Here is a 53,760-nt window from a genome sequence, read left to right on the forward strand (position 1 = left end):
TCCACTTCCTGTCCCTCCTCGAGGTCCGGGCCGCCGAACGTCTTCCATGTGGAAGAAAACGTCCTCGTCCGCGTCGATCCGTCTCGATGAAACCGTAACCGCCAGTGTCGTTGAAGAAGTCAACGCTGCCTTTCGCCATTACCTCTGAACGGAACGGCTATCCACTGATAAGACTTCCGCGGGTCGTGGTATCATGGTGTGTGGCCCTCGGTCCGGATCCGTCTCGCCCCTCCTCCCGCCACACCGGCCCTTCACCCGCTGGCCGCCGCGTCCGGACGCGTGTACGACCACGCCCAGCGAACGAGGACGGCCTGAAGCGGGAGTCGCACCACTGTCGCCAGCCGAACGAGCAGTCCGACCCACTTCGGTGCCTCCTCACCGACCACGTCCTGTGTCGCCATGTAGACGTTCGCCGGGAAGACGGCGACCAGCAACGCCACCAGCCCCCACGCGGAGCGCCGGCGCGTCCGCCGGAACAGCACACCGACCCCGAGGGCGATTTCGGCGATCCCCGAGAGGTAGACGAGCGCCAGCGGTCGAGGGAACTGCGGCGGTACGATACTGGTGTACGTCCTCGGTGACACGAAGTGCGTCACGCCAGCGACCACGTAGAAGAGCGCGAGCAGGAACGGTCGCCCGTGTCGACTCCTGACGGCGGTTTCGCTACCCATAGCCTCGAATCGTAACCGGGCGCGAAGAGCGTTGCTCTCACGGCAGGGCCGTCATCGGCTCTGAACCACGGTCGTCGCGTCTTCCGGGGTTCGAACGCGGTCGGCGTCGTTTCTTCGACGGACCGTTCGCTACGCTCCCGGTTGCGGTCTCAGAATATGCCGCCTCCCGGATTGTGAACTACGCCCGGACGTGCTCGCTTCGCTGCGCCCGTCTGGTCTCGTTCAAACCGGTCGTGAGCATTTTCACTGCTCACAGACTCGGTCGCTTCGCTCTCTCACCTGTTCGCAGGAAAATGCCGCCTCCCGGATTTGAACCGGGGACAGCTCGATCTTCAGTCGAGTGCTCTCCCAGTCTGAGCTAAGGCGGCGTGCATCCGAACCGACGCCGAGGACCTGAAAAAGCGTTTCGAAACGGCCGTCGTCACCCCGTGGAATCGCCGTCTTCGACGATACTCTCCGGTGAGACGGCCAGCACTGGAATCGAGGAGGACATCAACACCCGCTCGGTCGTACTCCCGAGCAGGTGTTCGAGTCCCTCACGTCCACTCGTCCCCATCACGACGAGGTCGACGTCGTGGTCCGTACAGTACTCGACGATCTCCTGGTGGACCTGTACACCGTGGCCGAGGGTGGTCGTCACGGCGACGCCCGCCGTCTCGGCACGGTCCTCGACGCTGTCGAGCACCGCTTCGCCACGCTCGCGCAGTGACTCCAGTATCGTCCGCATGCTGTGCGTCGAGAGGAGCATCGACTCGACGCTCTCGTCGACGACGAACAGGACGTGGAGGTCCGCGTCGACGGTACGAGCGAGTTCGAAGGCGTGGTCGGCCGCCGCGGACGCGATGTCGCTCCCGTCGACCGGCACGAGGATTCGGTCGTACATTCGTCTGCCACGTGTGCGGGCGCGAGGCTTAGTTGTATGTCACCGACTACGTCTTCGCCCGTCGCCGCCACCCACGAGCGACGTGGTTCGCGGGAGAAGTCCGCTCTCCCGGATTCGCATCTGTGAGACGCACAAGCGTCTCATCGCTTCGTGGCGCTCTCTGCAACGGTCCGCGTCGACGACTGCTTCGCCGGGAGGTAGCTGTTCGACAGGCGCGACAGACTGGTTCTCGACGTTCGTTCTTCCAAACGGTCATTAAGCGAGAGTGGCGCTCGCTGCCGAACTCGCTTAATGGTCGGATTGGAAACCATTGGGACGACCTCGCTCGACGTTCGGTTCGGAGGGTATCGCCGTTCGCTCTACCCGGTCGTGTCGGTGGCTCTCACCACTCGCTCCCGGTGGTCGCTCGTTGCTCGAATCGTGTCGAGGTCACTTCTCTGATCTCACCGTGCTCGCTTCGCTCGCGGTTCGGTCACGAAGAAGTCCGCTCTCCCCGATTTGAATACGCCGAGACGTGCTCGCTCACGCTGCGCGCGTCTCGTCTCTTCAAACGGTCGAGACGACGTTTTCACCGCTCACCGGCTCGCTCGCTCCGCTCCCTCGCGCGTGGTTCGCGGGAAAAGTCCGCTCTCCCCGATTTGAATCCAGTCGCTCCCTCCGGAAGACGCGCTCCGCTTGTCTTCCGTGCTCCCTATCCAAATCGTGTCGCTGTAGACGTTCTCACTGCTCGCAGTTCGGTCGCGTCGCTCCCTCACGTTGCTCGCAGGAGAAGTCCGCTCTCCCCGATTTGAACGGGGGGCAAGTCGATCTACAGTCGACTGCTCTGCCAGACTGAGCTAAGAGCGGCCTGTCTGGTGGCAGTAGGTGCCGGAATTTAATGCTTGTCTTTCGTGCCGATTCGGCTGACGCCCGTATGACACCTAGTAAGATATATATCAGATTAGGAGTAATCGAACGCATCCGATGAGCAAGATCACGTTCCGTGCGGACGACGACCTCGTCGCTCGTATCGAGGCGTACGACGCCTCGAAGAGCGAGGTGATGCGCGAGGCGCTTCGCGCGTACCTCGACGAGGGGTCGTCTCCGTCGGACGCCGCGGCACCCGCGCCGATGGGCCAGACGCTCGACGCTCTCGTGCGCGAGCGCGTGGACACGCTCGTCGACCAGCGAATCGAAGCCGTGCTCGCCGAGCAGCGACGCACCGACCGCGAGCGCGCCCCCCAAGACGTCAACGTCACGGTCAACCTCGCCGACGAGCGACAGGCGAGCGAGGCTATCCAGGAGGCCGAAGCGTCGGCTCTCTCGGCGACCGAACGGCGGGAGTCGGACTGCTCGGGCTGTGGCGAGACGCTCGACGACGATGCGGTCTACTGTCCGAACTGTGGCGAGAAGGCGAACCACCGTGTCTTCTGTGACTGCGGCGACGAACTCCGCTCGGACTGGTCGTTCTGTCCCGGCTGTGGCCGTCGGACACCTGCGGCAGACGTCCTGGAACGCTCGTAAACGCCGTAGACGGTGGCGTTGGCTCCTGTTTACGTGGCTGTTTCGCCGCGCGTCTTACGCTCGGCCAAAGTTTTATTACATATCGGGGTATGGAAACACCTGCGTAAGACAGTCGTCTTACACGGGGCGCGACGGGGAGGATTCCCGTCTCGTACTGCGGTTTCGACCCGTGTCCGACGCCTGGGTCGTCGTGACACACGGCTCGGTGTCTTACCAAGGGGAATACGACAAAATGGAGCGTGTGACACTACGGATACCGAAGCAGCAGATCGAGGAAGTTGAGCGCATGGTCGAGACCGGGGAGTACCCGAATCGCAGCGAGGCGATTCGTGCCGCGGTCCGCGACATGATCAACGAGGACAACTCCGAGCGCCGCGACAAGAAGCGGCCGTGGGCGAGGGCCTGAATGCAGGACATCGTCAACTCGGCGCTCGAAAACGCCGAGAAAGAACAACAGCAGCGCTCGGACGCGAGCGGGTCGGAGGCCGACGAGTTCGGCGACCCCCGCATCGTCATCGTCGGCTGTGGTGGCGCGGGCAACAACACCGTCAACCGCCTGTACAACATCGGCGTCGACGGCGCTGACACCATCGCCATCAACACCGACAAACAGCACCTGAAGATGATCGAGGCCGACACGAAGATACTCGTCGGCAAGTCGCTCACGCAGGGGCTGGGTGCCGGTGGTGACCCGTCGATGGGCGAGCGCGCCACGGAGATGGCCCAGGGCACCGTCAAGGACGTCCTCGGCGAGGCGGACCTCGTGTTCGTCACCGCCGGCATGGGTGGTGGCACCGGAACCGGTGCGGCCCCCGTGGTCGCCAACATCGCCAAAGAGCAGGGCGCGATCGTCGTCGGGATGGTCTCGACGCCGTTCAACGTCGAGCGTGCCCGCACGGTGAAAGCCGAGGAAGGGCTGGAGAAACTCCGCAACGCCGCGGACTCCATCATCGTCCTCGACAACAACCGGCTGCTCGACTACGTCCCGAACCTGCCCATCGGCAAGGCGTTCTCGGTCATGGACCAGATCATCGCCGAGACCGTCAAGGGCATCTCGGAGACCATCACCCAGCCGAGCCTCATCAACCTCGACTACGCCGACATGACGGCCATCATGGGCCAGGGCGGCGTCGCCGTCATGCTCGTCGGCGAGACACAGGACAAGAACAAGACCCAGGAAGTGGTCAAGGACGCGATGAACCACCCGCTGCTGGACGTGGATTACCGCGGCGCGACGGGTGGCCTCGTCCACATCACCGGCGGTCCCGACCTCACGCTGAAAGAGGCCGAGGGCATCGCCCAGAACATCACCGAACGGCTCGAAGCCAACGCGAACGTCATCTGGGGCGCTCGCATCCAGGAGGAGTACAAGGGCAAGGTGCGCGTCATGGCCATCATGACGGGCGTCCAGTCCGCACAGATCCTCGGGCCGACGACCCAGAAGCAGGCCAACGCCTCCCGCGAGGCCATCGACAGCGCCGGCGGGACGGGGTCGACGTCCCAGAGCCACCAGTTCGAGTCGAACTCGGGCAACAGTGGCGGCAACGGCGTCAACTTCGGTGAGACCGACGGCGGTCGCAGCGAAGTCGAACAGAACAACGGCCTCGACGTCATCCGGTAACGCGTCGAGTTCTTCCACCTGTTCTCGACTCGTCGAGCGACCGCGCTCCACCGTCTATCCTGCGTTTACGCCGCAACTCGTGCTTCGGACCGTACTCTCAGCGCCTCGTTCATCGCCACGTCCCACACCTCTTCGGACGGCCTCTGGATGTGGATTCTCGTCTCGGTGTGACTCGTCGGTCTGTACCGGCGGCCGAGTCGACAGACTCACGTAGCGACGTGTAAACGCTCGTCTCAGCGGCTCCGTCAGTCGCCGCTCGTCTCCACGCCCGCGTCGGCCTCGTGGACCGCCTCGACGAGTTCGCACTTGCGACAGAGGTCTCGGGTCGTCGTCGCGCCACAGCGGTCGCACTCGCCGAGGTTCGGGCCGTCGCCGTCGCCGCGGAACCGTTCGGCGACGATGGCGGCGAACTCCTCGTAGCCCGCCATGATGGAGTGGCGCGTGCCGGGATGGTTCTCCTCTAAGCCGAGGAGGAGTTCCTGAATCTCCCCGCGATACGCCTCCGAGGAGTGGGGACACTCGGCCATGTGTGTCGGTAGTTCGCGGAGGTGGGCGTACAGGGCCACCTCCTTCTCGGGGACGTCCCGGAGCGGTTTCGCGCGCGGGACGAACTCGTCGGCGTGTTCGTCGCCGCGGCGGTCGAAACTCCCGAGCGAGGCGTCGAAGTGTTTCGCCATCTGGCGCAGGTCTCCCGAGAGTACGTTCATCAGCGCGGTCTGGGCCTCGTCGTCTAAGTTGTGGCCCGTCAGCAGTTTGTCGGCGTCCAGCGCCTCGGCGTACCGCGAGAGCACGTCTCGACGGAACACCCCGCAGTACGCGCAGGGGGCCATCCCCTCGGGGTCCTCGCGGGCGACGTCGTCCATCTTCAGGCCGAACTCCTCCTCGTAGCTCACCACCTCGTGGCGGATGTCGAGGTCGTCGGTCAGCGCGAGACAGGCGTCGAGCGACTCGTCGCGGTAGCCCTGAATCCCCTCGTGGATGGTCAGCGCGACCAGTTCGACGCGGGGGTCCTCGGCGAACGTCTCGTGGAGAATCTGGGTGAGGACGACGCTGTCTTTCCCACCGGAGAGGCCGACGACCCACGTCTCGGGGTCCTCGGGCGTGGCGTCGTCCGGCAGGAGGACGTCGTCCCGGACGCGCCGTCGAAGCCGTTTCTCGACCGAGCGACAGAAGTGCGACTCACAGAGGTGCAGGCCGGAGTAGGCGGCGTGCATCACCGCCGGTGTGCCACACTTCTCACAGTCCATGCCGGCGCTGGGGGTTCGAGCGGGATAACGTCCGCGTTCGACCGCCACCCGCTCCCCGACGTTCGATGCTGAACGAACCACAGCCACAAATATTAACTCTATCTAGTGATGGATTCTACTCGTCCGACACGCCGTCGGACGGTACCATGACAGACGACGACACCGCGACGACGGAGGTAGAGCGATGAGCGACCGACGGACGTTCCTGAAGGGCGTCGGCGCGTCGGCGGTCGGCGGTCTCTCGCTTCTGAGCGCGGGGACGGCGAGTGCGGCGGCCCCACCGGCCGACGAGTACATCGCGGCCGACCCCTCGAACTACTCGGACGACTACCGTGGCGCGGCCGACATCGACTGGGTGGTCGTCCACATCACCGACGGGACGTGGGGGAGTGCGGTCAACTGGTTCCAGGACTCGCGGGCCGACGTGAGCGCCCACTACGTCGTGCGCAACAGCGACGGGTACACCGCCCAGATGGTCGACGAACAGGACGTCGCGTGGCACGCCGGGGGCTTCAACTCGAACGCCATCGGCATCGAACACGAGTGGCACGACGGGCAGAACGGCATCTCCGACGCCGCGTACGCCGCCAGCGCCGACATCGTCGACCACGTCGCCAGCGCCTACGACGTCCCCAAACAGTACTTCACCGATCCGTGTGCCGCGGCGAACGCCTCGGGTGGTATCGTCGGGCACACCAACGCCCCGAAGTACGGCGACTGCGGGAACACGAGCTACAAGTCCTGTCCACAGCCGGCGTGGGACTGGGGCCGTTACATGGAGTTCGTCGACGGGAGCGCCGGCGACGGCGGTTCGGGTGGCGACGACGGTGGTTCCGGCGGGTCGTACGCCTGGGAGTACTTCTCGAACGGGGACCAGGGAGAGGACGTCTACACCATCCAGTACCTGCTCGAACAGCAAGGCTACGATCTGCAGTACCACGACGGCATCTACGGCAGCGAGGTGGAGGGGGCCATCGAAAGCTTCCAGTCGGCGAGCGGCCTCGCCGTCGACGGCGTCGTCGGCCCGAACACGTGGGACGCGCTGGTCGTCACCGTCGCCGGGCCGAACGACGACCCGTGGTGGGCGACCTACGCCGCTCAGCACTCGCTGCGCTACGGCCACGGCTACAGCATCGCCGTCGACGGCTACTACGGCAGCGAGACGGAGGGCGCTATCGAGTCCTTCCAGTCCGGTGCGGGGTTGGCCGTCGACGGCATCGTCGGGCCGAACACGTGGCAGGCGCTCGTCGACCTGACCTGACCGGGTCGGACCGCGCCGTGCTACATCCTCGAGTCCGCTCTGTTGCGTGATTCGAACGCCCAGAAGACGAGCGATCCGAGGACGGTGATGAGCAGGGAGAACGCCGCGACACCCGCGGCGACCGTGGGTCGCGAGCGGAGCAACTCGACGAGGACGGCGGTCCACGCCGCCAGCAGGAAGGCGTCGAGCGGTCGCGGTGCGTAGCGGTCACGCATCTCCTGCCACCGCTGTGGCGGTCGCCAGTCGGTGACCGCGCTCACGACGCGGGGGCCGACGGCCGCCGCGCTCGTCGCCAGCGCGAGGTCAAGGGCGACCAACCCGAAGACGACCCCGGCCCCGAAGACGCCGGGGCCGAGGTCGACCGCCTGTGCCACGACCGGGTTCATACCGGCTCCTTAGTAATCTCGCACTTAAATCTCGTGACTTTCTTACACTTCGACTGACAGCTCCGACGACGTGTGTCCGACGCTCGCCCGACACCTTCCCGACGTGAGGAACGTCGTGTCGGTCGAGCGCCGAGAGAAACCGCTTTCGGCGGCCGTCCCCTGCGTCGCGTATGAGCGACCTCTCACGCGCGGCGGCCGTCGACCGGGTCGAGCGCCTGCTCGACACTATCGACGAGGACCCGATGCCCGTCCCCGTCCGCGAGGTGTGGGTGTACGGCGACGTCGCCCTCGGCGTCGACCCGGTCGACCGACTCGACGTCTACCTCACCAAGGACCTCCTGTTCGGCAAGGACGGCGACCGCGAGGCCGAGTTCCGCGACTCCCTGGGCGTCGAGGGCGTCGGCAAGACCGTCTCCGCGGAGTGGGCAGAACGGTTCCCCGAGTACGTTCGCGCGAACCACAGCGGCCACGCCGCTCCCGAGAAGTGTCTCGCCGCCCACCTCCTCGACGAGGGCGAACCCGTCCACCTCGAGGTCTGTAACAGCGGGTTCGAGTCGAACGTCACCCAGCGACTGAAGGGTGCACGGATGCGCGAGAACTACGAGCAGATTCTCGACCCGCGTGGCGCGTGTCTCTGGGTCGACGGCCAGCGCAGCGAGGAGACCGTGGAGAAACTCCGTGCGGGTGACCTCGTCTTCCCGACGCTCGCCGGCGCACTGGAGATGCTCGGGATGGACGACGCGGAAGCCGAGGAGGCCGCCGACGCCGTGAGACGCTACCGCGAGCGCCAGGAGGGGACGACGGTCCGCGGCGACGTGGTCTGAGGCGTCGCGGCCCGCGACGCCGCGGGCCGCCCCTCAGAGCGCGTCCGGCCCCTCGTCCAGTGCCGCGAGCACGGTGTCGATGTGCTCCGCGCGCGACGGCGAGGCGAACAGTTCGTGGCCGCCCTCGTAGGCGACCAGGTTCTCCGGCGGCGTCCGTGCCTCGATGGCCTCGGCGCTCACGACGGCGTCGGTGGGCGTGTAGAAGACGCTCGTGGTGTCGGCGTCGAACGGCGGGAGACGGTGCTGGCCACGTTTCGCCTCCCGGAGGAACGTCGGCGCGGCCCGCTTGGGACTGTCCGCGAGGCGTTCGTCGGTGACGAGTTCGCCGAGCGCCGCCCGGTCGGTGCTCGCCGGCAGGACGGGCGTCGCCACGGGGAGTTTCATCGCCCAGTCGACGACGGGCGTGTCGAGGTCATCGTGGAAGCCCCACCACGGACTGAGGTGGACCTTCGTCTCCGGTCCCTCCAGGAACTCCCCGACGAGGCCGCCCGTCGAGTGCGTGAGCAGGCGGTACTCCTCCAGGTCGGCGATGGTCGAGGCGACCGGCTGGAGCCAGTCGCGCTCGAAGTCCGTCACCGTCGTCGGAATCTGGAACCCGTGGACGCGATAGCCCGCGTCGACGACCCGCTCGACCAGCCACTGGACCGTCTCGTGGCGGAACTGGTTGCCCCAGCCGAGGATCAACACGAGGTCACGCTCACCGCTCCCGAACCGTCGGACGTGCATATCGGTCCGTCGCCGGCCTGTCGCTTGTAGCTGTGGCTGGACGCAACGCTACGACGGCCCAACGCTCTTGCTACCGGGCCGAGTCGTCCCCGACGATGTCAGACCAGCACTCGACGACACGACGACGCCTGCTCGCGCTGACCGGCGGGTCGCTCACGACGCTCGCGCTCGCCGGCTGTGCGTCCCCCGGCGAGGGCGAGGACGGCGAAGGCGGCGAAGGCGAGGACGGTGGCGAGGGAGAAGACGGCGGCGAGGAAGAGGAGGGCGAGAGTGGCGACGAGGAGGAAGAAGAGGACTCGCTGGCCGGCCCGGGGGCCTAACCGCGCTACTTCGCTCGCTACGCTCCCCGCTCTGTTCGAGGCCTCGTTTCACTCGGCCTCGCTACTCCTCACGGCTCGCTGCACTCACCGTTCGGTGTCGGGGATTTCGCTCCGCTCAATCCTCGCTCTCCTCGAACACGAACGTCCCGTCCTCCTGGATGCGCTCGCCGTCCACCTCGATGAACGAGTCCTCGCTCATATCGACTATCATGTCCGTGTGGACCGCCGAGTCGTTGCGCTCGTTCTCCTCGCCGACGGTGTCCTCGTAGGCCATCCCGATGGCCATGTGGACGGTGTCGCCCATCTTCTCGTCGAACAGCATGTTGTACGTGAACCGGTCGATGTCGCGGTTCATACCGATGCCCAACTCGCCGAGACGACGCGCACCGTCGTCGGTCTCCAGCAGCGACGTCAGGACCGCTTCGTTCTTGCTCGCCGAGTGCTCGACCACCTCGCCGCCCTCGAAGACGAGGCGGGCGTCCAGCACCTCCCGGCCCTGTACCATCACGGGTTTGTCGAACAGTACCTCGCCCTCGACACTGTCGGGGACGGGGGCGGTGAACACCTCGCCGCCGGGCATGTTGTGCTCGCCGTAGTCGTTCTTCACGACGTTCCCGGCGATGGACATCCGGACGTCCGTCGAGTGCTCAGAACGCGACGCGTTCTGGGTGCCAGCCGAGGTTCCCTCGGCGCTGTCCCCCGAGACGACGTGGACCTCGTCGGCGTCGTCGAGGATGTCGACCAGTTGCGCCTGGTGTTCGCGCTGGGCGTCCCAGTCCTTGTTGATGGCGCTCCAGACGAACTCCTCGTAGGCCGCGGTGGAGAGTTCGGCCTGCTGTGCGCCGCCGGGCGTCGGATACTGCGTCGCCAGCCAGCGCTTCTCCATCGCGGCCTCCTGAATCGGCTTGTTCTCCTGTCGGAACGTCGCACTCGTCTCCGGCGGGACGTCACTGGACTCGTAGGCGTTGGCGCTCCCGCGGACACCGATCATCACGTCGGCGGCCTCGTACGTCGCCAGGGTCACCTCGTCGAGAGCGATGTCCGCCTCGTCGATGGCACGCCGGTAGGCGCGACTGGCGCGTTCGCTGTTCATCCGGACGTTGACTATCGCACCACGCTCGCCACACAGTTCGGCGACGGCGACTAGCAGGTCCTCGGCCGCCGGCGGGCCGCTGACGACCACGTGGTCACCGGCCTCGACGCCCGTGGAGTGGTCGACGACGACGGCCGCCTGCTCGCGGATTCTGGGGTCCATAGCTAACGCTCCGGACTGTCGCGGTTAAGCGTTTTCAGAACGACGTCTCCGTTCGACGAGCGAGGGGTCGCGGCGACGACTACTCGGCGGCCGTGGACCGCTCGGTCGAGACGGTCCGGCCGTGTTCGTCGAGCGTTGCGACGAACGTCTCTCCGTCGAGGGTCACGCTCGCCCGGACGCACAGCGGGTCGTCCTCGACGACGGTCAGCGCCTCGTCGTCGACCACGTCGAACGTCCACGGGTGGTGTTCGCGGGGGTCCAGGCCGTGGTCCGCACAGAACGCGACGAACGCGGGCGAGGCGAACAGACAGGCCCCCGCCGAGGAGGTCGAACGCATCCCACAGCGTTCACACTGCGTCTCGAACCCCAGTCGCTGCTCTCCCCCGACCTCGGTCTCACAGAGCGACCGGTCGACGGCCCCGTAACACTCCGGGCAGACGCCCTCGATGGTGAGTTCCAGGTCGCGGTAGGTGAGCCGACTCGACAGCGCCAACACACGTGCTATCGACCGGTCGGCGGCTGCCCCAGGCGGGAACCCCATCCGATAGAGCGTGTGGTCGTTCCCACACCGGACGTGGACGACGCCGTCCTCGTAGCCGGCGAGCACCGACGCGTCACAGAACGGGCAGTCGTCGTCGAGTTCGGTCGGCCCCTTCGACTCACTGACGCTGTAGGCTCCCGAGAGCAACGCTCCCGCCACCTCTCGTCCGGCGTAGTTCAACTGGTAGCCCGACTCGCTCTTCTCGACGAACCGGTCGACGAGTCTCCCGAGGTGGTAGTTGAACCGCCCCGAGTCCCGGACGCCCGAACGCTCGCGCAGCGCCGAGAACGACAGCGCCGGGTCGCTCGGCGACTCCCGGCGGCGCTCGACCAGCGCCGAGAGGATAGCGAGACGCGTCTCCTCGCCGAGAACGTCGAAGACGGCCGCGTCTCCCGGTGCGTCCTGCTGCATATCACGCCGTTCGGGAGCGGTCGGGCAAGTCGGTTTCGTCACCCGGCACCCGCCCCAGGGTGAGGAAGAACGGCACCGTCTCGACCCGGTGGTACTCCCCGTCGGCCATCGCCGCGACCACCGCACGCCCCATCTCGCGCCACTCGTGTCGGAGCGCGTCGAACTCCTCGGCACTCAGTCCGCCCTCCAGCAAGGTCTCTCGCTGCTCACCGAGTCGGGACGCGGTCGCCTTCCGCTTCGCTCCCTCCAGCGCGCTCTCGTCGTACGGCGAGTCGACGACCCGAACGTGGTCGTACCGACGGGTCTCGACGTCGACGAGGCCGGCGTCCCGGAACAGGTCGGGTGCCGCGCCGAGCGTCACGTCCGTCGGCACGCCCGCGACGAAGTGCTCGCGTGCGCGGGCGGTCAGTCGCTCCTCGGCGTCGACCGTCGACTCGACGGTCACGGCAGCGTTGTCGGGTTCGACCGCCGCCACGAGGTTCGAGGAGGCCCGTCGGAACTCCTCGACGGCCGCGAGCGGGTCGGGGAGGTTGACGAGCAACGCCTGACAGACGACGAGGTCCGCGGTGGCGTCGGGCACGGGCAGCGACAGGGCGTCGGCCTGCACGGTGTGGACGGGGTCGGGGACCGCGGCGAGGAGTGCGGGGTCGCGGTCCAGACCGGCGACACGGGCGTCGTCGCACTCCTCGGCGAGGACGGCCGACAGTTCGCCGGTGCCACAGCCGACGTCGAGGACACACGACCGCTCGGCGAGGGCGAGGGGTTCGAGCGCCTCGCGGTCGTCGGGCGACCACATCCCGCGACGGGTGTCGTCGAGGTAGTCGGCGGAGAACCGGCGCATTGGCTGGTGTGGGTGTGGCGACGAGAAAACGGTGTGGATACGCGGTCAGCACTCGTGTACCCAGACGAGTCGCTCACTCGCTCCGAACCGCCCACTCGCTCCGAATCCCGCAACTCGTGGGGTCACTGTTCACGGCTCACTGGCGTTCACCGTTCACTTCTCCGTGGCCTCCCACCGGTCGGCCACGCACTCCTCCCCGCTCGTCTATCGAGACGACTCGTTCCCTGCGGTCACTCGTCGTCTCGCAACTCCCGAACTCGATCGACGTTCCACGCGTAGCTCTTGCCGTCCTCCGTCGGCGTCTCCAGCACGAACGGCCGGTCGCGCACCCGTGGGTCGTTCAGGAGTGTCTCGAACCCCTCCGAACCGATCTCGCCCTCGCCGATGTGAGCGTGTTCGTCCTTGTTCGTCCCACAGCCGTGTTTCGAGTCGTTGAGGTGGAAGAACTGGAGGTGGTCCAGACCGACCACGTCGTCGAACTCGGTCAGCGTGTCCTTCACGCCCTTCGCCGTCGAGAGGTCGTAGCCCGCCGCGAACGCGTGGGCGGTGTCGACACAGACTTCGAGGTCGTGGCTGCAGTCGTCGAGCACCTGCGCGAGGTGCTCGAACTGCCCACCGAGTTTCGTCCCGCTGCCCGCGTCGGACTCGACGAGGAGGGTGACGCCCTCGGGGACGACCAACTCGTCTAATGCGCTGGCGGCGTTGGCGAGGCCGCCGTCGACGCCCGCGCCGGTGTGCGCCCCGAGGTGGACGTTGACGTAGGGGACGTCGAGTCGCTCGGCGGCGTCGAGTTCCTGTTGCATCGAGGTGACGGACTTCTCGCGGAGGTCGTCTTTCGGTGTACAGAGGTTGACGAGGTACGACGCGTGTATCATCCACGGGCCGATGTCGTGCCGTTCGGAGAGCGACTGGAACGCCTCGACGTCCTCGTCGTCGGCGGGGGTGTGTTTCCAGACCTGCGGGGAGTGGGTGAATATCTGGCCGCAGTTCCCGCCGATGTCGACCTGCGCTTCGACCGCGTTCTGCACGCCCCCCGAGATGGAGGTGTGTGCACCGACTCTGAGCATATGCTCCTCGCTAGGAGGTTGTGGTGATAGTGACTTCGGAACGTGGCCACACGACGGCGGTCGGTGGCGTCCTCGCTCCGACCGACGGCGCGGTGCCCCGTACCGACGGCGAGGGATTGAGGAGCGTGCGCACCGAACCGACGGCGTATGTGTGCGCCCGCACCGCTCGGAGAGACGTACGTCGCGGCGCTCCAGCACGGACTGGTGGACGTCCCGACGGACACGACGCTCGTGGGCGTCGTCAGCCGGCCGACACACTGGTTCGGCGCGGCGGTCGACGAGAACCGGCCGGCGCTCGGTCCCCCTGGGACGCTCCTGGACGACGTCGAGCAGCGCCGTGAGGACCTCAAGCGACGGGGGATCTGTGACGAGGGGGCACACAACGCCGCCTGGGAGGACGTCGAGTTCGAGGAACGGTATCGGACCCACCTCGACACCGACCCGGACGCGCGGGACGCGGTCGACGAACTCGTCGACCGACTCCGCGCCGGCGAACCGCTGTTCCTGGTCTGTTTCGAGAACACGGCACAGAAGCGCTGCCACCGGACGCTGCTCCGTGAGCACGTCACGGCCCGGCTTGACCGCGGCTGACCCTCGGTGGTGACTCGTCGAGGACCACGGAACCGACTCGGTCGACCCGCTCGGGTCACCGGCCCCCGAACGCTCAGATGTCGACTGCGTCGATTCGGGCGAGTACCGGTTCGACCCCCTTGCCCACCGAGCAGAGCGCCGAGAACGACGACAGAACGGCGGCGTCGTAGTGGTCGGGGGACGCTACCCGTCCAGCGGGTCCACCCGCTCGCAGGTCCACGCCTCGCTCCCGAACTTCTCGCGGGCGATTTCGGCGGCCCGCTCGTGTTCCGCGTCGGTCCACGTCCCCACCTCGGCGTCGGCCCACGCACCGAGCGCTTCCTCCAGCGTCTCCACGCACTCCTCGCGCGTGAGGGCCGCGTGTTCGTCGAGGCCGGTCACGCGCTCCCGGAACGTGTCGGCACTCACCGGCGGGTCGACGAAACACGACAGCGTCCGTTCCGGGCGCGCCGAGAACGTCAGCGACCCGTGCTGGATGATGCTGTCCCGACGCCGGTACTGGGCGTTTCCCGAGAGTTTGCGTCCCTCGTACACCACGTCGTGGGCCGGGTGGAGTTCCCGGAGGTAACACGCCGGTTCGTACAGCTCCGGGTACGATTCTGCGGCGAAGCCGGCGGGGACGCCGAGTTCGGCACACGCGGTGAGGAGCGGTTCACACAGCAGGTCGTACGTCTCCATCAGGTCGCCGGGCAGCTCGCTGGCGGGGGCGATGGTCGAGTACGACACGTCGCCGACCTCGTCGTGGTAGATGGCCCCGCCGCCGGTCGGTCGCCGGACCACGTCGATGCCCTCGCGCTCGCAGAACGCCCAGTCGACGTCCGCGGGGTCGTTCCGGTACCCCAGCGAGAGCGTCGAGGGTGACCACCGGTAGACCCGGACGGTCCGGGGACCGCCCGCGGCGGCCGTCTCCGCCGCGACGGCGTCGTAGGCCATACACAGCGGACCGGACAGGGACTCCTCCCGAATCAGGCGCCACTCGCGGTCGGCCAGCGTGTCCTCGTCGCCGGCCGCGCCGTCGGTCGACTCGCGCTGACTCTCCATACCGGTCGTTCCGTGGCTCCGGGCAAAGCGGTTGTGGGACCCGGCGGCCGCTCACTCGTCGCTCGACGACCGCGAGAACGCCAGCTAAAGAGCGTTTTAGCGAGAACTTATCCGGCGAGCGTCCCCAGGATGGGTATGGACACAGTGCTCGAGACCGGGACGACGACGGTGGCGTTGACGGCCACCGACGGCGTCGTCCTGGCGGCCGACCGTCGGGCCTCACTCGGCGGACAGTTCGTCGCCAGCAAGCACGCCATCAAGGTAGAACCGGTCCACGACCGGGCCGCCGTCACCATCTCCGGGTCGGTGGGCGGCGGCCAGGAGTTCGTCCAGCGACTCCGGGCGGAGGCCGACCTCTACGAGACGCGCCGCGGCCACGAGATGAGTGTGGACGCGCTCGTCAAGACCGCCGCGAACACGGTTCGCGGGATGCCGGCGACACCCCTCCTCGGGGGTGTGGAGGCGGACGGCACCCCCCGCGTGTTCTTCCTCGACGGTGGGGGCGGCGTGCTCGAAGACGACTACACGGCCAGCGGGAGCGGGATGTCCCTCGCTATCGGGACGCTCGAACGCCTCTACGACCCCGAGATGGGCGTCGAGGCGGCTGTCGACGTCGCGTCGGCGGCTATCGACGCCGCCAGCGAGCGCGACACGGCGTCCGGAAACGGTATCACTGTGACGCGCATCACCGCCGATGGCGTGCAACAGGATACGTACGACGACACGACGGAGGTCCTCGCATGATGGGTAACAACGACCGGCAGGCGTACGACCGCAACTCGAACATCTTCTCGCCCGACGGGCGACTCTACCAGGTCGAGTACGCCCGCGAGGCGGTGAAACAGGGCTCCGCGAGCGTCGGCATCCGTACCCCGGACGGCGTGGTCCTCGCGGCCGCCCGTCGCGTGCGCTCGCCACTGCTCGAAGAGCGCAGCGTCGAGAAACTCCACAAGGTCGACGAGTTCCACGGCGTCGCCAGCGCGGGCCACGTCGCCGACGCCCGCCAACTGGTGGACGTCTCGCGCCGTGCCGCACAGGTCGAGCGCCTGCGCTACGGCGAGTTCATCACGACCGAGCAGTTGACGACCGAGATCAGCGAGCACATCCAGGAGTACACGCAGTCCGGCGGCACCCGGCCGTACGGCGCGGCGCTCCTCATCGCCGGGTTCGCCGAGGGCGACCCCCGCCTGTTCGAGACCGACCCCTCGGGGACGGCCATCGAGTGGCAGGCCACCGCTATCGGCGGCGGGAGCGACCAGATCCGCGAGGAACTCGAAGAGCAGTACGACCCCCAGATGGGTGTCGAAGACGCCGTCGCCCTCGCCCGCGACGTGCTGACCGACGAGGACGACGAGGAGGGTGCCGAACCAACCATCGCCGTCATCACCGCGGACGGCTACGAGTCGCGCGACGTCGCGGAGTAGCCCCCGACCCGTTCACAGCCCTCACTCCGGTCGGTCGCTTCGGTCGGCGCTCGTCGTGTAGCCCGGCGGTGGCGGCAGTTCCACCACTTCCGTCTCGCACCGCTCGTGGGGGATGCGTGCTTCCGCTTCCATCTTCAGCGGCGCGTCACCGCCGACGACGTCCCCGACACCGACCATGACCGTCGCCGGCAGTTCGGGCGGTTCGAAGTACTCCCGACAGGCCTCTCCCACCGCGAACTCCACGTCCGGGAGCAGGTCCGCACGGACGTAGTGGCGAATCATCGTAACGTCCGCGAGACTGCCGTCACAGTACTCGCGGAGGAACGTGTCGAAGAACCAGAGTCCCCGTTCGGCGCACTCCCGTGGCGTGTCGCCCGGCGGGCAGATACCGTCCAACTGGACGAAGTCGAACGCCGCGTGCCGCGTCCGGACCGCCGAGACGGCCACGGCGTCGTCGCCTCGTCCCTCCCGTCTGAACACCGTTTTCTCCATACGCCAGAGTTGTCACGTCGCGTGAAAGCTCCTGTTCTCGCGGTGACGTTTGCACGGCCGCGCGTCGCTGGCGACTACTCTTCTCCGGGCGGCGACCCGAGCACGCCGTAGCGAAGGCGATAGAGCGCGCTCCCGAGGCTCCCGCCCATACCGAACTCGTAGGAAGCGGTCTCGTCCCGTCGCCGGTGGCGGTGACGAACCGCGTTCTGGACGAGGACGACGGCCGCTCGCCGACGCCGGTTCGACGCGGTATCACGGTAGTCGACGTCGTACAGTCGTGCCGACAGTACCGCCCAGAGACCACCGACGACGACCCACCGCGAGTTCCACTGCGGGCGTGTATCGAACGACGAGGACGTTCGAAGTCGGTCGCTCAGTAGCAGGAAGACGACACTGGTGAGGAAGTGGAAGACGGCGCGGCGACGACTCGTCATACGACCGTCTCACGGCGCTGTCGTATCAATCCACCTCCAGAACTCGCGGTTACGACGCCGAACGCGTCCGGCGGTCCGTCTCGACGACGGTTCCGTCCGCACCGACCAGCACCGAGAGCGTCTCGGCGTCGAGTTCGGTCGCCACCCGGACGCACCACGGGTCGTCCGACAGCACGCGTTCGGCCCACTCCTCGCCGACGTTCCAGATGGGCCGCTCGCGCAGGTCGACGCCGTGGTCGTGGTAGAACGAGACGACTGCGGGGTGGTCGAGCACCGCGAGCGTCACCGGACAGCGCAACGCGTAGCCACACGCCGAACACGAGAGGTCGAGACGGGTGGGACGCGCCGCGTCGTCGACCGGACCACCGTCGTCGCCGTCGTCGCCGTACTCGACGTGTCCGCGACTCGCGCCGCCACACTCCGGGCAGGTGCCGTCGACGAGCAACCCAACGCGGTGGCGGTAGAGGCTGTCGAGCGCCCCCGGCAGCGCCTCGTCGTCGTGACTCCGGAAGCCGCCCGGCGGGAAGCCCAGCGAGAGGACGGTCCGGTCACACGCCGAGCAGGTGATGGCGACGGTGTTGTCGTGTGCGCCGGCGTGCAGACCCTCGCCGTTCTCGACGTCTGTCCCACCACCTGCCCCGCAGAACGGACAGGGGTCGGCGACGGGTACGGGGTCGCGGTCCACGCTGTCGGTGTAGGTGCCCGACGCGATGGCGCGGGCCATTCTGGTACCTGCGTCGGTGAGCGCGTAGCCCTCGTCGGTCTCCCGGAGGTAGTGGCCCGTGAGCTGCCGGAGGTGGTAGGCGAACCCCGCAGTGGTGTCCGCACCGCTGGCCTCGAACAGCTCCGAGAAACGCCGTCGCGTCGGCATCCCGTCGTCGAGCAACGCGGCGAGCGTCCGTGTCCGGACCTCGTTGCCCAGCGGCGCGAACGCCTCGCTGGGGGCCGGGCCGTCGGCGTCCGCGTTCGCCTCGACGGACTCGCTCTCGGTCATACCCCGGCGTACGCCCGCACGCCGTATAAGAAGCCCGTCGAGCGCGGTTCGGACGGAGCGACCGAAGGGACGGACGGAGAATCGTGCTGACACGAACGGGGAGCACTGGCGACCCGTGAGCGACGCGTCTCGTCCACCCTTCTCACCTGTCGTTCTGTCCCACTCTCGCTGCTCACGGGTCGCTGTCGCTCACCGTCCGTACCACGCTCCTCGCGGGTCACTGTCGTTCCCCGCTCGGTTCCCCGAGGTTCTCGTTCGCTCGTTTCACTCGCTCACTCCGACTCTCGCTCCCACTCCATCTCGGTCGTCACCCGCTCCGCGACGTCCCCACCGGCGAACCGCTCGACCAGATGCAACGCGAGGTCGATGCCCGACGTGACGCCGCCAGCGGTCACCAGGTCGCCGTCGTCGACGACCCGTTCCTCGCGGACCTCCACGTCGAACTCCCGCAGGTCGTCGAGCGCGCCGCGGTGGGTCACGGCGGGCCGCCCGTCCAGCACGCCCGCGTGGGCGAGAATCATCCCGCCGGTACAGACCGAGGTGACGACGGCGTCGGTCTCGGCGATGCGAGCGACGGCCTCGGGCAGGTCGCCCTGCTCGACCTGCGACCACGCGCCCGCCGACGAGCGGTCGTTCCACCCACCGCCGGGGACGACGAGCAGGTCCGGGTCCGAGAGGACCCCGTCGACCCCGACACGGAGGCCGTGGCTAGCGGTGACGGTGTCGCGTTCGTCGAGGGTCACGAGCGTCGGCGGCAGGTCACCGCCCGCGCTGGTCGCGTTGGCGAACACCTCGAACGGGCCGACCGCGTCGAGTTCGTCGAACCCCTCGTACAGCACGATTTGGACGTCCATGCGCGGAGATGGGGGGTGAGAGACAATGGTTGTTGGTACGTGGACCAGCGTCGTGTCTCCTCTCGGAGCGGCCGAGCATCCAGGGTCTATACCCACGGATGTTACTATGGGTAACATGGGCTCCGGGGTTCGAAATCCGTCGTCTGGTGACCGTGTCGTCGTCGCCGTCGAGGGCGACTGGGTCGCCGCTACCGACGAGGAGACGGGAGTCACCAGTCGAGGCGAGACGAAAGCCGAGGCACTGGAGAACCTCGCGGCGGCACTCGAACTGTCCGAGCGACCCGTGCGTGAGGACGAAGACGCCGACGAACCCTCCGATGCGCCTTGGCTGTCGCGGGAGTGAGTCGTCGGGACGACTGCTCTACTGTCCCGGAGTGAGAACGTTTTTGCTCGAACACGGGCCAGAAGATAGCGAACCGTGTCCGTGGTACGTACTCGGGGAGGGACATCGTCTCGGCACTCCAGCAGTGAAACTTTCGGCGCGTCGGTCGGACGGGAAGCCACGTCAAGCTCCAGTACGTCGACCCGAACACTGACGAGAAACGGACTGTCGTCGCTCCTCTCCACGACGGACTCGCCACGGGTACTCTAAAGAGCATCGCCGAGCAGGCCGGTGCGAACGACTACCCGGCGTTCCTTGCCGCCATCGACGAACTCGTTTGACCGCTACCGACCGTGTCAGTCGTCGTCGCCGTCGGAGTAGCCGCCCTCGGCGGTCGGCCCGCAGAGCGCGTCACACGCGAGGTCCGGGCGGCCGTCGCCGCTGGTGTCGAGCGGCGAGCGTGGTTCGGCACGCGGGACGGGACGTCCCGACCCCGGCCCCGTCGCGGGCAGGTAGACGTAGATGAGGAGCGTGATGACCACCATCACGACGCCCGCGGCGACGGCGCTGGCGGGGTAGCCCGTCGCCGCGTAGGCCGTGCCCGCGAGCGCCCCGCCGACCCCGGTGCCGACCTGACCGACGCCGACGGTGAGGCTCATCAGCGACCCGCGCTGGTTGCCGTCGGCGAGTTCGGTGAGGAGGGTGGTGAACGAACTCGCGCGCGAGGCGAACAGCGCCATCACGACGACGAACACGCCCGCGACGGCCAGAAAGCCCCCAGTGAGTCCCGCGAACGGTGTCGCGGCCATCGTGAGCGCGATGCCGACGCTGGCGACGAGGATGATGCGCTTGCGCCCGAGCGAGTCCGAGAGACTGCCCGCGACGGGGCCGACGACGGCGTTCGAGAGGCCGCCGAGCAGGAAGAGGAGCGCGATAGCGCCCGCGCCGACGAGCAGTTCGACGCTCAGCCACGTCGGGAGGAACGTCGTGTAGAGCGCCGACCCGCCGAACATCAGGAAGAAGATGAACGTCGCGGCGAGAATCTCGCGTCGGCGGAGCAGGTCGGCGTACTCACCGAGGAACGACCGGACGGTCAGTTTCGAGGTGGCGAGGGTCACGTCGGGGGCGGGGAGGAACGCGACGACCAGACCGAACGCGAACAGCGTGGCGACGGCGAACGCGAGAAACGGCGTGCGAAAGCCGAACTCCGCGGCGAGGATGGTCCCGATGGGGATACCCGCGATCTGCCCGGCGGCGAACCCGCTGATGACCCAGCCGTTGGCCCACCCGCGGCGCTCGGGGGGGGAAGTAGTCGCCGACGTAGGCGATGGCCGCACCGTTGAGGACGCCGCCGGCGACGCCCGCCAGCAGGCGGAGCGAGAAGAGGCTCACGTAGTCGCCGGCGAACCAGTGGGCCGCGAGTGCCGCCGTCATCAGGCCCGTTCCGGCGAGCAGGACGGGGCGACGACCCACGCGGTCGGAGATTGGCCCGACGAGCAGTGCGAACGCGCCGACGGCGACGCTGTAGGCCGTGATGAGCGTTCCCAGGGCGGCCTCCTCGACGGCGAGTTGTGTCGCTATCTGGGGGATGATGGGCGCGATGAGCATCGCCTGCGACCCGACACCGAAGACGAGCAGCCAGAGGGTGAACACGACGAGACGCGAGTCCGGACGGTCGCGCCGGACGGCGAAGCCGGCGCTTATCGCCACACGGCCTCCGTACCGAGCGCTGAGGACATACCCCGGCTACGCGACGCGAGACGATAGCGTTCGCGTCACCCATGCGGACACGGGGCTATATCCTCTCGCGGGCGTCACGGGTGGTATGGCCGAGCGAACGCTCGAACTCGAACTCTCTCAGGAGGAGTACGACCGACTGACCGCCGTCACCGACGACCCCGAGGCGCTCGTCCGTGACGCTCTGTTCCAGCGCGTCGGTGTCGAGGAGTCCGTCGCGTTCACTCGGGACGGTGGGTTCCGAAGCGAGGCGGGACTGTCAGTCGCGGACCGCGAGGACGCCCCCCGACCACCCATCGGTGCGCTCGTCGGGTTCGACATCGAGTCCGTCGGCGACGGCGAGTCCCACCTCTCCTTTCAGGCCGGGCCCGAACACGCCAACCCGATGGGGACGCTCCACGGCGGCGTCCTCTGTGACGTCGGTGACGCGGCGATGGGCACCGCCTACGCCAGCACGCTCGGCCCCGAGGAGTCGTTCACCACGCTCGAACTGAAGGTGAACTACCTCCGGCCGGTGTGGGACGACCGCCTGACAGCGACGGGCCGAGTCGTCTCCGGCGGTCGAACGGTCGGTCTCGTCGAGTGTGAAATCCACGACGAGGAGGAACGTCTCGTCGCCAAACTCTCCAGCACCTGCCTGACGCTGCGTGGCGAACAGGCGTCGGGTCGCTGACGGCGGCGGGGTGGCCGAATCGTCGTTCGTGGGGTCCGGTAACCCTCGCGTCACCCCCCGACGGGAGTGTCCGCGCCGACTCAAGTGTCCGGGCCACGTACCCGGAGCCATGCCCGACCAGATTCCCGGCATCCACCACGTCACGGCGATGGCCGGCGACGCCCAGACCAACTTCGAGTTCTACACCGACGTCCTGGGTCTCCGTCTCGTCAAGCGCTCCATCAATCAAGACGACCCCACGACGTACCACCTGTTCTACGCCGACGGTCGGGGGTCACCGGGGACGAGCATGACGTTCTTCCCGTTCGACAACGCGACACAGGGGAGCGTCGGCGCGGGACAGGTCGGCGTCACCGCCTTCCGCGTCCCCGAGGGGAGCCTCGACTACTGGGCCGACCGACTCGACGACCACGACGTCACCCGCGAGGACCCCGTAGAACGGTTCGGCGAGCGCGTCCTCCCGTTCGAGGACCCCGACGGCCTCCCGCTGGAACTCGTCGAGGGCGACGACGCCGCAGAGCCGTGGACCGAGGCCGTCCCCGAGGAGTACGCCGTCCGCGGGTTCCACGGCGTCGCCCTGCTCGTCCGCGACGTGGGGCCGACCGCCGAGTTGCTAGAGACGATGGGCTACGAGCGCGTCGACGGCGAGGCGGACGACGACCGCACTCGCTACGTCTCCTCGGGGGACCTCGGTGCGGTCGTCGACCTGATTCCGACCCAGCAGGCCGGTCGGCAAGGATTCGGGACGGTCCACCACGTCGCGTTCCGGACGCCGACCGACGAGGACCAGCAGGCGTGGCGCGAGACGTTCGCGGACATGGGGTTCGACCCGACGCCCGTCATCGACCGTGAGTGGTTCCACTCGGTCTACTTCCGTGGTGGCCCCCGCGAGGCCAACACCGGCGGCGTCCTGTTCGAACTCGCCACGCACGAACCGGGCTACACCGTCGACGAACCGCTCGAAGAACTGGGGTCGTCGCTGGTGCTCCCCCCGAAGTTCGAGGACATGCGCGACCAGATCGAGTCGACGCTCCCGCCGCTCGATACCGACGACTGAGCGCGCTGGCGTCGTCACCCTCGCCCCGGTCGGCGACTGTGTGTCGGGGTCCGGACGCGCGGCAATGTTATACGCCCGAACCGGCTACTGAGTGTGTAGTGTCCAAGGACTTCAGCGACGTCACCGGTCTCCCCGACGACCTCGGTATCGGGGACGACCTCGCCCGTGCGGAACAGCAACTCACCGTCCGCGTCGAGAGCCGACGCTACGGCAAGCCGATGACCATCGTCGAGGGGTTCGACGACGACTCGGTCGACCTCCCGGAACTCGCCTCGACGCTCAAACGCCGTCTGGCGACGGGGGGAACGGTCGAGAAGAAGACACACACCATCGAGTTGCAGGGCGACCACACCACCCGTCTCCCGGACGTCCTCCGCGACGAGGGCTTCCAGGTCGCCTGAGCGGTCGTTCGTCCCCGCTCGAACGGTACTGACCTCTCCGATGCGATTCTTTCATGGTCTCTCCCGTTGCGTCCGATAACGTGAAGATACGTCCGTCGGCGTCGGTGCTAGGTCGGACTTAGCTATAGTCGTGGATGTCAAGAGAACTGTCGATGGCGAATCACGGCGACCCGTCGAGACTCGTTCTCTGCCCTCACATCTCGCTCTCGCACTACCGGGGTGGGGAGAAGTGGGTCACGACGCTCGCCAACCGCCTCGTCGCGGACGGTGTCGACGTCTCCGTTCGGTCGCTGCCGTACGTCCCCGACGGCGAGCGACGCGTCGAGGTGTCGACCGTACTCGACGACCGGGTCTCTTACGAGGAGGCCTGGCACCACGACCTCTCGGCGTTCGACACGGCCTACGTCCTCTACGTTCCGCTGTCGGGGCTGTTCTTCCGTGGGGCCGCACGCACCGTCGCCGGCATCCACTCGTGGGTCTACGTCTCCGACCGCCTCTACGAGCCACACTACGGTGCCGTTCCGACGGCCGTCAAAGCGCTCTACCGAACGCTCGGCGAGCGTGACCTCGGGCGGTTCGACACGGTTCACGCGGTCACGCCGGCGTTCGACTCGCCTCACCCCGACACCAGATACATCCCGAACTTCGTCGATACGGACCTGTATCGCCCCGACCGGGCACCGACGGGCGAGACGTTCACCGTCCTCGTGACGGCCGCACACATCCCGGAGAAGGGGTGGGACCTCGCCCGGAAGGTGGCGAGGGCACTCCCCGACGACGTTCGGTTCGCCGCGACCGGCACGAGCGACGACCCGAACGTCCACGACCTGGGGTTCCTCGACGAGGCGGAACTGGCCGACGCGTACGCGCGAGCACACCTCGTCTTGCATCCCGCCCGAGTCGACACGGACAGCATGGTCCTCAACGAGGCCTGTGCGAGCGGTACCCCGGTCGTGACGAGTCCGCTCCCCACTCACGTCGACGACAACGACGCCGTGATGCGACGGGGAACCGTCGACGCGATGGTCCGGACGGTCCGAACCGTCCACCGCGAGTGGAGACGGGACAACGGCTATGCACGTCGGTGCCGCATCGCACGGATGATGGGCGAGGCGCACGACGAGGACGTCATCTACCCGCGACTCAAGCGACTCCTCCTCGACGACGCCACTGCGGAGGCACCGCCGTGAAGGTCCGTATCGGCACTCGCCGGTGGTCGAGGGACGTCGCGGTCGGCCCGTTCACACGCCGCCCGCCGCCGACCGCGCGGTCACGACAGGGGTGGCCCCCGTGAGCGTCCGCGAGTCGCTCTCGTCGTACCTCCCTGGGGACGGTGAACACCGCCGGTTCGTCCAGTACCTCCTCGTCGGACTCGTCGGTATCGGCATCAACCAGGGCGTGCTGTACCTCGCCGCCGGCGTCGTCGGTCTCTCCTACGTCGTCGGTGGAGTCCTCGGACGCGTCCTGAGCGTCGCCGCGAACTACGCGATGAACGACGCGTGGACCTGGGGTGACCGCGGGGCGAGCGGCCGTCGAGAGTGGCTGATTCGCGGTGGGAAGTACGTTGCGACGCGCGTCGTCGGCGTCGCCATCGGGACGGCCGCGCTCGTCCTCTTCGTCGAAGTCCTCGACCTCCACTACCTGCTCGCGAACCTCCTGGCCATCGGTGTCGGCGTCCTCTGGGGGTTCGGCGCGAGCGAACACTGGGTGTGGCAGCCAGCCGACGAGGACCAGTCGCTCGACCGGATGAGGGGTCACCGCACCGCCCGGACCGACGGTGCCGGGTCGGACGGTCGGATTCGGACGGCCGTCCGGCGCGTCCGGAAGCGAGTCGGCTTCGGGAGCCGTGGAACGCTCGCCGGTGGCCGGTTCGGTACCCTCCCCCGCCCGGTCCGACGCGTGCTCGCCATCGACCGACCGACGTGGCTCGTCTTCGGCCTCGCAACGGTGCTGTTCGTCGTGTTCTCGACGTACACCTCGCTGCTCTACGAGGCGTACGTCCTGACGGGGTCGGACTTCGGGTCGTACGTCCACATGTTCTCGACGACGCTCGACGGACAGGGCCTGCTCATCCACGGGAAGTACCGTGTGAGCCATCCCGGCGGGTCGTACTTCGGCGCACACTTCTCGCTGACTCTGCTGGCGTTCCTCCCACTGTTCGCGCTCGTCTCCTCGCCGTTCACGCTGCTGGTCGCCAAGTCGTTCCTGCTGGCGAGCAGCGTCGTCGCGCTGTGGGCCGTCGCGCGCCACCACCTCGACAGTGACCGGCTGGCGGGACTGCTCGTCGTCTCCTACGCACTCAACCCGTTCCTGTGGGGGGCGTGGCTGTTCGACTTCCAGGAGCAGGTGCTACTCCCCGTCCTCGTCTTCGCGGGGTACTACGCCTACGTCAAGCGCCGCTACGCCTGGTTCCTCGTGGCGATGGTGCTGGTGATGCTCACCAACGAGTTCGTCATCTACGTCGTCCTCGGCGCGTTCGTCGGCCTCGGGGTCGCGGCCTACCGGGAGGGGCGACTCCGACGCGAGTCCCCGCTTCTCGCCGTCGGTGTGGCGTGGGCGGTCGGCGTCAAACTCGTCGGCGGTGCCGTCATGGCCCGGTTCAGCGAGTTCTCGGGGATACCGTACAGCTCCATCGCCTCGCCGCTACAGGCGTTCGTCCCCGAGGGCCGTGCCTCGACCGGGCAGTTGCTGGCGACGATGATCGAACACCCCGAGGTGGTCTTCGCCCTCGTCTCGAACGACGCGATGACGAAGTTCCTCTACTTCGTCGCGTTCCTCCTCCCGGTGGCGTTCCTGGCACTCGAAGACGAGATAACGGTCGGCGCGTTCCTGCCGTTTCTGGGGTTCGCGTGGCTGCTCGCCGGCCGGCCGGTCTACTACACCTTCGGTGCCCACTACCCGCTCTACCTGCTGCCGTTCCTCTACATCGGCGCGGTCCGGGTGATGGAGCGGGTGGCTATCGCCCCGCCGTCGCGTGACCTGCTGGCCCGCCTGTTCGCCATCGTCATCGTTGTCAGTGTCGTGGGTGGCGTCGCAACCGCCCTCGACAGGGGAGCGTTCCCGGTCGTCGACGAGCACACCGAGACGCTCGACGCGGCCATCGACACGATCCCCGAGGACGCCTCGCTCGTCACGCAGAACGATATCTACCCGCACGTCGCCGAGCGCCCGAACGCGAACTACGTCGTTCGTCCGGACACGTTCCAGGAGTACCAGCGACTGTACGGGACGGTCTCGCCGGAGTACATCCTGTACGACACCCGTCTGAAGGGGTCGTCGTTCTGGGCGGAGCGCCTCCAGGAGGCGTTCGGTGACCGACTCTACGAGGAGTACGGCGTCTACCGCTACCAGGACGGCATCTACGTCCTCAAGCGTGGCTACTCCGGTCCCGTCCGGTCCGTCACCGAGGCGGGTGGGGTCGACCGACGGTACGCTGCCGACCAGTTCGCCGTCAGCGACGGGGCGACGCTGACGGACGGGACCGTCGTCGGTGACGGCACGGGGTCGGGCAACGTCTGGTTCGGGCCGTACACCCAGCTTCCACCAGGGCAGTACACCGCGACCTACCACGTCAACGTCAGCGGGTCGAACGGGTCGGACGTCGTCGTCCTCAACGTCGCCGCCGGCGAGGACCACGAGGTGCTGGCGCGCGAACGCGTGGGGTCGACCGACGGCTGGACGACGGTCACGCTGAACTTCACGCTCGACCGGACCACGGGCGACGTGGAGTTCCGTGGCGGCCGAACCGGCGAACCGGGGACGGTCCGGTTCGAGTCGGTCGTCGTCGAACGCATCGGCGACAGCCCCGCGAACGGGACGAACGCGTCGAGCACCGACTCGGGGCAGTCGGTCGGCGGGGAAGCTCCCCGCTCGCTCACGTCGGACCGGACCCACTCCGGTCGGCAGCCCTCGTCTCCCGCCTCGGTCGTGTCCGCCTCCACATCTCGCTCGACCGGCATCGCGTCTCGACCAACGCCCCTCCACCGACTCCATCCATGAATGTCCTACTCGTCACTATCGACGCGTGGCGGGCCTCTCACGCCTCGTTCGCGGGAGCGGACCGCTCGTACACACCGACTCTCGAATCGCTCGCAACCGACGGCGTCGCCTTCACGCAGGCGGTCAGCCACGGCCCGGCGACCCCGTACGCGTTCCCGGCGCTGTTCACGTCGACACAACCGCTCGACCACGGCGGCTACGAACGGATCGCCCCCGAGCGTCGGCTACTCAGCGAGACGCTGGCCGACGCCGACCACCGGTGTGTCGGCGTCCACGGGAACCCGTGGCTCGGCGAGAAGTACGGCTACGCGCGTGGCTACGACGCCTACCACGACGTCGGGGAGTTCACACTGCCGCTGCTCGACCGGACGCGCGAACTGCTCATCGACCGGTTCGGCCTCGACCACCCCGTCTACCGGGCCGCCCAGACCGTCTATCGGCGTGCACAGGGTCCGATTCAGCGACTCCGAAGCGACACCGGGGAGGCGGCCGAAGTGACCGTCGCTCGGGAGGCGTTGCGCGACGGGTCGGACTTCGTCTGGATGCACCTGCTCGCACCCCACGCCCCGTACGACCCACCGGAACGACACCGGGAGTGGGCCGACGTCCCGGCCGACGTCGACGGAACGGCACTCTCGACGCGTGCTCAGCGTGACCCCGACGGTCTCGGCGACGCGGAGCGTGAGACCATCGAACGGCTGTACGCCGCGTCGGTTCGCCACGCGGACGAGCAGGTCGGGTCGGTGCTCGAAGCGGCGACAGACGAGACGCTCGTCGTCGTGACGGCCGACCACGGCGAGGCGCTGTTCGAACACGGGCAGGTCGGCCACGAACCGGCGCTGTACGACGAACTCGTCCACGTTCCGCTGCTGGTCCGCCCGCCAGCGTCGACGCCCGTCGAGGCCGGGCGGGTCGACACGCAGGTCCGTCACGTCGACGTCGCGCCGACGATTCTCGACTACGCGGGCGTCGACGCGCCGTCGACGTTCACGGGGCGTTCGCTCCGGCCGCTCGTCGAGGGAGCCTCGGGTGAGGAGACGACGGACCGTATCGCCGTCTCCGAGGTCGCTTCGTCGCGGACGACGCCGGGACGTGTCGCTCCCGAGGCGCTACAGGTCGCGGTCCGACTCCCCGACCGGAAGCTGATCGCAACCACCGACGAGGTCCGCGGATACGACCTGCAGGAGGACCCCGGTGAGCGGGCCCCGACCGTCGACCCCGAAGGGGAGCGGTGGACCGCTCTCTACGACGCACTCACCGATCGGCGGGCGTCTATCGCGTTCACCGAGACCCACACCGCCGACCGCGACGAGGCGGTCGAACAGCGGCTCAAGGACCTCGGCTACCTCGACTGAGCCGCGTCGCACTCAGCAGTCCGAGCGACGACGCAGCGTGTACAGGTGTCTGAGAAACTCGATATACTCCTGTCCGCTCAGCTTCGACTCCCCACGCTCGCGTTCGTGGAAGACGTAGGGCACCTCGACGACCCGGTCGTGTTCGCAGACGGCCAGCAGTTCGAGGAGGATCTTGTAGCCCGTCGGCGCGAACTCACAGCCGGCGAGAAGCTCACGCCGCACCGCGAAGAACCCGCTGAGCGGGTCGTGGATGGGCCGTGCGTTGGGAACGGTGGCCCGGGTGAGCAGGGTCGCCGTCCGACTCACGACTCGACGATACACCGACCAGCCGTCGATACCACCGCCGTCGACGTGTCGGCTCCCGACGACGATGTCGGCCCCGTCACCGAAGCCGTCGGCGAGTTCCGGGAGCAGTTCTGGCGGGTGCTGGAGGTCGGCGTCGATGACGACACAGTACTCGTGGCGAGCCTCGTCGAACCCCCGCAGGACGGCCGTCGCCAGTCCTCGGTCGTGTTGCCGCCGGACGACGCGGACTCGGTCGTCGTCGTCGTACTGGTCACGAGCGACCCGCCAGGTCTCATCGGGCGAGTCGTCGTCGACGACGACTATCTCGAACGGTCGGTCGTCGAGCGCGTCACGGCAGCGGTCGACCGTTCGCCGAACGTTCGTCCGCTCGTTGTACGTCGGGACGACCACGGAGAGGCCGCCACCCTCCCACTCCGGGTCCGTCTCCAGCACCTCGGACGTGCGTTCCGGCGGTCGTACTGACGTCGCCTGCCTGTCGGTAGGTTCGGTGGACATCTCCTGCCGCGCCCTTCTTAGACTGGGGTAATGTACGGTCGTCATCGTTCAACAATTTCCTCGGAGTTAACCTGATTTGGGGCGTGAAATATACAGAAAAGACACACTCGTCTACTAGACACAACGCTCGATTGGCGAAACTCGCGTATCGAGAAATACTGGGTCAGTTCCGAGACTCAGAGAAGCGGCTCAGAGGCTCTCTGAACCCGGGTTGTTGGGGAAAGCGCACTAGTCCGAGTTCTGAACTGTACTCGTATGCGTATTATTCAGGGGAGCTTTTTCACACGGAGGTGAGTAAACGACCACCTACCGACAACGAAACGGTCGGCGCCAGCGGATTCGCTCCCTACTATCGTTCCACGACGTACCCATCCCCACCACGGCCGCCCCTTCCTCCGGTGGGGATGCGGTAGATTCGCCGCGGGCCGGACTCGTGGCGTACGCTCGACCGGGACACTGGACGGCCCACGGCCGTGTCGCCCGTCGGCGCTCGGACCCGTGCGTCGTCGGTCGGTGAACTCGTCGGCCGGTCTCGAGGCCGACCCTGGCAGCGCACTGCCCTGATTTCGTATAGCGGCACTCGATTCACTACCGGCTGGTTCGCCGACGCGGGGGGCTTTTCCCTCCTGACCGTGAACGACGTGTATGGTGCGGAACGTCGCCGATTTCTTCCCCGATCTCCAGACGGAGGACTTCTATCTGCTCTCGGGGCTCGAACACGGGATGCGGTTCTCCGAGTGGGTCGCCACCGAGAAACTGACCGAGTTCGCTCGCCTCGACGACGAGGAGGTCGAGTACCGACTCGACCGCTGTGAGGACCGCGGCCTCGTCGAACGCAAGACCATCCAGTATCTGGGCTTTCGCCTCACCTTCGAGGGGTACGACGCGCTCGCGTTGCGGACGTTCGCCGAACGCGAGACCATCGAGGGCTTCGGCGCACCGCTGGGCGTCGGCAAGGAGAGCGACGTCTACGAGGTCCGTTCGTACAAGCCGCTCGCCCTGAAGTTCCACCGCGAGGGCTACACCAACTTCCGAGAGGTACGCAAGGAGCGCGACTACACCTCCGACAACCGCCACGTCTCGTGGTTCTACACCGCGCGGAAGGCCGCCGAGCGCGAGTACGAGGCGCTGGAGGCGGTCTACCCCGAAGTCCGCGTCCCCCGACCCATCGACCAGAACCGTCACGGCATCGTGATGGAGAAGCTCTCGGGCGTCGAACTCTCGAAGGCGAAACTCGACCCCGGCCAGGCCGTCGGCGTCCTCGACCTGATTCTCGACGAACTCGCCGCGGCCTACCGGGCGGGGTACGTCCACGCGGACATGAGCGAGTACAACGTCTTCGTCGACAGCGACGGCGTGACGGTGTTCGACTGGCCACAGGCCGTCTCGACCGACCACGAGAACGCCGACGAGTTCCTGGAGCGTGACGTGGAGAACCTCGTGGGCTACTTCCGCCGCAAACACCCCAAACAGGTCGGCGACCCGGACGTTCGAGCCGTCCCCGAGACGCTCCGGAACGACGAGTTCGAGTCGGTCCGCGACCACCGCTGACACCGCTCGACACTCTCGACTGCAAGCACCGGCGAGAACCGCACGGACCGGCCAGCGACGGCTTCGACGGTTCGGGGCCGTCCGCTATGATAAACCTACCTGAGCTATACTGAATCCCCGCTCGGCGCACGAACGCTCTTGTCGCTCGGTCGTGAGCACTCGTCGTGATGGCTCTCCGACCCGTGAGCGGACGATGACCGACGACGGTCGTGACGGCGGGCCTCCCGAGGGGTGGCCGACGCCGACTCCCGGCCAGATTCGGGTGCTACTACTCGGTACGTACCACATGGACAACCCGGAGATGGACGCGACGACGTTCGACGCCGACGACGTACTCTCCGCACGCCGGCAGGCGGACCTCCGGGAACTGGGTGGACACCTCGTCGGGTGGTCGCCGGACCTCGTCGCCGTCGAACGACCCTCCGAACACCGCGAGACGCTCGTCGAGCAGTACGAACAGTACCGGTCGGGCGAGCGCCGCTACGACCGCGAGGAGCGATTCGAATCGACGGACCCACAGCGCGAGGACGACACCACCGAGTGTCGCAACGAAGTCGTCCAGGTCGGGTTCCGACTCGCCGACCGTCTCGACCACGACCGGGTCGCGCCGGTCGACCACACGCTCTCGCTCGACGGCGAGGCGTTGACGTCGCCCGAGGAACGCGACCCGGTGCCGCCGAAGAAGGGCGACTACACCCTCCCGGACTTCCAAGCGCACGTGGACGCGGAGGCCGAACTGCTCCGCGAGTCGACGATCCCGGAGTTCCTCGCTTACAAGAACGGCTCCGAAGCGCTCCGACTGAACCACGACGGGATGTTCGAGTGGTTCCTCCGTGGCGAGGGCGAGGAGTTCGACGGTCCCGAACTGCTCACCGACTGGTACGAGCGCAACGTCAGGACCGTCCACAACCTCTGGACGGCGGTCGACGAGGACACCGAGCGGGTCGTGCTCCCCATCGGGTCGGGCCACGTTCGGGTGCTGCGCCACCTGCTCGACGAGGCACCGATGTTCTGTCCGGTGAGTCCGTTGTCGCTCCTGCCCGAGCCGACGGGGCGGAACTGACGCTCAGGTGCCGCGGTCGGCGCGTGCGACGACCTCGGCGATGAACTCCTCGGTCGCTTCCGCCCCGGCTTGGACGTTCCAGAGCGTGGCGTAGAGGCCACCGTGGTCGAGCAGTTCGTCGTGGGTGCCGCGTTCGACCACCTCGCCGTCGTCGACGACGAGGATGAGGTCCGCGTCCTTGACCGTCGAGAGGCGGTGGGCGATGACGAGCGTCGTCCGGTCGGCGGTGAGTCGCGCCAGTCCGCGCTGGATGAGCAGTTCGGTCTCGGTGTCCACCGAGGACGTCGCCTCGTCCAGCACGAGAATCGCCGGGTTCTGCAGCATCGCGCGGGCGATGGCGATGCGCTGGCGCTGGCCCCCCGAGAGTTTCACGCCGCGTTCGCCGACGCGTGTCTCGTAGCCCTCGGGGAGGTTCTCGACGAACGCGTGGGCTTCGGCGAGCCGGGCGGCCGCCTCCACCTCCTCGTCGGTAGCGTCGAACGACCCGTAGCGGACGTTCTCGGCGACGCTCCCGTCGAAGAGGAACACGTCCTGGCTGACGTAGCCGACGTTCGAGCGCAGACTGTCGAGTGCGAGGGCACGGACGTCTACGCCGTCGACCCGGATGGTTCCCGAGTCCACCTCGTACAGTCGGAGCAGGAGTTTCGCGGCCGTCGACTTGCCCGCCCCCGTGGGGCCGACGAACGCGATGGTGTCGCCCGCGTCGGCGGCGAACGAGAGGTTCCGGACGACGGGCCGGTCGGAGCGATACGAGAACGTCACGTCGTCGTACTCCACGTGGCCCTCGACCGTCTCGCGGACGACGCTGTCCTCGCGGTCCCGGACCTCGACGGGTCGGGAGACGAGGCCGACGATACGCTCGCCACTGGCACGGGCGTTCTCGTAGCTGTTGACGATGCGTCCCACCCCGGAAAGCGGGTCGACGAATCGTTGGGTCATGAACAGGAACGTGACGAACTCGCCGACCAGCAACGTCCCGGTGAACGGGCCGGGTGCGCCGCCGACGAGCCACAGCCCACCGAGCAGGAAGGTGACGGCGAACGCGAGGCCGGCGAGGAGGTCCATCGAGGGCTGGTAGAGGTACTCGAGTTTGGCGACGGCCCACGTCCGGAGGTAGTACTCCCACGACGTCTCGCGGATACGGTCGGTCTCGTGGGTCTCGGTGTGGGCGGTCTTGATGACCTCCATCCCGTCTAAGTTGTTCTCCAGTCGGGTGTTCAGGTCGCCGATAGAGGCCCGGAGTGCGCGGTATCTGGGACGAATCGTCCGCATGAACCAGTAGGTGAACACGGCGAGGAGGGGGACGAAGACGAGCGTGACGAGCGCGAGCTGCCAGTTCAGCGTGAACAGGATGAACGCGATTCCGAGGACGGTGGCGACGAGTTGGAGCGCACTGGACACCGTCGACCCGAGGAACATCCGGAGGTTGCGAACGTCGTCGTTGAGGATGGCGAGCACCTGCCCCGTCTGTTTGTCGTCGAAGAACGCCATGTCGAGGCGCTGCATCGCCTCGTAGCTGTCGACGCGGATGTAGTGCTGGACGCGGTTGGAGAACAGCGACAGCGCCGCGCCGTTCGTCCACGTGAACAGCACCGACCCGACCAGCGCGGCGACGACGAGACCGACCGAGAACACCACCTCCTCCGTCTGTGTCGTCGGCAACCACTCGCTCGGAACGTACGGGAGCGTGTACGGCACGTCGTCGTTGAACGTCGCGTCGATGGCGACGCCGAGGACGAGCGGCGGCGCGAGGCTGACGAACCGGCCGAGGACGCTCGTGACGACGCCGAGGACGAACAGCGGCCAGTCGGCCCGCGCGTAGCGGACGAACAGGTCCCGCATCGGGTCGCCCTCGACGTCGAACGTCAGCGGGTCGTCCGGTCCGCCCCACCACGGCGGCGGACTCACTCACCCCCCAGCGCGTCGATACCGACGACTCTCCGGTGTGTTCTCATTCACCTCGGGTAAGCGTCTCGCGGTGATAACGCGAGCGGTAACGGTGACCGAACGCGGTGACACCCACGTAACCGATAGCGGACGGCCTCGCCGCCTCACGAGGGGCTATTCGTTCGAACGGCGTTCACCGAGTGATGGCAACGACCACAGAGACCAGCGACGCCGGCAGCCTCGACGACGTCCCCGTCGAGACGGCAGACGAGGGCGACACCGACCGCGTCCCCGACGACGCACTGTTCTTCCGGATGGCCCGCCTGCTGTTCGGGGCGGTGCTCGTGTTCACGGGACTCAACCACTTCCAGAACACCGAGGCGATGGCGGGGTACGCCGACGCGAAGGGCATCCCGAACGCCGAGACGATGGTGCCGCTCTCGGGTGGCCTGCTCGTGTTCAGCGGCCTCGGTATCGCGCTCTGGAAACTGCCGAAACTCGCCGCGGGCGCGGCCGCGACGTTCCTCGTCGCCGCGACGCCGACGATGCACGACTTCTGGAACGCCGACGAAGAGGAGAAACAGACCGAGACGAACGCGTTCCTCAAGAACGTCGCCATGCTCGGCGGCGCGTTCGCGTTCCTCGTCCGCGCGAACGACGACTGAACGACCGCACGACTCCTCACGACCTGCCACTCACACTGGTCGACTTCCCGGTGTGATGAATTACGGTAATTTTTGCGAACTCGTTTATTATCAGATTCCCGAAAGGTCTTTCGCAGTTTACGTGGAGGTGCGAGTATGTCCCACGACTCTCACGTCGAGACGCGCGCGGTCAGTCACGGTGAGGAACCGGCCCCCGAGACCGGTCGTGGCGACGTCGTCTCGCCCATCCACCTCGCGTCGACGTTCGCGCTGCCGGCGCTCGACACCGGTCTCTCGCTCGAGGACGTCGACCCCGCTCGCGGGGAGTTCCTCTACTCGCGGCTGTCGAACCCGACGCGCCACGCCGTCGAGCAGCGCCTCGCCGCCCTCGAAGGCGGCACCCACGGTTTCGCGTTCTCCTCGGGGACGGCGGCCATCAACACCGCCCTGCTCGCCACCGTCGAACCGGGCGACCACGTCGTCGCCTTCGACGACCTCTACGCCGGCACGCGCCGGATGCTCGAAGAACTGTTCGTGAAGCGCCTGAACGTCGAGGTGTCGTTCGTCGACGCCACCGACACCGGGAACGTCGAAGCGGCCATCCGCGAGGACACCCGGCTCGTCTGGATGGAGACGCCGACGAACCCACTGATGAAGCTCTGTGATATCGGTGCCATCGCCTCGGTCGCCCACGAGCACGGTGCGTTGCTCGGCGTCGACAACACGTTCATGAGTCCGCTCTGTCAGCGACCGCTCGCGCTGGGCGCGGACCTCGTCGCCCACTCGACGACGAAGTATCTTAACGGCCACTCCGACAGCGTCGGCGGGGCGCTCGTCACCGACTGCGACGAACTGGCCGAATCCCTGGGGTTCCTCCAGCAGGTCGCCCTCGGCAACATGCTCGCCCCCTTCGACAGCTACCTCCTCCTGCGCGGGACGAAGACCCTGCCCGTGCGGATGCGTCAGCACGAGGCCAACGCCCGGCGTATCGCCGAGTACCTGGAGGACCACGAGCAGGTCTCCCGCGTCCTCTACCCCGGTCTCGAATCCCACCCGCAGTACGACCTCGCCCGCGAGCAGCAGACCGGCTTCGGCGGCGTCCTCTCGTTCGAACTCGACGGCGACATCGACGACGTGGTGGCGTTCCTCGGGAATCTGGAACAGTTCACGCTCGCGGTGAGCCTCGGCGGCGTCGAGAGCCTCATCGAGTGTCCCGCCGCGATGACCCACGAACCCATCCCCCGCGAGGAACGCGAAGCCGTCGGCATCACCGACACCCTGATTCGCGTCTCGGTGGGCATCGAGCACGTCGAGGACCTCCTCGCGGATCTCGACCGTGGCTTCGCGGCGGTCGACGCCACCCACCAGTCACCGTCGCCGTAACCCGCCCGGCCCGCGTTCTGCCCTCCACCGTTCGCTCGTCGTCTCGTTTCGACCGGGGGGTATTTCGGCCGGTGGGGTGTGGTCTCCCTGTATGCCCGATGTGGACCTCGACAGCATCGACCGAGCCATCATCCACGCGCTCCAGGCGGACGCCCGCCACACCTCGTCGTCGACCATCGCCGAAGACGTCGGTGTCTCCGCGAGCACCGTCCGGAACCGTATCGCTCGCCTCGAAGAGACGGGGATCGTCCGCGGCTACCACGCGGACGTGGACTACGAACGCGCCGGCTACCAGTTGTACACCCTCATCGTCTGTACCGCTCCGATTCCCCAGCGTGAGGAACTCGCACGCGACGCCCTCGACATCGAGGGCGTCGTCTCGGTCCGGGAGGTGATGACGGGAGCCGAGAACGTCCACATCGGCGTCGTCGGCACCGACGGCGACGACCTGAGCCGAATCGGTCGGGAACTCAACGACCTCGGTTTCGAGATCGTCGACGAGGACCTCATCCGCAACGACTTCGCGAACCCGTACCACGGGTTCGAAAGGACAGATTAGCAATTATTGCTGCATATTTTGCGGAATCGAGAATAGAATGAGCTAGTTCTTATGTTTCCGTCTCGAATGGGGGGTATCCGAAGATGACGACATCGACACCACCCCCGACCTCGCGCCGGGCCTCCGTCCCGGCCGGTCGCCCGGAGAACGCTCGAACCATCCACGTCGTCGGTGGCGGACGGGTCGGCCGTGCGCTGGTCGACCGACTCCGCACCGACGGTGCCCACGCGTGTCTCGTCGACGACACGCCCGACGTCGTCACCGAGGCGATGGCCGCCGGCGTGCCCGTCGTCGAGGGCGACCCGACCGACTCCGTCGTGCTGGAACGAGCAGGGCTCTCCGAGGCCGACGCCGTCGTCGCCGCGACGACGAGCGACGGGTCGAACCTGCTCGTCGCCCAACTCGCTCGTACGTGCTTCGACGTGGAGACGGTCCTCGTCCGGGTCAACGACCCCGACCACGTCGAGACGTTCCGGCCACTGGACTACGAGACGGTCTGTGTGACGAGCAACGTCGAGGACGCGCTCGCGGGTCGCCTTCGATGACCGGGAAGACGCTCGAACGCGACCTCGGCCTCGGCGCGGTGTTCGCCATCAGCATCGGCGCGATGATCGGGAGCGGTATCTTCATCCTGCCGGCGCTGGCGCTGAGCGTCGCCGGCCCCGCCGTCGTCGTCGCGTACCTGCTGGCGGGCCTGCTCGTCGTCCCGGCCGCCCTCTCGAAGTCCGAGATGGCGACGGCCATGCCCGAAGCCGGTGGGACGTACATCTTCATCGAACGCGGGATGGGGCCGTTGCTCGGCACCATCGCCGGCATCGGGACGTGGTTCTCGCTGTCGTTCAAGAGCGCGCTGGCGCTCGTCGGCGGCGTCCCCTACCTCGTGTTGCTGTTCGACCTGCCCGTCCGGGAGGTCGCACTCGCGCTGGCGGCCCTGCTCGTCGTCGTCAACCTGCTCGGGGCGAAACAGACCGGCCGGCTCCAGGTCGTCATCGTCGTCCTCATGCTCGCCGCGCTGTCGTGGTTCGTCGTCGGCAGCGCCGGCAGCGTCGAGCAGGCCAACTTCCAGCCGTTCCTCACCGACGGCTGGGGCGGCCTGCTGGCGGCGACGGGTCTCGTCTTCGTCTCCTACGCGGGCGTGACGAAGGTGGCGAGCGTCGCCGAGGAGGTCGAGGACCCCGGCCGGAACATCCCGCTGGGCATCCTCGGCTCGCTGGTGTTCACGACGCTGCTGTACGTCGGCATCGTCGCCATCATCGTCGGCGTCACCGACGCCGGGGTGGTCGCGGGGTCGGACACGCCGGTCGCCGACGCCGCCGACGTGACCCTCGGGACGTTCGGCCTGTGGGCTGTCGTCGGCGCGGCGATGCTCGCGCTGGTCAGCACGGCCAACGCCGGCATCCTCTCGTCGTCGCGCTACCCGCTTGCGATGAGCCGGGACCGTCTCGCGCCGCCGTCGTTCAGCCACATCCACGACCGGTTCGGGACGCCGACGCGGGCCATCACGCTCACCGGCGCGGTGATGCTCGCGCTCATCGCGTTCGTCCCCGTCCTCGACATCGCGAAACTCGCGAGCGCGTTCCAGATTCTCGTCTTCGTGCTCGTCAACGCGGCCGTCGTCGCTTTCCGCGAGGGGAGCGCCGACTACGAACCGACGTTCCACAGTCCGCTCTACCCCTGGATGCAGGTGTTCGGCGCTCTCAGCGGCCTCGCCCTGCTCACGCAGATGGGGACGGTTCCCATCGTCGGGGCGCTCGTCATCGTCCTCGGCAGTGTGGCGTGGTACTACGGCTACGCCCGCCGCCGCGTCCACCGCGAGGGGGCGGCGACCGACATCGTCCGCCGACGGGTGGGTCGGGACGTCCTCGCGGCGACGGCCGACGTCGTCGCGGACGAGGACGCCACCGAGGTACTCGTCGCACTCACCCGCGAGTCGGCCCCGGACCGCGAGGCGGCGCTCGTCCGCCTGGCCGCCGACCTCGTGCGCGACCGTGACGGCCGCGTCGAGGTCGTCCGCTTCGAGGAGGTGCCCGACCAGGCCCCACTCGACGGGACGGCGACGGCACAGTCGCCCGCCGACGTCGCCTTCGAGGAGCGACTCGCCGCGCTGGCGGCCGACCTCGACGTGCCCGTCGAGACGGGTGAAGTCGTCAGTCACGACACGAAACACGCCGTCGTCAACCACGCCGCCGACCGCGGCGTCGACACCATCGTCGCCGAACACGAGCGCCTCCGTCTGCGCTCGCGGGTCGTCGGCGACCCCATCGACTGGGTCGTCCGGCACGCGCCCTGTGACGTGGTACTCGTCGAGAACCGGGGCTACGACGCGCCACGAACGGTCGTCCTCGAGAGCGACGACGGCCCGTTCGACCCCGGGACGGTGGCCGTCGCCGACAGACTCGCCAGCGCCGCCGGTGGACAGGTCGCCTTCCGGTTCGGCGCGTCGGCCGACCCGCCCGAACGTGCCGAGCGGACGCTGGCCGACTACCAGCGGGAACTGGCGGCGCTCTGTTCCGCGCCCGTCGCCCCCGCGTCCTACCGGACCGACGGTGGCCTCCCGCCGGCCCCGGACCTCGTCGTCCGTCGCGGGGCCGACCACCGCCTCCGGGGGGCGCTGTTCGACCGCGACCCGAACACGCCGCCGGCGTGTACCGAACTGACGGTCTACCCCCACGAGTCCGGGCGGCCGGGGCTGGTCCGGCGACTGCTCGAACGCGTCGTGTTCTGACACCCGACACACCGCCTTTCGGCGGGCTTCGAAGCCCTCAAGTAGGCAACGAAGGTAGTCCCGGCAACTCGCTGGACGGACGGGCACCAGCGGGCACCTGCTACGGCAGGCCGGAATGTGGCCCGCGTGGCTCCGTCGGAGTCGCGTCCTGGCTGAACCGCCAACGCCCGTCGGTGAACACACATGGCACGAAGCTTCTACGCTCACATCAAGGAGGCCTGGGAGTCCCCGAAGGAGGGGAAACTCGCAGAGCTACAGTGGCAGCGACAGCAGGAGTGGCGACGACAGGGGGCCATCGAGCGCGTCGAGCGCCCGACCCGCCTCGACCGCGCCCGCGAACTGGGCTACAAGGCGAAACAGGGCGTCGTCGTCGCCCGCGTCTCCGTCCGCAAGGGCGGTGCCCGCAAACAGCGCTTCAAGGCGGGCCGCCGCTCGAAGCGCCAAGGCGTCAACAAGATCACCCGGAACAAGAACCTCCAGCGCATCGCGGAGGAGCGCTCCCAGCGCCGCTACCGGAACCTGCGTGTCCTCAACAGCTACTGGGTCGGCGAAGACGGTTCGCAGAAGTGGTTCGAGGTGATCCTCCTCGACCCCAACCACCCCGCCATCCAGAACGACGACGACCTCAACTGGATCTGCGCCGACTCCCAGAAGGGTCGCGCGTTCCGCGGCAAGACCGCCGCCGGCCAGAAGGGGCGCGGCCTCAACAACCGCGGTACGGGCGCGGAGAAGGTCCGCCCGTCCATCGGCGCGAACGACAACCGCGGCAAGTAACTCGGCCACGAGGCCGATTCAGTTCTCTCCGTTCTCACGACCGCCCAGCGACGGTGCCGTCCTGTCGCGTTCGTCTCGTTCAGGAGAGCTGTGACCCGCCGTCGACCCACAGGTTCGTCCCGGTCACGTAGTCGGCCTGGTCGCTCGCCAGGTAGAGGTACGCCCCCGCGAGGTCCTCGGGGCGACCCGCCCGTGTCGGCGGTCCGACTCGCTCGTCGTCTGCGTCCCCACCGCCGACGGACTGTTCGGCCCGCTCGGACCAGCCCTCCGTTATCTCGGTGGCGATGGGGCCGGGGGCGACGGCGTTGACCCGGACGCCGTACTGTGCCAACTCGAACGCCGCGCTTCGGGTGATCATCCGAATCGCGCCCTTCGTCGCGGCGTAGTGGGAGTGGCCCCACTCGGGTTTGCGAGAGGTGGTGGAGGCGGTGTTGACGATGGCTCCCGGTTCGTCGCGTTCGATCATGTCGTTGGCCGCCGCCTGCGTCCCGAAGAAGACACCCCGTGTGTTGACGGCGTTGACTCGCTCGAACTGCTCGAGGGTCACCTCCCGGAACGGTTCGTTGACGTGGACGCCCGCGTTGTTGACCATCACGTCGACGCCGCCGAACGCGCGGGCGGCCTTGACGACCGACCGAATCTGGTCGGGATCGCTCACGTCCGTCTCGACGTACTCCGCCTCGCCGCCGGCCTCTCGTATCACCTCGTGGGTCGGTGTGGTCTCCTCCTCGACCTTCGGGGCCTCGCGGACGTCCGCGACGACCACCGTCGCGCCCGCCTCGCCGAACCCTCGTGCGACCGCTCGTCCGATACCGGCACTCCCGCCGGTCACGATGACCGTCTCGTCGTCGAACGCGCCGTAGATGTCGCCCATGAACCGTGGTACTCGCGCCGCCCGCTTAGTCGTCCGGCCGGCGTCGTCTCCGTGGCCCGTCCACGGTGTGTCCTGGGCGTCCGCTCAGCCGTCGAGTGCGGCCGCCACGCCGGCCTCGAACCGCTCGGCGATGTCGTCAACCTCCTCGCTCGTGACGACCAGCGGCGGCAGGAACCGGACGGTCGCTCCTTCGCGCCCGCCGCGTTCGACGACGAGGCCGCGCTCGAAGCACTCGCGCTGGACGGCGACGGCGAGGTCCGAATCGGGCGGGTGTGCCCCCGTCGCGTCGGCCCCGGCGTCGGTGTCGACCAGTTCGACGCCGAGCATCAGTCCGCGGCCGCGAACGTCCGCGAGTTCGGGGCGACCGCTCGCGCTCTCCCGCAGGTGGTCGAGCAGGCGCTCGCCGACGTCGGCAGCGTGGGCCGGCAGGTCCTCTTCGACGATGTACTCCAGGGCGGCGCGGCCGGCGGCCATCCCGAGTTGGTGGCCGCGGAAGGTACCGACGTGCGCACCGGCGGCCCACTCGTCGTAGCGTTCGTGGTAGACGAGGATGGAGAGGGGGACGCCGCCGCCGACGGCCTTCGAGAGCAGGACGGCGTCGGGGACGACGTCGGCGTGCTCGAAGGCGTACATCGTGCCCGTCCGGCCGACGCCCGACTGTATCTCGTCGAGGACGAGCGGCACGTCGTGTTCGCGGGTGATACGGCGCATCTCGCGGAGCCAGCCGTCGGGCGACGGGATGGACCCGCCCTCGCCCTGCATCGGTTCGAGCACCATCGCCGCGGGGTCCTCGACGCCCGACAGCGGGTCCGAGAGCAGCGACTCGGTCTGTGCGGCGAGCGCCTCGTGTTCGGCCTCCCCGCCGATGCCCAGTGGCGGGCGGTAGTCGTACGGGTACGGGAGGTGGTGGACGTTGCCGGGCACCTCGACGTGTTCGCGGGGAGCGGTGTCGCCCATCAGCGCGAGCGACCCGGCCGTCATGCCGTGGTACGCGCCGCGGAACGCCAGCACGTCGCGGTTGCCCGTCGACGTCTGCATGAGTTTGAGAGCGGCTTCGACCGCGTCGGTGCCGGCCGGGCTACAGAACTGGACGCGGGCGTTCTCGGCGAACTCCTCGGGGAGCGTCGCCAGCACGGTGTCGAGGAACGCGTCACGGACGGGCGTCGTCAGGTCCAGCGTGTGGGTCGGCCGGCCGTCGTCGAGCACCGCTCGAATCGCGTCGACGACGACCGGGTGGTTGTGTCCAAGCGGGATGGACCCCGCCCCCGCCAGACAGTCGTAGTAGCGGTTCCCCTCGACGTCGACGAGTTCGACACCCTCCGCGTGGTCGACGGCCATCGGGAGGTAGCGCGGGTAGGTCCGGGCGTTCGACTCCCTGCTCGCCTGCCTGTCCACCAGCCGTTCGTTCGACGGGTCGCCGGAGCGCCGGCCAGCCCCCCGGTCGCTATCGTCTGTCACTGTGTAGTACTCTGGAGTCCCAGCGGTGTAGTCGTTGCTTGCGTCGTATTCCGTCTTCGATGCCCCGACACAACACTCTCCACGGTGCCCCGAGCAGGTACGGTATGGACCTCTCCGAAGCGCTCGGTGCGACCCGCGAGGACGACCGGACGCCCGTCGTGAGCGTCGTCGGTGCGGGCGGGAAGAAGACGACGCTGTGGACGCTCGCCGACCGTCTCCCGGCGATCGTCACCGCGAGCGTCCGTATCCCGATTTTCGACGACAAGATGGCCGTCGCCGTCACCCCCGACCCCGTCGCGGCACTCGACGAACACGACGACCGACCGCTCGGGTTGGTCCCCGAACGGGCCGCGCCCGACGACCCGCGTTACGCCGGCTACGAGAACGAGACGGTCGACGCCATCGCGGCGAACGTGGACGACCCCGTTCTGGTGAAGGCCGACGGCGCACGCAACCGCGAGTTCAAAGCGCCTGACGAGCACGAACCGCAACTGCCGTCGAGCACGACCTCCGTCGTCGCGCTGGCGAGCGTGCAGGTCGTCGGGAAGCCACTGACCGAAGAGCACGTCCACCGTCCCGAACTGGTCGCGGACCTCGCGGACCTCGCGGTCGGCGACACCGTCGAACCGATTCACGTCGCCCGTGTCCTCGCCAGCGAACGCGGCGGGCGGAAGGACATCCCACCGAACGCACGGGTCGTTCCGACGCTCAACAAGGTCGACGACGAGGAGTGGGCGGCCGTGGCCCGCGACGTCGCCGACGCCGTCCACGACCGCTGTTCGGTCCCCTACGTCGCGTCGACGTGCCTGCGAGAGGGACGGCTGGTCGAGACGGTCTGACTCCGGTCGGCCGCTACCCCGTCGCTCGAACCGCCGCGAGACGGTCGGCGACGAACCGTCGGGACCGCTCGGCCACCGCGTCGGCGTCGGTCTCCCGTGTGAACTGCATCGCGTAGTCGAACGCCTTCAGTCGATACGCCCTCGCATAGAGTCGATAGCACGGGTAGCGCTGGTCGAAGAGGTCGTCCGGGTCGCACCCGCGTCGCTCGGCGTACGTCGCTCTGAGCGTCTCGCGGAGCGTCGCGGCCTCGTCGGTCCCCCCCAGCGGGAGATCGACGAGCGCTGCCTCGGCCTTGGCGACGTCGAGCAGCGCGTCGCCGACGAGGCCGCTCGTGTCGAGGACGCCCCGGACGAGCGGGTCGGCGTCCTCGCCACCGAGCACGAGGTTGGCGAGGCGGTAGTCCCGAACCACGAGCGACGGGGCGGGTGATTCGGGGACCGCGGAGGCGTCCACCAGCGCCGCCCGGACCTCGCTTGCGAGGTCGGCGAATCGTGGTTCGGCGTCGGTGAGCGGGCCGTCGCCACCGAGCGCGGCGGTCACGTCCTCGGCCATCGCGTCGAACTGCGCACACCACGAGTCGAACGCGGGAGCGACGACGAGTTGCCCGTCTTCGACCGTCAACTGGCCGTAGCGGTCGGGGGTCCCGAGGTCGTGTATCGCCGCGAGATGTGTCGCCGCCTCCCGGACGAGTCGGTCGCGTGTCGCCGGCGAGAGCGTCGGGACGTGGTCGACGTCCCGACCCTCGACGAACGCCATCACGTACGACGGCGTGTCGAGCGGTCCGTCGTCGGCCGGGAGGGTGGCCAGCACCTCGGGAACGGGAACCGGCGTCCCCCGACCGATACGCTCCAGAACGGCGGGTTCGGCGAGGAACGCGGCTTCGGTGGCGTACAGCGGTGTCTTCAGGACGGCCGTCTCGGCTTCACCGTCGAGTCGGTAGAGCGCGTTGACGCCCTTCTCGATGCGTGTGACGCCTCGGAGGGGACCGTCGAGCACTCGTCTCGCCACCTCGCGGACGGTGTCGAGGGGAGGGTCGTCGCGGGCATCGTCGGGCATGGGCCACGTCCACGTGACCTGTCGATAAAGCTACGCCACGGTCGACTCACTCCGCGAAGTGTTCGGCCGCCTGCTCGAACTCCTCGCGGGTGTTCAGGTTCTCGAACGTCTCGACCGACCCGCGAGCACGAACCGACTCCTCGTCGACGACGACCCAGTCCAGGTCTTCGAGCGGCGCGAGTATCTTGTGGTCGTCACGCGCCAGCGCCCGGTCGCAGGCGTCGGCCATCGTCTCGGCCCGGTAGACGGTGTGAGTCGTCTGGTACCAGCCGTCGTCGAGTTTCGGGACGGCGGCGTCGTGGCCCCGCGCTCGCTCGGCGAGCAGGTCGACGACCCGATGGTCGAGGAACGGCATGTCACAGGCACAGACGAACGCGTACTCGGTCTCGACGGCGCGGAGGCCGGTTCGGATGCCGGCCATCGGCCCCTCGTCGGGGGCCGGGTCGACGGCGAACGCGACGGGGAGCGGGTAGTCCGCGAGAGCGTCCGCGATGGCGTCGCGCTGGTCGCCCCGGCAGTTGACGATCACTGCGTCGACGGCCTCGACCAGTCGGTCGGCGACCCGGCGGACCATCGGGACGCCCGCGAGGCCGGCGACGGCCTTGTCCGCCTCGCCGAACCGCGTCGAGCGCCCGCCCGCGACGACGACGGCGGTGAGCATGGCCGGTCTTCGACCGCGTGTCGCAAAAGCCTCCTCACTCCTCGACCGTCGGGCCCTCGATTCGCACGACGCCGTTGTGCTTGACGGCGACGTCGTAGCCGGCGTACTCGACGGTGAGTTCGCCGCCGAGGAGGTGGCTCCCGGAGAACACCTCGTCGATGGTGGCGACTCGCTCCGACTCGCCGGGCGTGGGCCGCGGTGGTCGCGTCGTCGAACAGAGGTCGACGATTCCGATGGCTATCGAACGCTCCAGCGACCGGTCGCCGCCCCACTCGTGGACGACGACGACGGTCGACTCCCAGTCACAGGCTCCGTTGTCGGTTGGCATGGTCGTGACTCGCAGGCCGCCTGTGCGCCGGTCTGCGGCCGTCCGCCCGCCGACAGCGTCGCCACTCGTGCCAACGCTTATGTCGACTGGGAGAGAAGTGGGCGTGTACCACCACGGACCCCTTTCTCTGCGCTGTTGTCTTACGAGCTACAGCTACCGACGTCGGCCAGCCACATGAGTATTGTCGCGTGTCTTTGATTTCGGAAACTGACTGTTTACGGAACGACCCCGTCCCGTCGGGTGGTTCGTTGCTTTCGTAGTACTTCTCGGCGAATCGTACTACCCGTGTGACGCGAACCGTAGACGCGAACGGCGTCGTTCGGCCGGTGACGGAACTCCCATCGCCGCGGGGGTGTCGCGGCGTGACTCAGTCGTCGTCCGCGACGGCCGTCGAGTCGAACGGCTCCTCGTCGGGGTCGGTGCCGAGCGCGTCGACGCGGACGCTCGCCACCTTGTACTCGGGGATGCCGCTCTGTGGGTCGAAGTGCTCTTGGGTGAGTTTGTTGACCGCCCCCGCCGCGAAGTGCATCGGCACGAAGACGACGCCCTCGCCGACCCGGTCGGTCACCTCCGCCTTCACGACGATGTCGCCACGCTTCGAGGTGACGCGGACGTACTCGCCGTCGCTCACGCCGAGTGTCTCCGCCGTGGTCGGGTTGAGTTCGACGAAGCTCTCGCCGACGTGGTGCATCAGTCCCTCGACGCGACGGGTGAGCGTCCCCGTGTGCCAGTGGTAGAGCACGCGCCCGCTGGTCATCGTCAGCGGGAACTCCTCGTCGGGGAGTTCACCGGGCTTGCCCATGTCGGCGGGGACGAACCGTGCGAGGCCGTCGTCGAAGTTGAACTCCTCCTCGTAGAGGAAGTCGGTCCCTTCGTGTTCGTCGTCCCAGCAGGGCCACTGGATACCGCCTTTCTCGTCCAAGCGCTCGTGTTGCATCCCGCCGTAGATGGGGACGAGCCGCGTGATCTCGTCCATCACGTCCGACGAGGAGTCGTAGTCCCAGTCGTGGTCGAACCGGCCCGCGAGGTCACAGAGGATATCCATGTCGGTGCGGGCCTCGCCGGGGGCGTCCATCGCCTTGCGGACGCGCTGGACGCGTCGTTCGGTGTTGGTGAACGTGCCGTCCTTCTCGGGGAAGGTGGCGGCGGGCAGGACGACGTCGGCGAACTCCGCCGTCTCGGTCATGAAGATGTCCTGGACGACGAGGAAGTCGAGCGCCTCCAGGGACTCGGTGGCGTGGTCGATGTCCGGTTCCGACAGCGCCGGGTTCTCGCCGACGACGTACATCCCCTCGATGTTGCCTTTTCCGGCCTCCTCGAACGTCTCGGGCACCTTCAGACCCTCCTCGTCCGGTGGGCGGACACCCCACTCGTCTTCGAACTTGTCGAGCACCTCGGGGTCGGTGAGGTCCTGATAGCCCGGGAGGCTCGTCGGGAGCGTCCCCATGTCGCCGCCGCCGCCCTGGACGTTGTTCTGGCCGCGGAACGGCGAGAGGCCCGCACCCTGCTTGCCGACGTTGCCGGTCACGAGCGCGAGGTTCGCCAGCGCCAGGCAGTTCTGCGTCCCGTGGGCGTGCTGGGTCATCCCCATCGCCCAGCCGAACACCACCTTGTCGGCCTCCGCGATGCCCCGCGCGGCGGTTTCGAGTTCCTCGGGCGGGACGCCCGCCAGCCGTTCGACCTCCTCGGGGGTGAACGGGTCGACCTTCTCCCTCAACTCCTCGAAGTTCTTGGTGCGCTCCTCGATGAACGACCGGTCGTGCAGGTCGTGCTCGATGATGTATCGCGTCAGGCCGTTCAACCAGGCGACGTCGTAGCCCGGTCTCGTCCGAGCGTACTGGGTGGCGTGTTCGGCGATTTCGACCTTCCGCGGGTCGAAGACGTACGCTTCCGCACCGTCACGCAGGTTCTGCTTGATGCGCGTCGAGAGCACCGGGTGGGACTCGGTGGTGTTCGACCCGGTGATGAGGTAGGCGTCGGCCTCGGCGACGTCCTCGTTGATGCGGTTGGTCATCGCGCCGTAGCCGACGGTCTGTTGGAGCGCCGCCACCGTCGAGGAGTGACAGAGCCGCGCGCAGTTGTCGATGTTCTTCGTCCCCAGGACGCTCCGCGCGAACTTCTGGACGAGGTAGGCCTCCTCGTTGGTCCCCTTCGAGGAGGCGAAACACGCCAGCGCGTCGGGGCCGGTCTCGGAACGGATGTCCTGGAACCCCTCCGCCACGACGTCGAGCGCCTCGTCCCACGACACCTCGCGGAAGCCGGGGTACTCCTCGGATTCCTTCTGGCCGGCCGGGAGCGGCCGCTCGTCGCTGATACGTACCAGCGGCTTCTCCAGGCGGGCCTCGTCGTCGACGAACTCGTAGCCGAACTTCCCCTTCACGCACGTCGAGAAGTCGTTGGCCGGGGCGTTCTCGGCCTCGGTCGGCTGGACGGCCAGGAAGTCGTCGTCTTTCGTGTAGACGTCGAACCGACAGCCGACGGCACAGTAGCCACAGGTCGTCTCGGTCTTGTCCACGCGGGACCACTGGACGTCAGACCAGGTGTCGGCGATGCCGAACAGCACGCCCTCGGGCATCGTACTCGCCGCGAGGTCCTCGGTGACGTGTTCGACCTGCTGCCACGCCTTCTTCCCGAGGCCCTTCACGGAGACGTCGGCCTTCTGACGGGCCTTCGCCATGTAGCGCGCGACGCCCTGCTTCTCGCCGGGGTCGATATCGTCGACACCCGGTACCCCGTGCCCGCGGTTCGCGGCGACGGTCTCGGAGGTGGTCTCGGCGGGTTCGTGGTCGTAGCTCTTCCCGATGGAGTTCTTCTGGTTGAACCCCGGAATCGGCAGCGTCGCCACGCCGCCCATGTGCGTCTCGGTGAGCGCGCCGGTCGGACAGACCGTCGAACAGTGGCCACAGGAGACACACGTCGACGACTCCATCGTCTCCGCGCCGTTCTGGAACGCGATGCGCGGTTCGCCCTCGTGGTTCTCGATGCGCAACACGCCGGAGACCTGCACGTCGTTACACGCCTCGACACAGCGGTTACAGAGGATGCACTTGTTGCGGTCGATCTGGATGAACGAGGAGGTGTCGTCGAGCGGTTCGTACTCCGAACGCTCGTCGAAGACGCCGTAGCGTGGCTCCCAGACGTCCTGTTCGATGGAGGCCTCCTGCAACTCACAGTCGCCGTTGGCGTTGCACGTCGTACATCTGAGGTTGTGGTTCGACAGGACGAGGTCGAGGTTGACGTCCCGCGCTTCCGTGGCGTCCGCGCCGTCGGTGTGGACGGTCAGGCCCTCCTCGACGGGGTGGGAGCAGGCGGGGACGGTCCCGTGTTCCTCGGTGTCGACCATGCAGGTGCGACACTCCGAGCGCGGGCCGATCTCCTCGGCCTGTTCGGTCCCGCGGTCGTAGTAACAGAGCGCGGGGACGTCTTCTTCGGTCGCCAGGTCGTCGATGACGTCCATCAGCGTCCGGCCCTCGGGGACGGCGACCGAGTGGCCGTCGACGGTGACGGTCACCTCGTCGCTCGCCCGGACGTGCGGGTCGTTGGCCGTGCCGGGTTCGAAGTCCTCGGTCAGCGGCGTCTCGTGGGTCGGGTCGTCGACGGTCGGGACCCGTGGCAGTGGTGTCGGTTCGGTCGTGGTGTCTCGTTGTTCGGTGCTCATGTTAGATGTCACAGGCCCCGCTCGGACAGCGTCCCTCGGCGTGGGCACGGAACTCGGTCTCGAAGTCGTCCATCGCGGTCGTGACGGGTCGGGTCGCCTCCGACCCGAACGCACAGGTACTCGTCGTCGCCATCGTCCGGGTCAACTCCCGGAGCATGTCGGCCTCGTAGCTGCCGTCGTAGACGTCACGCAGCAGGTCGAGGAGCTGTTTCGACCCCTCGCGGCAGGGGACACAGCGACCACAGTTCTCGTCGCGGGCGAACCGGGCGCGACTCCCGGCGGTCTCGACGGCACACTGCCCGGTGTCGAACAGTTCGACGACGCCGTTCGTGCCGAGGTCGGCCGCCGCCAGCGCGGGGGCGCTCGCCGGAACGTCCAGCGACCGGGTGAGACCACCGAACTGGCCGCCGACGCAGGCCATCTTGAACCGGCCCTCGACGTCCATCGCCTCGCGGGCCCGCGACAGCGACGCGCCGGTCGGCAGTTCGACGGTCACGCGGTGAGCCACGTCGCCGGCGACACTGACGAGGCGCGTCCCGGGGTCGTCGCTCTCCGAGCGTGACCCGAACGCCTCGGCGTCGCGGACGAGCGAGCGGACCTGTGCGAGCGTCCGAGGCGTGTGGATGACGGTCGGTCGCCCGTAGAGGCCGTGTTCGCTCGGGTACGGCGGGCGGAGACGTGCCTCGATGCGGTCCGCGCCCTCCATCGCCTCCAGCGCCATCGTCATCTCGCCGGCCGTGTACTGGTCGGGGCCGGCGACGACCTCCGGGACCACGTCGTCACGTCCGTCGTGCTCGCCGAGCGCTGCGATGGCGTCCTCGACGCGCTGTCGGGCGGTAGCGTCGTCCTCGTTGAGGTAGACCACGACGTCCGTCGCCTCGACGGCACGGGCGACGAGCAGCGCCCCGTCGAGCACCGTCAGCGGTGCGCTCTCGAGCAACAGGCGGTCGCCCTCGGCGCGGTAGTCGGCCTCGTTGGCGTTGACGACGACCACGCTGTCGCCGTCGGCGTCGTTCGCTCGGTCCCACTCGTCGACGACCGGCCGGTCCGGGGCACCGTCACCACGGCCTCGCCCGAGCAGGCCCGCCTCGCGGACCTCCTGGCGCGGGTCACCGCGGGTCGGGCCGCCGAGGGCGTCGAGGTCGTCGGGAGCGACCCAGCCACACGGACCGAGGACGCGCCGCGTCCCGACCGACAGCGGTCCTCCGTCGGGGGTCGGTAGCGTCCCGACGCCGATGTCGTGGCCGACGACACCGTCCGCGCCGTCGGTCGGCAGTTCCTCGTCGGCGAGCGATTCGGCGAGTCCGCGGACCGTCTCGCGGTCGGGGTCGGTGAAGAACGCGGTCCGACCGTCGACGGTCGCCGTCACTAGCGGTCCACTCCGTTCGACGCCGGTCGGGCCGACCGCGGTGACGACGACTCCCTCGTCGACGTCGCGTGCGGCCCCTCGGAGTGCCGAATCGAGGGGCACCCTGAGTGTCGAAACCGTGCCGCCGTCTGTCGTCTTCTCCATCTACGATACCATGCGACGGCCTATCACAAAAGCGACCTCCCGGCAGAGGCGATATGTCCCGTCTCGAACCACGAATCACGTCACGCTCGTCGTGCCACACGCTCCCGTGCTCCCGTCGTCGGGTTGATACGCCTCGGTCGCCAACGCTGTGGGTATGAGTGCCACGCACGGAGGCGTCGTCCCCGTGACCGTCGTCACCGGCGTCCTCGGCGCGGGGAAGACGACGCTCGTCAACCGCCTGCTCCGGGACCCCGGCGGCCGCGACGTCGCCGTCGTCGTCAACGACATGGGTGAGGTCAACGTCGACGCCGAACTCGTCGAACGGACCGACGACGGCATCGTCGACCTCTCGAACGGCTGTATCTGCTGTCGGCTCCAGGGCGACCTGTTGACGTCGCTGGAGCGTCTCGCCGCGGAACGCGAGTTCGACGCGCTGGTCGTCGAGGCGTCGGGCATCTCCGAACCGGTGCCCATCGCCCGGACGCTCACCGTGGGCGACGGCGAACGGGACCCACCGGACGGCTACCGCCTCGATACGATGGTGAGCGTCGTCGACGCCTACGGCTTCTGGAAGGAGTTCGACGCCGGCGAGTCCCTGCCCGAGAGTCACGACCCGACGCGCCCGCTCGCGGACGTGCTCGTCGACGGCATCGAGTTCTGTGACGTCCTGCTGCTCAACAAGTGTGACCTCGTCCCCGACGACGTCCTCGACGAGATGGCGGCGGTGATCGGTCGCCTCCAGCCACGGGCCGCCCGCTACCGGACCGTCGAGTCCGACGTGCCTCCCGAGGCGGTGCTCGACACCGGCCGCTTCGACTTCGAGGCGGCCAGCCGCGAGCAGGGCTGGAAGCGCGAACTCGCGGGCGAGGCGGAGACGGACGGGGCCGACGGCGACGGTCACGGCCACGACCACGGCGAGCAGTCGGCCGCCGCCGCCCACGGTATCGAGTCGACGGTCTACCGGCGCGAGCGGCCGTTCGACCCCGCCCGCTTCGACACGTGGCTCGACGAGTGGGACGGGAGCGTCGTCCGCGCGAAGGGTTTTTGCTGGCTGACGAGTCGCCCCGACACCGTCGTCGGCTACAGCCAGGCCGGACCGTCGGTTCGCGTCGGCCCCATCGGCGAGTGGGGCGAGGACGACCCCGCGACGCGACTCGTCTTCATCGGCCGGACCCTCGACCGCGAGGCCCTCGTCGCCGCCCTCGACGACTGTCTCGCCACCGACGAGGAGCGAGCGACCCCACCCGACGCCGAGGACGACCCGTTCCCCCGCGAGACGGTGCTGGGGTGAGCTACCGGGTCGGGGTACTGCCTCGACCCGCGGCTACGGCCCGACCTGCTCGCGGATGTCGTCGTAGGACTCGTGGAAGCCGTACGTCGACTCGCTCGTCCCGCCCATCGCCTCCTGGTAGACGTCGTCGTACTGGAGGAGCGCCGACCAGCCCTCGTTCATCGTACAGTAGAGGCACATCGCCCTCTCTTCGCCGTGTTCGCTGTTAACGGTTGTGTGCCCGGCGAACGGCGGGCCGGACACGCCACGCTACGAGTGTAGCCCGTGGGGGGTACGTCTGTAGTCCGATAGCACACGACAGTCCAGACGAGGGTCGTAGTATGCTCACTGGCCGCTGTGACCGTTGTGACTGGCGGATGCTCGCCGGGTCGTACCCGGAGATGGTCCGCGCCTACCAGGACCACCTCCGCGAGCACCACCCCGACAGGTGGGTCACGACCTGACCCGCGTCGGGGAGAGACGGAGTTCGCCGACTACGGTTCGAGGAGCACCTTCGTCACGCCCTCCTCGCGGTTGTCGAACTTCTCGTACATCTCGGGGGCCTCGTCCAGGCCGACGCGGTGGGAGACGACCCACGAGGGGTCCGCCCGCCCCTGGATGATGAGGTCACGGAGTTCGCGGTTGTACTCCTTGACGTTACACTGGCCCGTCCCGAGGCGCTGGCCCTTCTCGAACAGTTTCCCGAAGTCGATACCGAGTCGGCCCTGCGCGGCCATCTCGTCGGGCGCACCGGGGTCCGAGGGGACGTACAGCCCCGGAATCCCGAGTTGGCCGGTCGGCCGGACGGTCCGAATCAACTGGTTGAGGACGACCGCCGGGTTCTCCCGCGCCGGGTCGTAGGCGTCCGAACCGGGGTCGGTGTCCGGGTCGATGGCCTGGTAGCCGACGGCGTCGACGCCCCGGTCGACCTCGTCGCCGTGGGCGTCGATGATCTGCTCGACCGGGTCGCCCTCCTCGAAGTTGATGGGCGTCGCGTCGCAGTGCTCCTCCGCGAGGTCGAGGCGACTCGGGACGCGGTCGACGGTGTAGATTTCGGCCGCACCCTTGATCTTCGCGCTGTAGGCGGCCATGAGCCCGACCGGTCCGGCCCCGAAGATGGCGATGGACTCGCCGGGCTGGAGGCCCGCGAGTTCGGTTCCGTGCCACCCCGTCGGGAAGATGTCCGCGAGCAGCGCGAACGAGTCCTCGTGTTCGTTCCCCTCGGGCAGTTTCAGCGCGTTGAAGTCAGCGTACGGGATGCGCAGCTTCTCGGCCTGTCCACCCTTGTACGGCCCCATCGCCACGTAGCCGTACGCCCCGCCGGCGAAGCCGGGGTTGACGTTGGTACAGAACCCCGTGTAGCCGTCCTCGCAGTTCTCACAGAAGCCACAGGCGACGTTGAACGGCGCGACGACGCGGTCGCCCTCCTGGAGCGTGTCGACACCGTCGCCGACCTCCTGGACGATACCCATGTTCTCGTGACCGAACACGATGCCCGGTTCGGCCGCGGTTCGCCCCTCGTACATGTGCAGGTCCGACCCACAGATGCACGACGTCGTGATGTCGATGACGACGTCGTTCGGGTGCTGTAGCTCCGGTTCCTCCACTTCCTCGACGGCGACCTCCTTGGGTCCCTGATACACTACTGCGTCCATTGACATTTGTTCACACCGGTCTATCTGAATGGTACGTTTCGTCTTACCGTTTTTGCAGGGGTTCTCTGTGGTCCGGTCTCCGTGACCGACTCCAGCGTGACACCTCCACGCCGACCGGAGAGACCCCGG

General features: G+C 68.1%; 53 protein-coding genes, 2 tRNA genes and 3 pseudogenes. 28 read left to right on the top strand and 30 right to left on the bottom strand.

Features of this window, described 5'->3' with window-relative positions; all coding sequences use genetic code 11:
- From GQS65_RS12535 to GQS65_RS12555, 5 genes and pseudogenes are all read right to left on the bottom strand, one after another.
- A pseudogene (locus tag GQS65_RS12535) lies at positions 1-139 on the bottom strand (cold-shock protein); the annotation flags it as partial.
- A 112-nt stretch (positions 140-251) separates the two neighbouring features.
- Complete coding sequence (locus tag GQS65_RS12540; RefSeq protein WP_158204990.1) at positions 252-671, bottom strand: DoxX family protein; 420 nt, start codon at positions 669-671, stop codon at positions 252-254.
- A gap of 294 nt (positions 672-965) precedes the next feature.
- Positions 966-1,039, bottom strand: a tRNA-Phe gene (locus GQS65_RS12545).
- 53 nt (positions 1,040-1,092) lie between these two features.
- Entirely contained in the window at positions 1,093-1,554 is a 462-nt protein-coding gene (locus GQS65_RS12550; RefSeq protein WP_158204991.1) for a universal stress protein, read from the bottom strand.
- Between the two features lie 772 nt (positions 1,555-2,326).
- Positions 2,327-2,400 (bottom strand) — tRNA-Tyr (locus GQS65_RS12555).
- A 117-nt stretch (positions 2,401-2,517) separates the two neighbouring features.
- Between GQS65_RS12555 and GQS65_RS12560 the strand changes: the two genes are divergently transcribed.
- The 3 genes from GQS65_RS12560 to ftsZ all read left to right on the top strand — a co-directional run bounded on the left by GQS65_RS12560 (position 2,518) and on the right by ftsZ (position 4,678).
- A complete protein-coding gene (locus GQS65_RS12560) occupies positions 2,518-3,057 on the top strand; it encodes a double zinc ribbon domain-containing protein (protein WP_158204992.1) in 540 nt (179 codons plus the stop codon).
- 232 nt (positions 3,058-3,289) lie between these two features.
- Positions 3,290-3,463, top strand: a complete 174-nt coding sequence (locus GQS65_RS12565) for a ribbon-helix-helix domain-containing protein (protein WP_158204993.1) — start codon at positions 3,290-3,292, stop codon at positions 3,461-3,463.
- Entirely contained in the window at positions 3,464-4,678 is a 1,215-nt protein-coding gene (gene ftsZ / locus GQS65_RS12570; protein ID WP_158204994.1) for a cell division protein FtsZ, read from the top strand.
- Positions 4,679-4,923: 245 nt separating this feature from the next.
- Here ftsZ and ncsA read toward each other — a convergent pair whose 3' ends face one another.
- Positions 4,924-5,925: a tRNA 2-thiolation protein NcsA gene (gene ncsA, locus GQS65_RS12575; protein WP_158204995.1), complete on the bottom strand. Its 1,002-nt coding sequence runs from the start codon at positions 5,923-5,925 to the stop codon at positions 4,924-4,926.
- A gap of 184 nt (positions 5,926-6,109) precedes the next feature.
- On the opposite strand from ncsA, the gene GQS65_RS12580 reads away from it, so the two are divergent.
- On the top strand, positions 6,110-7,186 hold the full coding sequence (locus GQS65_RS12580; RefSeq protein ID WP_158204996.1) for a peptidoglycan recognition protein family protein: 1,077 nt from the start codon (positions 6,110-6,112) through the stop codon (positions 7,184-7,186).
- A 20-nt stretch (positions 7,187-7,206) separates the two neighbouring features.
- Here the strand turns inward: GQS65_RS12580 and GQS65_RS12585 are convergent, their stop codons facing one another.
- Positions 7,207-7,572 carry a hypothetical protein gene (locus GQS65_RS12585; RefSeq protein WP_158204997.1) on the bottom strand — a complete coding sequence of 122 codons (366 nt, stop codon included), beginning with the start codon at positions 7,570-7,572 and terminating at the stop codon, positions 7,207-7,209.
- 170 nt (positions 7,573-7,742) lie between these two features.
- Between GQS65_RS12585 and GQS65_RS12590 the strand changes: the two genes are divergently transcribed.
- Positions 7,743-8,396, top strand: coding sequence for a DUF7095 family protein (locus GQS65_RS12590; protein ID WP_158204998.1), 654 nt, complete (start codon positions 7,743-7,745; stop codon positions 8,394-8,396).
- Positions 8,397-8,429: 33 nt separating this feature from the next.
- On the opposite strand, the gene GQS65_RS12595 is transcribed toward GQS65_RS12590, so the two are convergent.
- Positions 8,430-9,122, bottom strand: coding sequence for an alpha/beta hydrolase (locus GQS65_RS12595; protein WP_158204999.1), 693 nt, complete (start codon positions 9,120-9,122; stop codon positions 8,430-8,432).
- A gap of 95 nt (positions 9,123-9,217) precedes the next feature.
- On the opposite strand from GQS65_RS12595, the gene GQS65_RS21405 reads away from it, so the two are divergent.
- Positions 9,218-9,442 carry a hypothetical protein gene (locus GQS65_RS21405; RefSeq protein WP_199268455.1) on the top strand — a complete coding sequence of 75 codons (225 nt, stop codon included), beginning with the start codon at positions 9,218-9,220 and terminating at the stop codon, positions 9,440-9,442.
- Positions 9,443-9,557: 115 nt separating this feature from the next.
- Here the strand turns inward: GQS65_RS21405 and GQS65_RS12605 are convergent, their stop codons facing one another.
- The 4 genes from GQS65_RS12605 to GQS65_RS12620 all read right to left on the bottom strand — a co-directional run bounded on the left by GQS65_RS12605 (position 9,558) and on the right by GQS65_RS12620 (position 13,557).
- Positions 9,558-10,697: an aminopeptidase gene (locus tag GQS65_RS12605; RefSeq protein ID WP_158205000.1), complete on the bottom strand. Its 1,140-nt coding sequence runs from the start codon at positions 10,695-10,697 to the stop codon at positions 9,558-9,560.
- A gap of 79 nt (positions 10,698-10,776) precedes the next feature.
- Positions 10,777-11,649, bottom strand: a complete 873-nt coding sequence (locus tag GQS65_RS12610; RefSeq protein ID WP_158205001.1) for an ArsR/SmtB family transcription factor — start codon at positions 11,647-11,649, stop codon at positions 10,777-10,779.
- A gap of 1 nt (position 11,650) precedes the next feature.
- Entirely contained in the window at positions 11,651-12,490 is an 840-nt protein-coding gene (locus GQS65_RS12615; RefSeq protein ID WP_158205002.1) for a class I SAM-dependent methyltransferase, read from the bottom strand.
- A 230-nt stretch (positions 12,491-12,720) separates the two neighbouring features.
- On the bottom strand, positions 12,721-13,557 hold the full coding sequence (locus GQS65_RS12620; RefSeq protein WP_158205003.1) for a deoxyribonuclease IV: 837 nt from the start codon (positions 13,555-13,557) through the stop codon (positions 12,721-12,723).
- 147 nt (positions 13,558-13,704) lie between these two features.
- On the opposite strand from GQS65_RS12620, the gene GQS65_RS12625 reads away from it, so the two are divergent.
- Complete coding sequence (locus GQS65_RS12625) at positions 13,705-14,148, top strand: DUF488 family protein, N3 subclade (RefSeq protein ID WP_158205004.1); 444 nt, start codon at positions 13,705-13,707, stop codon at positions 14,146-14,148.
- A gap of 183 nt (positions 14,149-14,331) precedes the next feature.
- Here the strand turns inward: GQS65_RS12625 and GQS65_RS12630 are convergent, their stop codons facing one another.
- Positions 14,332-15,189 carry a lipoate--protein ligase family protein gene (locus tag GQS65_RS12630; RefSeq protein WP_158205005.1) on the bottom strand — a complete coding sequence of 286 codons (858 nt, stop codon included), beginning with the start codon at positions 15,187-15,189 and terminating at the stop codon, positions 14,332-14,334.
- A gap of 135 nt (positions 15,190-15,324) precedes the next feature.
- On the opposite strand from GQS65_RS12630, the gene GQS65_RS12635 reads away from it, so the two are divergent.
- Complete coding sequence (locus GQS65_RS12635) at positions 15,325-15,933, top strand: proteasome subunit beta (RefSeq protein WP_199268456.1); 609 nt, start codon at positions 15,325-15,327, stop codon at positions 15,931-15,933.
- On the top strand, positions 15,930-16,613 hold the full coding sequence (locus tag GQS65_RS12640; RefSeq protein ID WP_158205007.1) for an archaeal proteasome endopeptidase complex subunit alpha: 684 nt from the start codon (positions 15,930-15,932) through the stop codon (positions 16,611-16,613). The genes GQS65_RS12635 and GQS65_RS12640 overlap by 4 nt, the downstream gene beginning before the upstream one ends.
- A gap of 21 nt (positions 16,614-16,634) precedes the next feature.
- On the opposite strand, the gene GQS65_RS12645 is transcribed toward GQS65_RS12640, so the two are convergent.
- The 4 genes from GQS65_RS12645 to GQS65_RS12660 all read right to left on the bottom strand — a co-directional run bounded on the left by GQS65_RS12645 (position 16,635) and on the right by GQS65_RS12660 (position 19,387).
- The gene (locus tag GQS65_RS12645; protein WP_158205008.1) at positions 16,635-17,105 is read right to left on the bottom strand and encodes a hypothetical protein; all 471 of its coding nucleotides are present in this window, start codon (positions 17,103-17,105) and stop codon (positions 16,635-16,637) included.
- A gap of 74 nt (positions 17,106-17,179) precedes the next feature.
- Positions 17,180-17,539: a hypothetical protein gene (locus GQS65_RS12650; RefSeq protein ID WP_158205009.1), complete on the bottom strand. Its 360-nt coding sequence runs from the start codon at positions 17,537-17,539 to the stop codon at positions 17,180-17,182.
- Between the two features lie 49 nt (positions 17,540-17,588).
- Positions 17,589-18,533, bottom strand: a complete 945-nt coding sequence (locus GQS65_RS12655) for a DUF7351 domain-containing protein (protein ID WP_158205010.1) — start codon at positions 18,531-18,533, stop codon at positions 17,589-17,591.
- A gap of 272 nt (positions 18,534-18,805) precedes the next feature.
- Complete coding sequence (locus GQS65_RS12660) at positions 18,806-19,387, bottom strand: DJ-1/PfpI family protein (protein ID WP_158205011.1); 582 nt, start codon at positions 19,385-19,387, stop codon at positions 18,806-18,808.
- 115 nt (positions 19,388-19,502) lie between these two features.
- On the opposite strand from GQS65_RS12660, the gene GQS65_RS12665 reads away from it, so the two are divergent.
- Positions 19,503-19,730, top strand: a complete 228-nt coding sequence (locus GQS65_RS12665; RefSeq protein ID WP_158205012.1) for a type II toxin-antitoxin system HicB family antitoxin — start codon at positions 19,503-19,505, stop codon at positions 19,728-19,730.
- A 143-nt stretch (positions 19,731-19,873) separates the two neighbouring features.
- Positions 19,874-20,050, top strand: a pseudogene (locus tag GQS65_RS21670) (type II toxin-antitoxin system HicA family toxin); the annotation flags it as partial.
- Positions 20,051-20,065: 15 nt separating this feature from the next.
- Here GQS65_RS21670 and GQS65_RS12675 read toward each other — a convergent pair.
- Entirely contained in the window at positions 20,066-21,046 is a 981-nt protein-coding gene (locus tag GQS65_RS12675; RefSeq protein ID WP_158205013.1) for an MFS transporter, read from the bottom strand.
- Positions 21,047-21,065: 19 nt separating this feature from the next.
- Positions 21,066-21,317 (bottom strand): annotated as a pseudogene (locus GQS65_RS22235) (MFS transporter); the annotation flags it as partial.
- A gap of 217 nt (positions 21,318-21,534) precedes the next feature.
- Here GQS65_RS22235 and GQS65_RS12685 point away from each other — a divergent pair.
- The 6 genes from GQS65_RS12685 (at position 21,535) to GQS65_RS12715 (ending at position 28,931) form a co-directional block, all read left to right on the top strand.
- Positions 21,535-22,119, top strand: coding sequence for a PaaI family thioesterase (locus tag GQS65_RS12685; RefSeq protein WP_158205015.1), 585 nt, complete (start codon positions 21,535-21,537; stop codon positions 22,117-22,119).
- 109 nt (positions 22,120-22,228) lie between these two features.
- Complete coding sequence (locus GQS65_RS12690; protein ID WP_158205016.1) at positions 22,229-23,176, top strand: ring-cleaving dioxygenase; 948 nt, start codon at positions 22,229-22,231, stop codon at positions 23,174-23,176.
- A gap of 98 nt (positions 23,177-23,274) precedes the next feature.
- On the top strand, positions 23,275-23,577 hold the full coding sequence (gene yciH, locus GQS65_RS12695; protein ID WP_368280122.1) for a stress response translation initiation inhibitor YciH: 303 nt from the start codon (positions 23,275-23,277) through the stop codon (positions 23,575-23,577).
- A gap of 152 nt (positions 23,578-23,729) precedes the next feature.
- Entirely contained in the window at positions 23,730-24,767 is a 1,038-nt protein-coding gene (locus GQS65_RS12700) for a glycosyltransferase family 4 protein (protein WP_158205017.1), read from the top strand.
- Between the two features lie 100 nt (positions 24,768-24,867).
- Entirely contained in the window at positions 24,868-27,576 is a 2,709-nt protein-coding gene (locus GQS65_RS12710; protein WP_199268457.1) for a DUF2079 domain-containing protein, read from the top strand.
- The gene (locus GQS65_RS12715) at positions 27,573-28,931 is read left to right on the top strand and encodes a sulfatase (RefSeq protein ID WP_158205018.1); all 1,359 of its coding nucleotides are present in this window, start codon (positions 27,573-27,575) and stop codon (positions 28,929-28,931) included. The genes GQS65_RS12710 and GQS65_RS12715 overlap by 4 nt, the downstream gene beginning before the upstream one ends.
- A 12-nt stretch (positions 28,932-28,943) precedes the next feature.
- Here GQS65_RS12715 and GQS65_RS12720 read toward each other — a convergent pair whose 3' ends face one another.
- The gene (locus GQS65_RS12720) at positions 28,944-29,732 is read right to left on the bottom strand and encodes a polyprenol monophosphomannose synthase (RefSeq protein ID WP_158205019.1); all 789 of its coding nucleotides are present in this window, start codon (positions 29,730-29,732) and stop codon (positions 28,944-28,946) included.
- Positions 29,733-30,377: 645 nt separating this feature from the next.
- Here GQS65_RS12720 and GQS65_RS12725 point away from each other — a divergent pair.
- Positions 30,378-31,283 carry a serine/threonine-protein kinase RIO2 gene (locus GQS65_RS12725; protein ID WP_158205020.1) on the top strand — a complete coding sequence of 302 codons (906 nt, stop codon included), beginning with the start codon at positions 30,378-30,380 and terminating at the stop codon, positions 31,281-31,283.
- Between the two features lie 193 nt (positions 31,284-31,476).
- Entirely contained in the window at positions 31,477-32,346 is an 870-nt protein-coding gene (locus tag GQS65_RS12730) for a DUF5694 domain-containing protein (protein ID WP_158205021.1), read from the top strand.
- 3 nt (positions 32,347-32,349) lie between these two features.
- Here the strand turns inward: GQS65_RS12730 and GQS65_RS12735 are convergent, their stop codons facing one another.
- Complete coding sequence (locus GQS65_RS12735; RefSeq protein WP_158205038.1) at positions 32,350-34,188, bottom strand: ABC transporter ATP-binding protein; 1,839 nt, start codon at positions 34,186-34,188, stop codon at positions 32,350-32,352.
- A gap of 248 nt (positions 34,189-34,436) precedes the next feature.
- Between GQS65_RS12735 and GQS65_RS12740 the strand changes: the two genes are divergently transcribed.
- The 6 genes from GQS65_RS12740 (at position 34,437) to GQS65_RS12765 (ending at position 40,318) form a co-directional block, all read left to right on the top strand.
- Positions 34,437-34,898, top strand: coding sequence for a DoxX family membrane protein (locus tag GQS65_RS12740; RefSeq protein ID WP_368280127.1), 462 nt, complete (start codon positions 34,437-34,439; stop codon positions 34,896-34,898).
- A gap of 135 nt (positions 34,899-35,033) precedes the next feature.
- Positions 35,034-36,260, top strand: coding sequence for a trans-sulfuration enzyme family protein (locus GQS65_RS12745; protein WP_158205022.1), 1,227 nt, complete (start codon positions 35,034-35,036; stop codon positions 36,258-36,260).
- Positions 36,261-36,351: 91 nt separating this feature from the next.
- Positions 36,352-36,819 (top strand): Lrp/AsnC family transcriptional regulator, encoded by a 468-nt coding sequence (locus tag GQS65_RS12750; protein ID WP_158205023.1) that lies wholly within the window; start codon positions 36,352-36,354, stop codon positions 36,817-36,819.
- A gap of 83 nt (positions 36,820-36,902) precedes the next feature.
- A complete protein-coding gene (locus tag GQS65_RS12755; protein WP_158205024.1) occupies positions 36,903-37,364 on the top strand; it encodes an NAD(P)-binding protein in 462 nt (153 codons plus the stop codon).
- Positions 37,361-39,544, top strand: a complete 2,184-nt coding sequence (locus tag GQS65_RS12760; protein WP_158205025.1) for an amino acid permease — start codon at positions 37,361-37,363, stop codon at positions 39,542-39,544. The genes GQS65_RS12755 and GQS65_RS12760 overlap by 4 nt, the downstream gene beginning before the upstream one ends.
- A gap of 183 nt (positions 39,545-39,727) precedes the next feature.
- The gene (locus GQS65_RS12765; RefSeq protein ID WP_158205026.1) at positions 39,728-40,318 is read left to right on the top strand and encodes a 50S ribosomal protein L15e; all 591 of its coding nucleotides are present in this window, start codon (positions 39,728-39,730) and stop codon (positions 40,316-40,318) included.
- Between the two features lie 79 nt (positions 40,319-40,397).
- On the opposite strand, the gene GQS65_RS12770 is transcribed toward GQS65_RS12765, so the two are convergent.
- Positions 40,398-41,192 carry an SDR family NAD(P)-dependent oxidoreductase gene (locus tag GQS65_RS12770; RefSeq protein WP_158205027.1) on the bottom strand — a complete coding sequence of 265 codons (795 nt, stop codon included), beginning with the start codon at positions 41,190-41,192 and terminating at the stop codon, positions 40,398-40,400.
- Positions 41,193-41,276: 84 nt separating this feature from the next.
- Positions 41,277-42,650, bottom strand: a complete 1,374-nt coding sequence (locus GQS65_RS12775; protein WP_368280129.1) for a diaminobutyrate--2-oxoglutarate transaminase family protein — start codon at positions 42,648-42,650, stop codon at positions 41,277-41,279.
- A 104-nt stretch (positions 42,651-42,754) separates the two neighbouring features.
- Between GQS65_RS12775 and yqeC the strand changes: the two genes are divergently transcribed.
- Complete coding sequence (gene yqeC, locus GQS65_RS12780; protein ID WP_158205028.1) at positions 42,755-43,489, top strand: selenium cofactor biosynthesis protein YqeC; 735 nt, start codon at positions 42,755-42,757, stop codon at positions 43,487-43,489.
- A 13-nt stretch (positions 43,490-43,502) separates the two neighbouring features.
- Here yqeC and GQS65_RS12785 read toward each other — a convergent pair whose 3' ends face one another.
- From GQS65_RS12785 to GQS65_RS12805, 5 genes are all read right to left on the bottom strand, one after another.
- Positions 43,503-44,546, bottom strand: coding sequence for a phosphotransferase family protein (locus GQS65_RS12785; RefSeq protein ID WP_158205029.1), 1,044 nt, complete (start codon positions 44,544-44,546; stop codon positions 43,503-43,505).
- A 46-nt stretch (positions 44,547-44,592) separates the two neighbouring features.
- Complete coding sequence (gene mobA / locus GQS65_RS12790) at positions 44,593-45,207, bottom strand: molybdenum cofactor guanylyltransferase (protein ID WP_158205030.1); 615 nt, start codon at positions 45,205-45,207, stop codon at positions 44,593-44,595.
- 34 nt (positions 45,208-45,241) lie between these two features.
- A complete protein-coding gene (locus tag GQS65_RS12795) occupies positions 45,242-45,535 on the bottom strand; it encodes a hypothetical protein (protein WP_158205031.1) in 294 nt (97 codons plus the stop codon).
- Between the two features lie 367 nt (positions 45,536-45,902).
- Entirely contained in the window at positions 45,903-49,193 is a 3,291-nt protein-coding gene (fdhF, locus tag GQS65_RS12800) for a formate dehydrogenase subunit alpha (protein WP_158205032.1), read from the bottom strand.
- A gap of 1 nt (position 49,194) precedes the next feature.
- Positions 49,195-50,706, bottom strand: coding sequence for an NADH-ubiquinone oxidoreductase-F iron-sulfur binding region domain-containing protein (locus tag GQS65_RS12805; RefSeq protein WP_158205033.1), 1,512 nt, complete (start codon positions 50,704-50,706; stop codon positions 49,195-49,197).
- A 154-nt stretch (positions 50,707-50,860) separates the two neighbouring features.
- Here GQS65_RS12805 and GQS65_RS12810 point away from each other — a divergent pair, with 154 nt between their 5' ends.
- Positions 50,861-51,997 carry a CobW family GTP-binding protein gene (locus tag GQS65_RS12810; RefSeq protein WP_158205034.1) on the top strand — a complete coding sequence of 379 codons (1,137 nt, stop codon included), beginning with the start codon at positions 50,861-50,863 and terminating at the stop codon, positions 51,995-51,997.
- Between the two features lie 33 nt (positions 51,998-52,030).
- Here the strand turns inward: GQS65_RS12810 and GQS65_RS21410 are convergent, their stop codons facing one another.
- Positions 52,031-52,177: a hypothetical protein gene (locus GQS65_RS21410; RefSeq protein ID WP_199268458.1), complete on the bottom strand. Its 147-nt coding sequence runs from the start codon at positions 52,175-52,177 to the stop codon at positions 52,031-52,033.
- 140 nt (positions 52,178-52,317) lie between these two features.
- On the opposite strand from GQS65_RS21410, the gene GQS65_RS21930 reads away from it, so the two are divergent.
- A complete protein-coding gene (locus GQS65_RS21930) occupies positions 52,318-52,440 on the top strand; it encodes a hypothetical protein (RefSeq protein WP_267902914.1) in 123 nt (40 codons plus the stop codon).
- 30 nt (positions 52,441-52,470) lie between these two features.
- On the opposite strand, the gene GQS65_RS12815 is transcribed toward GQS65_RS21930, so the two are convergent.
- A complete protein-coding gene (locus GQS65_RS12815) occupies positions 52,471-53,631 on the bottom strand; it encodes a glutathione-independent formaldehyde dehydrogenase (RefSeq protein ID WP_158205035.1) in 1,161 nt (386 codons plus the stop codon).
- Positions 53,632-53,760: the final 129 nt, after the last annotated feature.

This window comes from Halomarina oriensis, from assembly GCF_009791395.1.
GTDB classification, from domain to species: Archaea; Halobacteriota; Halobacteria; order Halobacteriales; family Haloarculaceae; genus Halomarina; species Halomarina oriensis.

Coding starts and splice junctions, on each gene's coding strand:
- GQS65_RS12665 (WP_158205012.1), top strand. CDS start 19,503: ATGGGCTCCGGGGTTCGAAATCCGTCGTCTGGTGACCGTGTCGTCGTC.
- GQS65_RS12715 (WP_158205018.1), top strand. CDS start 27,573: ATGAATGTCCTACTCGTCACTATCGACGCGTGGCGGGCCTCTCACGCC.
- GQS65_RS12760 (WP_158205025.1), top strand. CDS start 37,361: ATGACCGGGAAGACGCTCGAACGCGACCTCGGCCTCGGCGCGGTGTTC.
- GQS65_RS12785 (WP_158205029.1), bottom strand. CDS start 44,546: ATGCCCGACGATGCCCGCGACGACCCTCCCCTCGACACCGTCCGCGAG.
- GQS65_RS12690 (WP_158205016.1), top strand. CDS start 22,229: ATGCCCGACCAGATTCCCGGCATCCACCACGTCACGGCGATGGCCGGC.
- GQS65_RS12615 (WP_158205002.1), bottom strand. CDS start 12,490: ATGCGCCGGTTCTCCGCCGACTACCTCGACGACACCCGTCGCGGGATG.
- GQS65_RS12660 (WP_158205011.1), bottom strand. CDS start 19,387: ATGGACGTCCAAATCGTGCTGTACGAGGGGTTCGACGAACTCGACGCG.
- GQS65_RS12595 (WP_158204999.1), bottom strand. CDS start 9,122: ATGCACGTCCGACGGTTCGGGAGCGGTGAGCGTGACCTCGTGTTGATC.
- GQS65_RS12540 (WP_158204990.1), bottom strand. CDS start 671: ATGGGTAGCGAAACCGCCGTCAGGAGTCGACACGGGCGACCGTTCCTG.
- GQS65_RS12580 (WP_158204996.1), top strand. CDS start 6,110: ATGAGCGACCGACGGACGTTCCTGAAGGGCGTCGGCGCGTCGGCGGTC.
- GQS65_RS12815 (WP_158205035.1), bottom strand. CDS start 53,631: ATGGACGCAGTAGTGTATCAGGGACCCAAGGAGGTCGCCGTCGAGGAA.
- GQS65_RS12730 (WP_158205021.1), top strand. CDS start 31,477: ATGACCGACGACGGTCGTGACGGCGGGCCTCCCGAGGGGTGGCCGACG.
- GQS65_RS12630 (WP_158205005.1), bottom strand. CDS start 15,189: ATGGAGAGTCAGCGCGAGTCGACCGACGGCGCGGCCGGCGACGAGGAC.
- GQS65_RS12560 (WP_158204992.1), top strand. CDS start 2,518: ATGAGCAAGATCACGTTCCGTGCGGACGACGACCTCGTCGCTCGTATC.
- GQS65_RS12605 (WP_158205000.1), bottom strand. CDS start 10,697: ATGGACCCCAGAATCCGCGAGCAGGCGGCCGTCGTCGTCGACCACTCC.
- mobA (WP_158205030.1), bottom strand. CDS start 45,207: ATGCTCACCGCCGTCGTCGTCGCGGGCGGGCGCTCGACGCGGTTCGGC.
- GQS65_RS12755 (WP_158205024.1), top strand. CDS start 36,903: ATGACGACATCGACACCACCCCCGACCTCGCGCCGGGCCTCCGTCCCG.
- GQS65_RS12750 (WP_158205023.1), top strand. CDS start 36,352: ATGCCCGATGTGGACCTCGACAGCATCGACCGAGCCATCATCCACGCG.
- GQS65_RS12620 (WP_158205003.1), bottom strand. CDS start 13,557: ATGCTCAGAGTCGGTGCACACACCTCCATCTCGGGGGGCGTGCAGAAC.
- GQS65_RS12635 (WP_199268456.1), top strand. CDS start 15,325: ATGGACACAGTGCTCGAGACCGGGACGACGACGGTGGCGTTGACGGCC.
- GQS65_RS12650 (WP_158205009.1), bottom strand. CDS start 17,539: ATGACGAGTCGTCGCCGCGCCGTCTTCCACTTCCTCACCAGTGTCGTC.
- GQS65_RS12720 (WP_158205019.1), bottom strand. CDS start 29,732: ATGTCCACCGAACCTACCGACAGGCAGGCGACGTCAGTACGACCGCCG.
- GQS65_RS12770 (WP_158205027.1), bottom strand. CDS start 41,192: ATGGGCGACATCTACGGCGCGTTCGACGACGAGACGGTCATCGTGACC.
- GQS65_RS12745 (WP_158205022.1), top strand. CDS start 35,034: ATGTCCCACGACTCTCACGTCGAGACGCGCGCGGTCAGTCACGGTGAG.
- GQS65_RS12655 (WP_158205010.1), bottom strand. CDS start 18,533: ATGACCGAGAGCGAGTCCGTCGAGGCGAACGCGGACGCCGACGGCCCG.
- GQS65_RS12640 (WP_158205007.1), top strand. CDS start 15,930: ATGATGGGTAACAACGACCGGCAGGCGTACGACCGCAACTCGAACATC.
- GQS65_RS12590 (WP_158204998.1), top strand. CDS start 7,743: ATGAGCGACCTCTCACGCGCGGCGGCCGTCGACCGGGTCGAGCGCCTG.
- ncsA (WP_158204995.1), bottom strand. CDS start 5,925: ATGGACTGTGAGAAGTGTGGCACACCGGCGGTGATGCACGCCGCCTAC.
- GQS65_RS12645 (WP_158205008.1), bottom strand. CDS start 17,105: ATGGAGAAAACGGTGTTCAGACGGGAGGGACGAGGCGACGACGCCGTG.
- GQS65_RS12550 (WP_158204991.1), bottom strand. CDS start 1,554: ATGTACGACCGAATCCTCGTGCCGGTCGACGGGAGCGACATCGCGTCC.
- GQS65_RS12610 (WP_158205001.1), bottom strand. CDS start 11,649: ATGCAGCAGGACGCACCGGGAGACGCGGCCGTCTTCGACGTTCTCGGC.
- GQS65_RS21410 (WP_199268458.1), bottom strand. CDS start 52,177: ATGTGCCTCTACTGTACGATGAACGAGGGCTGGTCGGCGCTCCTCCAG.
- GQS65_RS12765 (WP_158205026.1), top strand. CDS start 39,728: ATGGCACGAAGCTTCTACGCTCACATCAAGGAGGCCTGGGAGTCCCCG.
- GQS65_RS21405 (WP_199268455.1), top strand. CDS start 9,218: ATGTCAGACCAGCACTCGACGACACGACGACGCCTGCTCGCGCTGACC.
- GQS65_RS12810 (WP_158205034.1), top strand. CDS start 50,861: ATGAGTGCCACGCACGGAGGCGTCGTCCCCGTGACCGTCGTCACCGGC.
- GQS65_RS12685 (WP_158205015.1), top strand. CDS start 21,535: ATGGCCGAGCGAACGCTCGAACTCGAACTCTCTCAGGAGGAGTACGAC.
- GQS65_RS12795 (WP_158205031.1), bottom strand. CDS start 45,535: ATGCCAACCGACAACGGAGCCTGTGACTGGGAGTCGACCGTCGTCGTC.
- GQS65_RS21930 (WP_267902914.1), top strand. CDS start 52,318: ATGCTCACTGGCCGCTGTGACCGTTGTGACTGGCGGATGCTCGCCGGG.
- GQS65_RS12740 (WP_368280127.1), top strand. CDS start 34,437: ATGGCAACGACCACAGAGACCAGCGACGCCGGCAGCCTCGACGACGTC.
- GQS65_RS12805 (WP_158205033.1), bottom strand. CDS start 50,706: ATGGAGAAGACGACAGACGGCGGCACGGTTTCGACACTCAGGGTGCCC.
- GQS65_RS12565 (WP_158204993.1), top strand. CDS start 3,290: ATGGAGCGTGTGACACTACGGATACCGAAGCAGCAGATCGAGGAAGTT.
- GQS65_RS12585 (WP_158204997.1), bottom strand. CDS start 7,572: ATGAACCCGGTCGTGGCACAGGCGGTCGACCTCGGCCCCGGCGTCTTC.
- yqeC (WP_158205028.1), top strand. CDS start 42,755: ATGGACCTCTCCGAAGCGCTCGGTGCGACCCGCGAGGACGACCGGACG.
- GQS65_RS12725 (WP_158205020.1), top strand. CDS start 30,378: ATGGTGCGGAACGTCGCCGATTTCTTCCCCGATCTCCAGACGGAGGAC.
- fdhF (WP_158205032.1), bottom strand. CDS start 49,193: ATGAGCACCGAACAACGAGACACCACGACCGAACCGACACCACTGCCA.
- GQS65_RS12735 (WP_158205038.1), bottom strand. CDS start 34,188: ATGCGGGACCTGTTCGTCCGCTACGCGCGGGCCGACTGGCCGCTGTTC.
- GQS65_RS12700 (WP_158205017.1), top strand. CDS start 23,730: ATGGCGAATCACGGCGACCCGTCGAGACTCGTTCTCTGCCCTCACATC.
- GQS65_RS12625 (WP_158205004.1), top strand. CDS start 13,705: ATGTGTGCGCCCGCACCGCTCGGAGAGACGTACGTCGCGGCGCTCCAG.
- ftsZ (WP_158204994.1), top strand. CDS start 3,464: ATGCAGGACATCGTCAACTCGGCGCTCGAAAACGCCGAGAAAGAACAA.